This is a genomic window from Kribbella sp. NPDC048837 (genome assembly GCF_055586945.1).
The window spans coordinates 557,736-614,402 of record NZ_JBVJHF010000001.1; the positions used below are offsets into that span (position 1 = coordinate 557,736).

Here is a 56,667-nt window from a genome sequence, read left to right on the forward strand (position 1 = left end):
AGTGCACCGCCAACGTCGTAACGGTCGGGACGGAATCCGTCGAGGAGCACACCCCAAGCGAGCGATCCGGCGACGAAGATGCCGCCGTAGGCGGCCAGGATCCGGCCGAAGTTCGGGTCGGGCTGGAATGTGGCAACGAATCCATACGCGCCGAGGGCGAGGATCCCGCCGCCGATCCACCACAGCCCGCGGTGTTCGCGCCAGCCCTGCCAGATCAGCCAGGCGCCGCCGATCTCGGCAAGGGCGGCCAGCACGAACAAGGCGATGGATTTCGCGACGGTCATAGCACCAACCGTAGTGAGCACAACGGGCTGAACGCTGGTGCTTGGCTGAGCCGAGGAAGGTCGGCCGATCCACTGCATTGTCGTCGCAGACGCGCAGCCGGCCCGGGTACGCTCGGCTGGCAGCAGTCCGGCCGATTCGTAGAACCGCAGCATGGTGGCCGGAACGCCGCAGCGTTCGACCACCTGCGAGATGCGACAGGTGGTCCCGACTCGAAGGTCGGCCGCTCGAGGTTCTGATCGAGCGTGCGAACGGGTCAGCAGCAGTTCTTCAGGTACGACTGGAGGTCGGCCAGGGCTGTGGCGGCGCCTTCTCGGTTGGCTCGGTAGAGGACGGTTTTGCCTTCGCGGCGGGAGGTGACGATGCCGCCGCGGCGGAGGATGTCCAGTTGCTGGGAGGCCGTGGACGAGCGACTAGCAGGAGTACTGGATTCAGAACTTCGTCCTCAACACCCTGCTCCGTGTCGACGAGCAGACCTGTTCAACTTCGTACGGCGAGCACAGTCTGCGTTCCGCGAGTACTCGCTGGCACGCGAGCGAACGGCGGCCTTCCTCGATAACCAGGAGTGTCACGACCTACCTCGCAGCGATCGGCAACTGGGAGCTCCTCCTCGCAGACTCCTACCAGGCGTACCAACTGCTCGCGCGACCGGCCGAACACGAGACTGTTCGCACGCAACAACCGGCGCCGTCGGATCCGCGCCAGGCGATTCGCGGTCGGGGGCGTGGCGCTCACAGCCGTCGCGGTGATCGCGGCGACGATGTGGGCCGTCCGCCTCAGCGGCCGGACTTCGCCGTGACAGCGACCTGGACCGGTAGTCCGGTCGCGGCACCCCACGACGACCCTAAAGGTGAAGACGGCGTCCAACACGACTCGCGGCACCTTCACGGTGAAGGTCACCGCCACCAGTGGATCTCTGACCCACCACGTTACGGCGACTTTGGTCCGCTGACCCGTACCCCGACCTCGCAGGCCGTCGGAACGCCGACTGCCGCCCTTGCCCGCGGCATCGCTACCGCCCGCTTGGGCAGCTGCTAGGAGCGTCGGCGGCTCCGAGTCGCTCGCGAATACGCAGACGGCGCGAAGAAGGACGGCGACGGTGTCCTTCCGGTCCGCGGGCCGGTCAGGCGAGTAGCGTTCGGACCATGGTCGCTGCTCTGGGAAGGTTCGTGGTCCGCGCCCGCTGGTGGGTCATCGCCGCCTGGATCGTGGCGGCCGTGGTCATCGCGATGACAGCCCCCGCCCTGCAGTCCACGCAGGACCAGTCGGAGTTCCTGCCCGGGCACTACGAGTCCGTCAAGGCGCTGACCGTCCAGCAGGAAGCCTTTCCCGAGCGCGGAGAGATCGGCGCGATCGTGGTCTTCGACCGGGAGGATGGCAGCGAGGTGACCAAGGACGACCAGGCCAAGGTGTCGTCCATCGCCGAGCAGCTCAACACCAAAGGCTACGACAACCTGGGCACCGCGGCCGCTGCCCCGCCTTCGGACAACGGGTTGGTGCAGGCGATCTTCGTGCAGGTCAAGCCGGGCAAGAACGCCTTCGACCCGGCTGCTATCGAGGACGCCCGGAGCCTGCGCGCCGACCTCGAGCCAATGGTTCAGGGGACCGACCTCCGCTCGGGCGTGACGGGACCGGCGGCCCAGTCGCTGGACTCCCAGGAGTCGTCCGAGCAGGCGCTCGTCGTGGTCAGCGTCGTGACCCTGTTGCTCATCGTGGTCCTGCTCGCGCTGATCTTCCGTAGCGTCATCGCTTGCGCCCTGCCCATCGTGACCGTCGCCCTGGTCGGGACGACCGCCACCGGGCTCATCGCGGTGGCGAACGAGGCGTTCGACCTCAAGGCCGACAGTTCCATTTCGGTGATCTTGTTCATCGTGCTGTTCGGCATCGGGACCGACTACATCCTGTTCTTCCTGTTCCGTTACCGGGAGGCCCTGCGGCTGGGCTTCGACGGTCGAGGCGCGGTGTCCCACGCGGTCGAGCGGGCCGGTGAGGCGATCGCCTCGGCCGGCGGGGCGGTCATCATCGCCTTCATGGCGATGGTGCTGTCGTCCCTGAGCATCTTCCGCTCGATCGGGCCCGCGCTGGCGATCGCGGTCGCGCTGGCCGTGCTCGCGGCGTTGACGCTGGTCCCCGCAGTCGTCGCAGTCCTGGGGCCACGGGTCATCTCCTGGCCGTCGAAGAAGTGGATGGTCGAGCCCGAGGCCACCCGGTTCCGCGCCATCGGGCGGTCGGTTGCCGCGCACCCGGTCCGCTATGCCGTCGTCTCGGCGGGGTCGCTCGCCGTCCTGTCGTTGTTCGCCCTCGGGTTCAACCCGACCTTCAACTTCTCCGACAGCAGCACCGAGAAGACAGAGTCGGGCCAGGCGCTGATCACCTTCCAGAAGGGCCAGCCCAGTGGTGCCGCCGACCCCACGACGGTGCTGTTGCGCGCGACAGGCGGCCAGCCGCTCGACGACGCCGCGCTCACCACGTACGCCTCCGAGCTAGGCACCGCAGAGGGCGTCGCGTCGGCGACGCTGACCGCCCGCACCGATGACGTCGCGGTGTTCACAGTCGTCCTCTCCGACGACCCCGCGTCCGACGCGGCGATGGCTAACGTCGAGGGTCCCGTGCGCGACACCGCGCACTCGGCCGCGCCGGACGGGACCGAGGCTTTCGTCGGCGGCACCACGTCGATCTTCGTCGACCTCGACGACGCTATGGCGCGCGACTACTCGGTCGTGTTCCCGGTTGCGGCAGTGCTGATCATGATCATCTTGGCATTGCTGCTGCGCAGCCTCGTCGCGCCGTTCTACCTCATCCTCTCGGTGGGCCTCGGCTTCACCGCCAGCCTGGGCGCGACCGTGCTGGTCTTCCAACGCCTGCTCGGAGAGCAAGGGCTGATCTTCATCCTGCCGATCTACATCTACCTCTTCGTGGTGGCGTTGGGCACCGACTACAACATCTTGATGGTGGCGCGCCTGCGGGAAGAGGCACGGGGAGGGCTCGAGCCGCGGCCCGCAGCGGCCAAGGCGATCGAGCATGCCGGTCCGACGGTCGCGGCCGCCGGCCTGATCCTCGCCGGCACCTTCGCCTCGCTGATGTTCGCCGAGGGCACGTTCTTCAAGTCTTTGGGCTTCTCGTTCTCCGTCGGTATCGCCATGGCCGCATTCGTGATGGCGCTCTTCCTGACCCCGGCGCTAACCGCACTCATCGGGCACGCCGCGTGGTGGCCCGGCCACGGGGACCGGGCCACCGACACAGTCGAGGAGCCCGCCGAGGCGCGCGTCCTGGAGAGCTGATCCGACCGGGATCGCTCTGGGCAGTTGACTACCACCGGGCCGCGCGGCATCGGTGTGCGGGCCGCAGTCGTGCGCCTTGTCCGGTGGCAAGGCGCGTTCCCGCTGATGGTTGCATCCAACGGAACGGCTCAACTGCCACCGTCGACGTGATGTCGCCACCTGTCGTCAAGACGCCTGGCTCGCGCTGCCGGAGTGGGCGGACGCGTCGTACCAGCGCAGCACTCGCAGCGCCCTCAAGGTGTTCCACCGGCTCGGCGTGCCGTCGGGTTCCTCGAACCGGAAGTGGACCGCGCCGGGGTGGGTGTTCTCGAGCAGCCAACGCCCGTCGGGTCGGCGCTTTGCGCGGACGCGTTCGATCGCTTCGGTCAGCCGCGGATCCGGAGTGCCCCCACGCAGGGCGAAGTACTCCGTGGCCTTGAGCAGGTCGTATTGCCAGCGTAGGGGGTAGGAGAACAATGCCCACTGCGGGTTGACCACCTCGCCCGTGCGTAACGACCGGAAGAGGTTGCGCCGGAGCAAGTACTCCTCTCCGTTCTGGCGAGCCCGGCGGACCTCCTCAGATCCGCCGGTATGGCGCTCCCATCTCAGCAGAGCGTCGATCACGTCCAGGGTGCTTGCGAAAGATGACGGCGCTGGGCGCGTCTCGGCCCAGCAGTTCCAGCCACCATCCGGCATCTGGTCGGCCAGGAGCCGCTGCACCACCGGGTCGACGTCGACGTCCAAGTAGGCACCGATCAGAATCGTGCCGGCGTTGATGCAGCAGTCCGCTTCGCCGGCGAAGAACGGCAGCCCGTCGTACTCCCAGCGGCAGTTGCGGGCCACCAGGTGTGCGGTCTCTTGCATCACCGGACTTTCCGGGGGTATGCCCAGGTGGCACAGGTCGAGCAGGACCGGGTACGTCGCGGTCCACGGCTGGCTCGGCTCGGCACTCGACCCGTCGGTCGGTGCCTCGGCCGGTTCTGGGTCGGGTGACGGGAAAGGTGGTGGTGGCTCACCGGCAGCCAGAGCCCGCGCAGTGGCGGCTGCGAACGCCGCGGTACCCGGAAAGCAGGCCCCGTTCGCCCACAGGCCATCAGGAGCCCGCAGCGCCAGCAGCCGAGCACCCCAGCCCTCGTGCTCCACCCGCGATCGCTCGGTCGCCACCTCGGTCTCCGAGGCGTCGACGAGGTCGCGCAGCACCTGCCAGCGGATCGCCGGATCGCCCTGCAGCAGCCACTGGACAACCGGATCGTCCTCGGCCATCGGCGGCGTTCGTGGCTGGTAAGGGCCCTGATTCTCCGTCGGCTCCATCCCTGAACCTCACCTACGCCCGACACTACGAACGCCGGAGGCGCCTTCGCTGAGGGCAACCAACGCTTCCACGGCGCAGTTGCGCAGGCGTTGCTCGTCGAGTCGCCCGTTCCGGATCGTCCACCCTCCGAAAGGTAGCGGACCGTCAAGCTGATAGACCACCGCTCATCGGGCTATGGATTCCACCCTTTGTGCGCGTTCGCCGACCACGGACCCGACAGATCGGGCGACTGCCTGAGGAGGCGGCGCAGAAGCTGGCCGCCGATCTGGAATTGCAGTACGGGCCCCGGTCGCCAGACCACATCCGCCGTGTCGACCGGGCGTCCGATCCAGGGCTGACGTGAGCGTGATGTGCGACACGGGACGTCACAGTCGCGATGGCTGCGGTGTCGTATGGATGACCGCGGATCGCGGCCCGGCGTGGAGGATGACCAGGAGGTCGAGCCATGCACCGCCGATGGAGGAACCTGCGAGCAAGGGTATTCCCCGACCACTGGTCGCTGCTGTTCGGCCAGATCGCCTTCTACAGCTTCGTTGTGATCGTGCTCAGCGGCGTGGTCCTGACGGTGTACTACGAACCGTCGGTCGATCACGTCGTGTATGACGGACCGTACGCACCGCTGCACGGCGTAGACATGTCGCGGGCACTGGATTCGACCATGGCGATCACCTTCGAGGTTCGCGGTGGGTTGCTGATGCGCCAGGTCCATCACTGGGCCACGCTGATCATGGTGGCGGCGATCACGCTGCACCTGTTGCGGCTGTTCTTCACTGCCGGGTTCCGTCGGCCACGGCGCCTGAACTGGCTCGTCGTCGTCGGGCTGCTCATCGTGATGCTGGCCGCATGCCTCACCGGCACTTCACTCCCCGACGACATGGCGTCCGGCACCAGCCTCGCCGTACTGGACGGTGTCCTGCAGGCGACTCCGCTGGTCGGCTCTGGCCTCTCGGCCCTGCTGTTCGGTGGGCAGTTCCCGGGCGATGTGATCTCGTGGTTCTACCCGTTGCACATCGTCGTCCTGCCCGCCGTACTTGTCGTCCTCTTCGTTGTCGGTGCGGTCCTCGCGCTCAGGCACAAGCCCGCGCAGTTCGCCGGCCCCGGGCGTACGGAAGAGAACGTGGTGGGACGTCCGGCGACTGTGGCCGCGGTCAAGAGTGTTGGCCTGTTCTGCTTCGTCGCGGGGGTTGCGATCTTCATGGCCGCGACGGCGACCATCAATCCGGTGTGGCTGTACGGCCCGGCGGATCCGGCGAACACCTCGGCCGGTGTCGGCCCGGCGTGGTATCTCGCCTTCCTCGACGGCTCGCTTCGGCTGGCGCCAGGCTGGGAATTCGTCTGGTGGGGCAAAACGTTCAGCTTGGCCGTACTGCTGCCGGTCACGGCCTGCACGCTGTTCCTTGCGCTCGTCGCGGTCTACCCGTTCGTCGAGGAGCGGCTGACCGGCGACCGGAGGCATCACCACGTCCTCGTTAGGCCGCGCAACAACCCGACCCGAACCGGCATCGGAGTCGCCGGTATGACCTTCTACGGCATCCTCTGGGCCGCAGCCGGCGCCGACACCATGGCCGTGCAGTTCCACCTTTCGGTCAACTCACTCCTGCACGTCTTCCAGGTCCTCGTGATCCTGGGTCCACCCGCCGCACTGGTGATCACCCGCCGCATCTGTTACGGGCTGCAGGAACGGGGCGCGCGGATCGCCGCGCTCGGCGTCGAGACCGGCCAGGTATTCCGGCGGACGGACGGCGGGTACGTCGAGCAGCACCGTCCAGTCGACGCATATCGGCGCTGGCAGCTCGTGGGCGCATCCGCGGAGAACCGCGCATTGACCGCACAGACCATCCCCGCGACGAGGGACGCAAAGCCCGAAGGTACTGAATGACGGGCACGAGGAGCGTGGTCAACGCGCCTACCGCTGGATCGACCTGACTCGTCGCGAGGTGTCGTCAACGGCCGTCGGTATGGGGGATGACGATCAAGCGATCGCGGAGCTCTTGGGGCAGCGGAGCGGGCAGGATGCGACGAGTCACCAGGTCAGCGCACCCGAAGCTGGCCTCGCAGAATAGTTGCCGAAGGCCACCAGAGCGCGTGCGCACCTTCGCCCCACGCGAACCTGCCCACCACGGCCGGCTGGCGCGGCTCGCTCGAGCTGCGGCAGAGCCAGCGCGAGAGCTTTGTCCAGCGGGCTTCCGATCCGCCGACGCCACGAATGGTGCCATCCGGGGTCTCCCGCTCGGCTGGGGCGCTGCTCCTGTCGGTGGCGACGTCGATGGAGGCTCCGGCACGCGGTCCAGCGTGCCGGCGAGCGATAGTGCGATGGGACTAGTGAAGTTGCCGGAGCGCGGTGCGGATCTCGGCGTCGGAGGCGTTGGTCGGCAGGAGGATCGACGGTACGCCTTTGCTGTCGAGGAATCCGATCACTCCGGACTGGCTCGGATCGATGCCCGCGGCGTCGCTGAGCCATACGGCGGGCTCGGTGGCCGGGTAGCCGACCGGGACCGGTAGTTGGCCGGCCTTCCGTTGGATCTCGGCTGTCGACGCGGGATGCTCCTTGTCGCCGACGGTGTCCCAGGTCAGGCCGATCACGGTTGGCGACGTGCCGCCGGAGGTGAGCTTGGCGAGGCGACGGACTGCGGGGGCAACGTCGGTGACGTCGCCGGCGGCCACGACGACCGGTTTCCCGGTGTAGTCGGCCCAGCGCAGTTGTCCGCCGCCGAGACGCGGCACGGTGAAAACCGGCATGCCTTCGGAGGCCGGGTTCAGTGCCGGATCGTCGTACAGTCCCGGTCCGTGCTCGCCCGGGCGACGGCCGCACGCGGCGTCGATGAGCGGAAGCTTCGACGCAGGCGGGGGTGGCAATGTCGCTGCCGCGGCCGACTCTCCAACCCGGCGCAGTTCTGTCGCGGCCTGCGCGGCCAGCTCGACGTCGCCGGGCGTCGTACCGACGCGGATCGCGAGCGGGCCAGTGAACAGGACGACCGAGTCACCCGCGAGGGAGACGGTTGGTACGCCGTGAATCGGGGTCAGTCGTGAGCACCCGACAATGTTCCCGCCAAGCGGGATCTCCTCGGCGCCGACCTCGATACGTGAGCTGCAAGTGCCTTCGCTGCAAAGGGATCCGTAGCCGACGCTCAATGACTGGCCGGGGTCGAGGGAGGTATCACCCTGCGCCTCAGTGTCCCCAGTGAAGATGATCGCGTCCTCCAGCGGCAAGCCGTGGAACTCGGCGCCGAGGTAGTAGATCGGTGTCGCCGTCGTGGCCGCGATCTGACGGAGCCGGGCCTCGGTCTTTGCCGGCCCCGGTCCGGACGGACCACCGCCGGGAGTCGAACTGTCGCCGCCGCCAGGTGGCATCGTCGTCGAGAACGTGTCAGGCGCGATCACAGGGGCGAACGTCACCTCGGTCAGTTTGTCCGGACCACCGTCCGCCAGGACCAGACCGGTCTGCTCATCCAGAGCGAGCTCTCGCGCGTCCATCGGCTCCGCCGGCGAGCCCTCAGCCGGCACCACCTTGTCGCAGTGATAGCGCACCGCTGTCCTGGCGAACAGTGTCGTCGTGCCCAGCCGCTTCGCTGCGGGACACATGTCGGCGAACTCCTTCGTGCCGGGCCGGTAGAAGAACGTGGCTCGGGGGAACTCGTCCTTGCTCGGGTTCTCCTGCCGCTGGTACCTCGGATCGCTCTGCGGGTCGAAGGAGAGCAACACCTTGCCGTCCCACACGACGTACGCGCCGGCGTCCGGTCCGGTGAGTAGCGTCTGCCGGAACCGCCTGTTTCCGTCCACGATCAACTCGTACGACCCGCCGTCGTCGGCAACGGTGCCGCGCATCTTGACCAGATCACGCGGCACCGTTGCCGACGGCGACGCAGACCCGCTCCCGGGTCGTTGCCCGCCACAACCACCTGTTGCCGCGACGACGAGCACGACCGCGACGACGAACATCTTTGCTTGCTTGGCCCGCACAGTCATGCCGACTGCGCTCCTCCCCTGTCGACAATGCTCCAGGGACCGGCGGTCGCGACCGGCCATGATCCCGCGGTGCACCCCAGACTGCCCCCTTGGCGCACGCAGCGCGGCTTCAGCTCAGTCTGCGCGCGGAGACGCCGCCACGGGCTGAGTAATAGTGCTCAATTCGCCCGGGGATCGTGCCAGATTCGGCCCAATACTCCAGCCGTAGTTCGTCATCTGACGGCATGGTGGTCCCGGGCACAGCGCGACCGCCGTCTGATGATCCGGAGTCGTCTGGACTACAGAAGATCTCGCGGTGACCGCGTGCCACCGCGTAGAACCTGATCGATCGCAGCGTGGCTCCTACGAACTGTGGGATGGGGAGCTGTGGCTGGGTCGCCGGCCAGGGGACGGCGCGGAGGCGTTCGAACGCGGTGGTGAGTTCGGCTGCCCAGGGCCAGTCGGTGTCGAGTCGCAGATACCGGCCACGGGCGGTGCGGACGAGAACTGCGGCGACGTGCAGTATCTGATAGCGATAGGTGGCTGGTTCGGTGCGGGCGAGGGTGCCGGTGAAGCACAGGGCGTTGGGACCCCGCGCTTCGCGGGACCACGCCGGCCGAGCGCCTGGCCTTGCTCGATGCTGACCGAAAGTGGCGTGCAGATACCTGCTGCGCTCCCGTGATCCTTCGTGCGGTTGTAGATGCCCTGAACGTCGATGGCACACCCCGGGTGTCGGCAACGCGTTGCATACGACACCAGCACGGCCGATCCGAAACCACGGACGACCACGGGACCAGCATTGAGCCGCCGCGGCCTGGCCACCTGTCGAGCATCCCGAGGCAGGCGCAGCACGTCACTGATCCTGTGACTGCGCACAGCCACGTATTCGCCTCCGACGACGCAATCTCCCCCGAAGATCCTCATGAAGCCAGCGGATGCTTGCTCGGCGAGGCGCTATCCGCCTCAAGCATGCGGTTGAGGCTGCCCGTGACCTGGGGAACCCGTCAGCTTATCCATGGCGCTTCGCAACTCTACGGAGGCGCCATCCTGGAGCTGAGCATTCGACAGTGCTCTCATGTTGCCGGCAACGACCGCCGGCGGCAGTCGACCAGGCCGAGATCGCCGCGGAGAATCTGCTCGGCGGCGACACCTCGATAGCCCTCGAAGACGTCGCCGAACACCGATACCGCCGCCTTCTGATCGGAGCCGACGGACGCATCGGCGGCGCGATCCTGCTGGGCTACCCCAACGACGCGGTAGCGGCGCACGAGGCAGTCGAACGCGGCGACGACGTCTCCGACCGCCTCGACGCGCTCCACACCGCCGACTGGTCCGTACTGTCCCACCCACACATTTGAGCGGCCCCCCGGCAAAAATCGGGATGGTGGCCCATTGCGGGCGCTGGTCCTCGGTGCAACAGTGAGCGCACCGCTGTCGCCCGCCGGGAGGTCGGATCATGCGTCGGTCGTTCGTTGTCATTCTCATCCTCGCCCTCGTCACCACCTTGGGCGCGGGGTTGACCACCGCCACCGCAACGCCCAGCGCAGGCAGAGATCCAGACCCGCTCGACGTCTACACGGCAACTGTCGAGACCGGGCAACTCGCCGAGATCACCCAGCAGGGCATCGAGGTGACCGGCCAGCGTCAGGTCGCGAACGGTGTCCAGGTCGACATGGTTCTGGACAAGGGCCAGGCTGACCGGCTTCGGGGCCACCGCATCGACCTGAAGCTCAAGCGAGTCAAGGGCGGCCAGACCGTCAAGGAGTTCGCAGCCGCGCAGGCGGCCGGCGGCTTCAACGTCTGGCGCTCGTACGACGAGCAGGGCGGCATCCGGGACCAGCTGTACGCCGCAGCTGCCGCGAACCCGCAACTGGCGAAGCTCGAGGTCCTCGGCCACACCGGGCAGGGTCGCGAGATCATCGCCGTCAAGCTCACCCAGGGCGCTCTCGGCCAGCAGGACGGCGTCCGGCCCGCGGTGCTGTTCAGCTCCACTCAGCACGCGCGTGAATGGATCTCCACCGAGGTCAACAGGCGGCTGATGTTCTACTACATCGACCAGTGGCGGGCGAACAACCGCGAGGTCCGCAAGCTGCTGCAGTCGACCGAGCTCTGGTTCATCCTCGTAGCCAACCCCGACGGCTACCAGTACACGTTCGATCACGAACGGCTGTGGCGGAAGAACCTGCGCGACAACAACGGGGACGGTGTGACCCAGGTCGGCGACGGCGTCGACCCGAACCGCAACTTCCCGAGCCACTGGGGCTGGGACGAAGAAGGCTCGTCGTCGATCCAGTCCAGCGACACCTACCGCGGTCCTGGCCCCATGTCCGAGCCGGAGACCGTGGCGATGGTCGGGCTGCTCGACCGGATCAAGTTCAAGTTCCAGGTCAACTACCACTCGAACGGGCAGTGGTTGCTCTACGCCGAGGGCTGGCAGACGAGCACGCCCACCGCGGACGACCCGATCTACTACGCGATGTCCGGCAACCTCGACGATCCCGCCATCGCCGACTTCCACCCTGGACTGAGCTCCGACGTTCTCTACGTGACCAACGGCGAGACGACGGACTACGCGCACTCGAAGGCCGGCACCTTGGCGTGGACACCTGAGCTGTCCGCGGGCTGCGACGGCTGCGGGTTCGTCTTCCCGGATGACGAGGCGTTGGTCCAGGCGGAGTTCGAGCGCAATCTGCCGTTCGCCCAGTCGGCGGCGAACTCCGCGGTCGACCCCGACGACCCGAAGACGGTCACAGGGATCAAGACCGAGCCGTTCTACATCGACAGCCAGGACCCCTACAAGCGCAGCAACCCCGGGGTCCAGCTGAGCTTCACCAAGTCGTACGGCGACCCGCAGCCGGTGGCCGTGATCGCCAAGCGGAGCCTCGGCGCCGTGACCGCGAAGTACCGCATCAACGGCGGTCCGGTGCAATCGAAACCCATGTCTGAGTGGCAGGGCGGGTCGCGGTACAACCCCGCGTCCGTCTACTACCACCAGATGCGGGGCGTGGTGACTGGAACAGATCCCGGCGACTCGGTCGAGGTCTGGTTCGAGGGCGGCGGCCAGCGGAGTGACTCATTCACCTACCAGGCCGTCTCCGAGAGCGGAAACCGCGTGCTCGTCGTGGCGGCCGAGGACTACACCGGCGCCTCGCCGGTGCAGACGCCGGGCCCTCACTTCGCCCAAACCTATGTGGATGCCCTCGCGGCCAACGGCCAGCAGGCCGACGTCTACGACGTCGACGCCGCGGGGCGCCTGGCTCCCGACGCGCTCGGGGTGCTCAGCCACTACGACGCGGTGATCTGGGAGACGGGCAACGACTTGGTGACCCGCACGGCCGGCCGGGGCGCCGGCAACGCGGACCGACTGGCCCTCGACGAGATCCTGGAATTCCGCTCGTACATGAACGAGGGCGGCAAGGTGCAGCTTGTGGGCGACTCCGCGGGCCAGCAGTACACCAACAACGTCGGCAACCAGCTCTACGACCCGAAGGGCGAGGTCGCCTGCAACCCGCCGCCCGCGGGTATCGACCCGCGGCGGTGCCTGCCGTTGTGGGGTTCGTTCGGTGGTGGCGACCAGACCCACGACGTACTGCAGTACTACCTGGGCGCCTACCTCGCCGTGCCCGCTGACGGTCTCGACGACAATGGCGGCGCGTTCGACTCCGTCGGCATCGGCGAGCCGTTCGCCGGCTTCTCCTGGGGCCTCGACGATCCCGTCTTCGCAGGGAACGCCACCAGGCGGTCGTCGTTCATCGCGACCAGCGGGATCCTGCCGACCGACCAGTTCAAGCAGTTCGAGAGTTCGGCGGCCGCACGGTACGACAAGCCGGGCAGCCCGTTCGACCCGCACACGGGAACCCACTACGTCTACTCCCAGATCGCCGATGTGTCGTACAAGAGGCTGACCCGTGCGGTCCAGGTGCCGCCGGCTGGTGGGTCGATGACGTTCTGGACGTCGTACGACACCGAACCGGCGTGGGACCACCTGTTCGTGGAGGCCCGGACGCCGAACCAGGACAACTGGACGACGCTGCCGGACGCCAACGGGCACACGACGACGGACACCGGTGAGAGCTGCAAGCAGGAGAACTCTGGTGGGTGGCGCACCCTTCACCCACAGCTCGACCACTACCAGACCCAGACGGGTCCTTCGACGTGCGCCCCCACCGGGACCACCGGTGCGTGGAACGCCGCCAGCGGGAACTCGGGTGGTTGGCAGCAGTGGAGCGTCAACCTAGGCGCGTACGCCGGCCAGACGGTCGAGATCTCCATCGCCTACGCCAGCGACTGGGCCTCCCAGGGCCTCGGTGTCTTCCTCGACGACATCACGCTCCCGGACGGCACCAGCACGTCGTTCGAGACGGGCCTGGAGGGCTGGTCGATCACGGGGCCGCCCGCGGGCAGTGCGCCCAACGCCAACAACTTCATCCAGACGGACGCCTCCGGCTTCCCGGTCGGCAACACCATCACGACCCCGCACTCGCTGTTGATGGGCTTCGGGCTCGAGGGTGTGTCCACCGCCGCCGAACGCAATGCGGTGATGGGCCGGGCGCTCGACCATCTGCTGGGCTGAGTGTCCGCGCGCTGGCTGCCAACCGTAGTGGCGGTTGGCAGCCGGCTCAGGCGGAGCGGATGCTGGGGAGGTCGAGGAGGCGCTGCAGGGCGGCGGTCGGCTCGAGGCCGAGCTCGGCGTTCAGCAAACGGCCGTACCGGTCGAACTCGCGGCTCGCCCCGGGTCGTTGCCCGCCACAACCACCTGTTGCCGCGACGACGAACATCTTTGCTTGCTTGACCGCACAGTGATGCCGACTGCGCTCCTCCCCTGTCGACGATGCTCCAGGGACCGGCGGCGGCGACCGGCCATGATCCCATGTGCAGCTTGTCAGTCACGATCGCGGGTAGCCGTAGTTGCCACTCGGATGAGTGCACGCTGGAGGACGTCGTCGTCACCGGCCGCATTGGTCACGATGAGATGGCCGCCCTCGACTCCGCTGGCACGCATCTGGTAGGCCATCGAGTCGACCCCCGCTCATCGTTTGCTTGGCGTACCTGCGCCCGGGCGACTCGCTCGTCGTACCGAGCCTCGACCGGCTCCACGCATCTCCAACTGGACCCGCGTGAAGTCCCCCACAAAGACGAGCGCCGGATGTGCGGGCTCACGGGACCGCACGATCTTCGACTGCGCAGGCCGCCGAAACCTCACGATGTGGCCGGCCGCGACATCATCCGGGTCCAGCAGCTCCTCAACCTTCTGCCACCGGCCATAGACCGCGAAGCCGTGTAGCGCGGGTTGTCCAGAATCGCCTTGCCATCGACAGGCGCTAGGGCACGCAGACCCGACTGCGAGAACGCATGAGGGCCTCCGCGATCGGCTCTGAGACTGAGCCTCTCTTGGGAGGGTGCCCGCACTCTAGGGCAGTAGTCAACGGCGCCCTAAGGCTCCGGTTGGTGTGTGCGGGCAGACCGTCGAGGGCGCTGGTACCTCGAGCGACGGGCAGGAGAGTGGGGGCGGTGCCGCGCAGGTCGCCGGGGGTGCACGATGAAGTCATGCAGGACGTCGCCGGTGTTCCCCGCGCCGGCAGCCGGGGCCGGCCGAGGTGGATCCACCCGCTCGGCGACTGGCTGCTGGTCGCCGCGGTGGCCCTGCTGCACCTGCTCAACCCGCGGATCGGTCCCGGCGAGCCGGAGCAGCAGACGTCGATCCTGCTGGGCGCGGTCTGGCTTGGTCTCGTGCTCGTTCAAAGTGTGCCGTTGCTCTGGCGACGACGGCGTCCCGCGGTGGTGCTCGTTGTGGTGTCGGCCGCGTGGGTCGTTGCCCAGGTGGTGTTCGGGCCGTCGGCACCGTTCGGGCTGTGGGTTGCCCTGTACTCAGTGATCGTGCACGCGACCCGGCGTATGGCCGAGGTCGGCGCGGCGGCTGCGACCGTCGTGGTCGCGGCGCTCGAACTCGCGCAGGTCGGCGGAGACCGTCTGCGGTTGGAGGACGCGCTGCCGATGGTTGTCGTCACCTTGGTGGTCGGGATCGTCGGTTTCGTCGTCGCGGACCGCCGGACCCGGAGCGCGGCGCTTCGGGACCGCGCGGAGTTTCTCGAGCGGGAGCGCGAGGCGCTGTCACGTCAGGCTGCTGCTGAGGAGCGGTTGCGCATCGCTCGAGAGCTTCACGACCTGGTGGCGCACAGCCTCACCACGATCGCCATTCAGTCGAGCACCGGCAGGCTGGCTCTGCCGCAGCATCCGGACGTGGCGCAGCGTGCCTTGGCTACGATCGAGACGACCAGCCGGGACGCCAGCCGGGAGATGCGGCAGCTGCTCGGCGTGCTGCGGCAGGGCGGCGACACCGCGGCTCAGCTGGATCCGACCCCAGGGATGGCGAACCTCGACGATCTGGTCGGCACGATGCGTCACGCCGGCGCGGACGTGCAGCTCTCCGTCGAAGGCGACCGCCGGCCGCTCTCGCGGAGCCTTGACCTGGTCGCGTACCGGGTGGTGCAGGAAGCGCTCACCAACGTCGTCAAGCACGCTGGGCGGCCGGCGGCGGCCGCGGTCCTCGTGCGGTACGACGGCGACCAGCTCGTCGTGGAGATCACCGACGACGGGGCCGGGAACGGGAAGTCTTCCGGCGGCCACCCCGGTCTCGGCATCGTCGGGATGCGCGAACGGGTGACCGCGTTGGGCGGACAGTTCACGGCCGGGCCCAGACCGGTGCGGGGGTTCCGTGTGGAGGCTCGGCTGCCGATCCGGGCGGAGGACGAGCCATGACGATCCGCGCCGCGCTGGCCGACGACCAGCCACTGGTCCGCGACGGCTTTCGCGCGCAGATCGCTCTGGTCGACGACATCGAGCTCGTGGCCGAGGCCACGACCGGCGCCGAGGCGATCGAGGTCGCCCGCAGCTGCCGGCCCGACGTACTGCTGATGGACGTCCGGATGCCGGTGATGGACGGCATCGAGGCCACGCGGCGGATCACCTCCGACGAACGGTGCGGCGGTGTGCGTGTGCTGGTGCTGACGACGTTCGACCTCGACGAGTACGTGTACGCCGCGCTGCGGGCCGGGGCGAGCGGCTTCCTGCTGAAGGACAGCCTGCCGGAGGATCTGTTCGCGGCGATCCGCTTGATCGCGGCCGGCGACGCGCTGCTGGCTCCCGGCGTGACCCGCCGACTGATCGCCGAGTTCGCACGCCGCCCCGAGACGCCTCGGGCCCGCCCGGCGGAGCTGGCGCAGCTGACCGACCGCGAACGCGACGTACTCGGCCTGATCGCCCAGGGCCTGTCCAACAGCGAGATCGCGGACGGGCTGGTCGTCAGCCCGGCAACGGTGAAGACCCACGTCAGCCGCATCCTCGCCAAGCTCGCCGCTCGGGATCGCGCTCAGCTGGTGATGCTCGCCTACGAGAGTGGCCTGGTCGTACCGCGCGACACCTGAGGCGTACATCTGCGGATGTAGTCGTGGGCCTGACGGCGTACGGCCAGGTTCGGATCCAAGGCCGACGACGCAGGGGTTCACGATCCGTAACTTCGAGGCCATGACAGAGATCGCCCTCAGGGGGCTCACCAAGAAGTACGGCGACGTGATCGCCGTCGACGATCTCAGCGCCGACATCCGCAGTGGCAGGGTCACCGGCTTCCTCGGACCCAACGGCGCTGGCAAGACGACCACCCTTCGCATGCTGCTCGGGCTGGCCCGTCCCACCTCCGGCACCGCCACCATCGACGGGGTCGCCTACCGTGACCTGCCCACACCGACCCGTCGCGTCGGCGCGGTCCTCGACACAGGCGTGTTCCACCCGGCCCGCACCGGCCGGAACGCCCTGCGGGTCTACGCGACCGCCGCCGGCCTGGGCACCGCCCGGCTGGACGCCGTCCTCGACACGGTCGAGCTGGGACGTGCCGCCGGGCGACGCGTCGGCGGCTACTCACTCGGCATGCGGCAGCGGCTGGCGCTCGCGGCTGCACTGCTCGGCGAGCCTGACGTACTGGTTCTCGACGAGCCGACCAACGGGCTGGACCCGCACGGCGTGCACTGGCTGCGCGGTTTCATCCGCACCTACGCCGCGGGCGGCGGCACGGTGCTCGTCTCCAGTCACCTGCTGGCCGAGCTGACCAACACCGTCGACGACGTCCTGATCATCAACCGCGGCCGGCTCGTCGAGCACGCATCACTGGCCGAACTGACCAACGCGACCACAAGCCTCGAGAGTCGTTTCCTCGAGCTCACCACTGAGAGACCATCATGACCGCACTGTTCCGCGCCGAGCTGATCAAGCATCTCGGGTTGCGCCTGACCTGGGTGATGCTGACCATCGCGATCACCCTCTCCGCAGGCCTCACCACGGCGATCGCCATCGTGGCAGGCAGCCATGGTTCCGCCCCGCTCGGCCGGGAGGACCTTCGGGGCGTGCTCGCCGTCCCCGGCCTTCTCGTCGCGGGCATCGTCTTCGTGCTCGGCGTGCTGTCAGCGGCCGGTGAGTACCGGCATCACACCATCACCGCATCGCTGCTCGTCACCCCGCGTCGTGGCCGCTTCCTCGCCGGCAAGTACGCCGCGGCCGCCGTCGTCGGGACGGCCTTCGCCAGTGTTACGCTGATCGCGTCGTACGTCGCCACGGCGATCGTGGTGCTCGTCAAGGACCTGCCCGTCGACCTGCTGACCGGAGACGCCGCCCTCACCGGGCTCGGAGTCACAATCACAGCCGGCCTGTTCGCCTTGGCGGGAGCCGGTCTGGGTGCGCTCGTGCGCAGCGAGGCCCTCGCGATCATCGCGGCAGTCGCATGGTGGTTCGTGATCCAGGGGCTGCTCCCCGGTGCGCTGCGCGAGCCCGGACTGGCGAAGTACCTTCCGGCGGCCGCTTCGAGAGCGCTCATCCAAGCCGGGATGCCCGTCGCGGACGCAAGCGTCGCGGCGGCTACAGGCGGCTTGCTGCTCGCGTCGTACGTCGCGGCCATCGCCACCTCCGCAGCGCTTGTCACCGAGCGGCGAGATGTGGCCTGAGCTGCGGCGCGGGACGTGCGCTCGACGGGCAGTCGTGGCCTGGTCTGCCCGTGGCGGGGAGGTCCGGATGACCGGACCCCCCGCCACGGCGGGCATGAACTACGGAGCGTTCCCTATGCGTAGGCCCCTCGTCGCGGAGCTCGATCTCCCGACGCGGAACTCGAACCGGAGACACAGGGGTTATGAGAGCCTTGGATATCCCACATCGGTCGACTTCAGGCCGGTCTGCATTTCGTACGACGATTGGTGCCACGCGCATCGTCCGTCAACCTCTCCACGTCGTTTCAAAGAAGGTGATCACCAAGCGGGGCAGGCCCCAGCGTTCACCGACACCGTGTGTCTGGAACGGATCGGGCTCGCCATCCACGATCCACCGGTACTTTCCAACCTCCGCGTCGGGAACCTCGACGATCACCCACCAGTCGCGGTCCTTGACAGCCGTGTTCCAGGCCGGAAACGAGAACATGCGCGCGGTCAACGAACGCCTCGGCTACACCAACGGATCTGTCAGCGTCCGCGTCCAGGCTCCCCTCCCACAGGTCCAGATCTGACCCTCCCACCGGCCCTCAGCTTCCGGTGCCGGCCTGAAAGGCTGCGTTCTGATGAACAGCACGATCCCGTCCCGACCTCGCTGGCATGACCCGGAATGGCTCAATGAAGCCATGGCCTGGATAGCGGTAGAGACGAAACGCGCAGGCTTCAACATCGTTGCACCGGTCGAGCAACCGAGCGTTGGACCGTGGTCGACAGTGCTGCTCGTTCGTACCGAACAGTGCACGCTGTTCTTCAAAGCCACCACCGATGCGCACCAGGCCGCACTGACCCAGACTCTTGCAAGCTGGTACGGAGACCGCATGCCGGAACTGGTGGCGGTCGATGTCCAGCGCGGGTGGTTGCTGATGCGCGACGCAGGTCAGCCGTTGCGCGCCAGCATCCGCCCTGCGAAGGACATCGCACCTTGGACTTCCGTGATCCCGCTCTATTCGGAGCTACAGCTAGACGCTGCGCAACATGTGGATGAGTTACTGACCCTTGGCGTCCCCGACAGGCGACTTGCGCGCCTGCCCGGCCTGTTCGCTCAACTGCTGGAAGATGACGATTGCTTTCAAGTCGGCCAGCAGTCCGGTCTGACCGCCGAGGAGTTCCAGCGCCTATCTGAGGTCACACCTCGGTTCGTCGGCATCTGCGCCCACCTCGCCGCGCTCGGGATCCCTGAATCAGTGGACCATGGCGACTTTCATGACGGCAACGTGCTGGTGCACGACGGCCGGGTCACTTTCCTTGACTGGGGCGATGCACGCGTGACCCATCCATTCGTGTCCCTCCGGACATTGTTCGTGAGCATCGAAATCTCGCTCCAACTCGACGACTATGCCTTTACGGCCGAGATGGGCGCTTTGCTCCGCCAGTACATGAAGCCATGGCAACGCTTCGCTCCCCAGGCCGAACTGCTGAGCGCCTTTGCCCTCTCACAATGCGTGGCCTCTGTCGTCAGCGCGCTGTCATGGCATCAAACGATCTCCGGCCTCGACGAATCAGCGCGTCGGGAGTACAGCCACACCGTGCCCGAACTGATGCGCGAGTTCATGCTCTACGAAGCCAAGATCCCGAGGTGAACTTTCTGCCCTAGCGCCGGCGGTCTGCCAACGATGAGTGGCTCTCTCGGCGGCGCGGTGGTCGGCGGTCCGGCGGCGGCCGCGATCGGATCGACGACGAGGGCTGTCGTTGCCATCGGCACCAACAATGCCGTGTACCGGAAGACGGTGACCGACTCGGGCGAGCTGTGTGGGCCAGGCAGGTTATCCCTGAAGGAGCGGGCCCTGACTTCGGTCACTCCTTCAGGATTCGGCGGGGAGCAGGGCGCTGACCTGACCCTATGTGGCCCGGGCGTGCGCCGTGCCCCCTTCCGTGCTCGGTCCGGTGAACCTACGTTCCGGGTTGTCTGTGTCGAGCTCGGGAAGGAGGCTGGGCCTCCACGCCGCCGTCACCCCGGCCGTCCTGCTGCGCGCGGCCGTCCACGGCTACGGCCGGATCGAGACCGCGCAGGTCGCGGTGTATATGAACGATGCCAGCAACAGGGGAACGCTTTGGTCGACCGTGAGCTGTACCTCCGGCGGTGGTGGACCGACGACGAAGAGCGCCGCGAACAAGCCGGCGTGCCCGAGGATGTGGAGTTCGCGACGAAACCGGCACTGGCGGGTGAGATGATCACCCGCGCCCTGGACGCGGGCGTGCCGGCGGCCTGGGTCGCCGCTGACGAGGTCTACGGCGGCGACCCAGGCCTGCGCGAGACCTTGGAGGACTGCGGGATCCCGCATCGAGGCGTACGACGCCTGGCTCGCAGCTAGCCCCGCCGTACCGAAACTCCTGCTCACCTTCGAAGGCTCACCCACCTTGCTCATCGGCAAGGAGATGGCGGCCTGGGCCGATCGTCGTGAGCTGCGGTAGGACCAGGCGCCGGGCGGGATTCCGCCCGGTGCCTGGTGGAGGTTGTCAGCGGAGTAGGTAGTCGGTCAGGCGGTCCATCAGTTGGGTTCGGGTGGCTGCTCCGGTGACGCCTTCGAAGCCGAAGCCCAGGTAGACGGTGTCCTCGGTGGCGACGGCAGCGCCTTCCTGGATACCAAAGCCGGCGCGGCGGACCCAGTCGTTGAGGTTGGCGCCTTCGATACCTCCGGCGTCCTGTGGTGCACCGAGCACGGTCCAGCCGTCCGTCGGGTCGGCGTCGTCCTCGAACGAGGTCGTTCCCTCACCGGTTGAGACCTCGACGTCGTCGATGAAGACACCGGGGAACTGCTGCAGACCCCAGTCGCTCAGGACGGTGATCGAGAGCTCGACCTGCCGGTTGGCGAAGGGTGTCAGATCGATCTCCCATTGCTGCCATCCGGCCGAGCCGCCGTTGCCCGCATGCCACGCCCCGGTGGTTCCGGTGTTGCTGCATGTGCCGGTCGCCGGGTCGAAGGTTTGGTAGTGGGTCAGGAACGGGTGCAGCAGGTTCGCCGCATCCGCAGGGTTGCTCCAGCCGCCGGTGCAGGCCTGGTCGTTGCTCAGATCGCTGGAGGTGTGCCCGTTCACATCGGGCAGCGTGGTCCAGTCGTCCTGGCCGACGGTATGCGCCTCCACGATCATGTAGTCGAAGTCCAGCTCGAGGTTGTAGCTGGTCCAGAACGACAGGGTCGCGCCACCCGCCGGCACCGTGACGGTTCGGGCGAGCCGCTTGTACGCCTCGTCGGCCCGGTCGGAGTACATGAACCTCTGCCCGGTGTGCGGGTCGAACGGCCCGGAGATACCGGACACGTACTCAGCGGCAGGCCAGCTGTTCAGGTGCGGGAAGCTGCCCGCCGGGTCGGTCACCTTCAGGAAGTCTCCGGTGGCGATGAACGATGCGTCAGCCGCTTGGTTCTGGGCGCTGTCAGCGCCGTTGCGCTCCAGTGTCAAACCCGCGAGCGGAGTGTCGATCCCGGCGATCGGGAACGGATCACCTGTGTTCGGGTCCAGTCCGCCATTCGGCGTCGTGATCGCCGCACCGAAGGTGTACTCGATCGGGTCGCCCTGCGAGTCGCCCGAGCCGGACAGTGCGAGGCAGCGCGCGAGGACGGCGGGATCGGCCCGGCACTGCTTGTTCTCGAACGGGTCGTACAGCTGCGTTCCCAGCGCCGGGGTGTACTGCTGGCCGGCGCGTTGGCCGGTATAAGCGACGCGCCCGCCCTCGTTGACGAAGTCGCGCACCTCGAGCAACTCTTGCATCGCCAGCCGCGACGCGTTGCCCGCGGCCCAGCCGGGTTCGCGGGTCACCACGTCATCGCCGGTGTACCAGAGAACGGCGCCGTAGTGGCTGAGGACGCCGAGGTTGTCCGGCGCGATCCGGCCACGCGCGTCCACGTCGTACACGTCGAACGCGATCCCCTGGGCGGTCAGGGCATCGGTGTAGAAGGACAGGTACTGCGGTGCGGTCACTCCCGGCTTGACCGGAGATGCGCCGGTGTAATCCTCGGCCGCGAGGATCAGCACCCTCCGGCCGGTGTCGGATGCGACCTGGTAGGTGAACGACTCGCTGCGCTGACCGCCGCCTTCGAACCACACGGTCACGTTGTCGCCGACCGACGTACCGGTGACCTGGCCGCGGACGACGTGGTAATAGGTGCCGTTGCCAGGTCCGTAGCGCTCCCCTCCGGTCCACTCGGAGGTGGGCTTCTGCTGCACCGGCCCGGCGCCGATCCGGTACTTCAGCGTGACGGCGCCGAGGTTGCGCCGGGCAAGGACCCGGACCTCCTGCGGGTCGCCGTACGAGACGGCGAACCGGAAGTCGAACATCGATTGCTGGCCATTCTGCGGGTCGATGTCGTCCTGGTCGAGGTAGAACGGCGCTGTCGTGATGCCGACCGGCGAAGCCGGGGCGGCAGGGTTGACGGCCGAGCGCGCCAGACCGAGGTGGAACGGCAGTGTCTTCAGGAACTCCGCCTGGATCAAGGCCTCGTCATCCGGGAACACGAAGCCGGCGCCTGGAATCCCTTCACCGAGCTCGGGGGTGTAGGCGACCGTACCGCCGTTGGTGTCGGCGTAGTCGGTGGTCTCGCCGTTGGTGACGTAGAGAGTGTCGGCCGACTGACCGGGGTTGAAGCCCGGGATGGCCGGGTTCGCGTCGGTGCCGCCCAGTGCGACGTAGAGCGGGTTGTCGGCGTCGGGTGTGCCGACCTGCCAGCCCTGGGGGTACAGGAGCCATTGCCCGAACGAGTGAAGGTTCGACTGGAACTTCGGCTTGATCCGATCGATCAGGCCGGCCATCGCCCGCGTCTCCGGCTCCGACGCCGGTGCCGGTCCGCGGTACGTCTCGCTGGCCGGGTCAGGTGACGAGCCTTCGTCGTCGTAGCCCCAGTGCTCGTCGAAGTTCCGGTTCGGGTCGACACCGTCGACGACGCTGATCTGGCCGTCGCCGTTGTTGTCGCGCAGGTTCTTGCGCCACAGCCGCTCGTTCGTGAACGTGTACTGGTACCCGTCCGGGTTCGCGGCGACCACGAACCACAGTTCGGTGCTCTTCAGCAGGTTCTTGACGGCCGTGTCGTTCGCCCGGAATCGATCGACGAAGTGGTGCAGCAGCCGGCGGTTCACTTCGAGGCTGATCCACTCGCGCGCATGCTGCAGCGACGAGTACAGCACTGCCGGGCGGGAGCCGTCGCGAATCCCGGGCGCACCCTGGGTGACCTTCAGCGCGATCAGCTCACGGCCCTGATGTGTCCGGCCGAGCACCACCAGCTTGACCAGATTGGGATTGTCGCGCGCGACAGCGAACAGTTCGTCGCGGATGCCGCCCGGCTCGTCCCACGACCGATAGACCGTGTACCCGGTGCGTGCCTGGGCCGCGGCCTGCTCCGAGACCGACTGGCCCTTGTTGTTGCGCTTGACGGTGACCTTCACGCCGGCGGCGTTCACTTTGTCCCGCTGGACTTGCGTGAGGACCGCGTCGGCTGTGACACCGGCCGCGGTCTGGTGCACCGCCGCGAGTTCGAGTCCGGGGACGGCTTCGTTGATCTTGTCGGCCGGCCCCTCGAGTACGTACATCTCGAGCGGTGAATCCGGCGGTCGGGCGGTTGCAGGGGACGACACCAGGCCGATGGAGACCGAGCCCAGTGCTGCCGTGGCCAGGAACGCTGCGACGCCGCGTTTCGAGGACATCGAGAACACCCCTCCCAGTGGTGGGCAGGCGTCCTCGGCGGGCGTACGACAGCAACCCCCGACCGGCTGCCGACCAAGGACGCGCGCCAAATGTGCCGTCACCGTACTCCCGGGGTATCCCCGGAGCAATGCGTCGAGCATGCCCCGGCCGGCAACCCGCTGGTGAAGCGTTTTCCGATCAAGGGAACGTGAGGCGGACGATTACGTTGTCAATGACTGATGGGTGCCGCCGCTCTCGTCGTTGCTGGTGGAGGTGAGCCAGAGGGTGCCGTCGGGGGTTCGGGGCATGCTGCGGAGGCGGCCCCAGCCGCCGGAGAACACGCGACCAGCAACAGTGTGCGGCCGATCGCTCGACACCCAACGGGTTTTGGCCGGCGAGCCGACGCAGCCGCACGACGCCTCCAAGGCGACGATCCTGGCGTAGATCAGGTGCCCGGTGAAGCCGGCAGCGAGAGCGGCCGCCGCGATCGCCTCGACGGTCAGTGCCGGTGGCAACAACAATGTCAGCGATCACGGCTTCGACAACGTCCGGATCGACAGTGTTCCGTAGCGCCGTGAGGCGACGACCTTGACTCGCTCGATACACACATCTTCTCGTGGATGGCGATGGGTTGTCACCCGGCGGCGTAGATCATTGCCTTGTGCAAGTGTTGCCGATTCGACCGCCGCCAGACCCGCTGGTCGGCTGAGTCCGAACGCGACCTCTGACCCGACTTTCATCAGGCTAGTGCCGCGTCAAGCAACGTTGGGTATGTCATCGCGTGAGCGGATCGTGAAGCCTCCGCCGGCCGACGGCGAGGACTCGCCTCCAGGCTGGAGTGTCGCACTCCGTGACGGCTCACCCGCCCTGATTGATGCAACTGGACAGCTGGCCTGCCGGCCAGGCGACGAGATAGCCGCCGGTGGAGGCTTCGAAGACACAGCCGTAATCGACGTCGTCTCGTGCACAGGCCAGGAGCGGATATTCGAGGCGTACAGGCTCACACGCGTTTGAGCGTTGCTTGTCGAAGCCTGACCGGGATGCCCCGTCCTTCATGATCCAACACTCGCATCCGCTGACAGAACGCCGGCCCGGGCAATCCCGGGCCGGCGCCTCGATCACTTCTCGGGGTAGAGCTTGCTGAGGAGCTTTCCGTCCTTGTCGTACGCCCTGACCGTCAACCGGTCGTCGGTGGAGTGGCTGGTTTTGTCGAGCGCGGTGAAGGCGTACCAGCCGTCCTTGAGCGGCGATTCGTACTTCGGGCCGGAGCCGACCTGTACGACGATCTTGGCGGTGTTCGTCGGTGCCCGCCCCCAACCGGTGGGCAGCGACCGGCCACAGATCTTGCCATTGCAGTCCGTACCCTCGGGAAGAATGGCGGCGATCTCCTTGCCGCGGGTCCCGTCCGGCAACAGGAGCCGCGGGTAGTCCGTGCCGAGGTCGTCGAGGCGCAAGGCGGTGACGCCCCAGCCGTAGCCGGCGCCCTGGATGTCGTTCACCGGCAACTGGCAGGCGATCGCTGTCCTGCCGGACGGTGAGATCGCGATCAGCAGTTCGCGGTTGAATGCGCGGTAGTTCTTCTCGTTGTCCAGACTCAGACGGTCGGAGACCAGGATGTGCCATTTGGTCATGTCGACCCATGCGTTCACCGAGCAGTTGCGAAGCTGGCCGGCCGCGTTCTTCGGGAACGGATCGGCCTTCGCGGCCGCGACCAGTGCGGCGGACGGTTTGTCCCCGCCGGGGATCGTGCAGAACGGGGTCACCGGGGCCCCGGCAGAGTTGTTATGGATGTAGAACTGCGAGCTGACGGATCGGAAGCCGGTGCTTCCCTTCATCGTGCCGTTAACACCGGGGTACCGCAGTGCGCAACGGCGTTCGGCCTCCTGCTTGGAGATCCGCTGGCCGGCGCCGTCCTCGCCGCGCGGGACACCCGGGACCGGGCTGAACTGGGAGTTCTCGGTCTGGGTGCCGGCCACGCCGGGGTCGTTGCCGGTGGTGGTGAGGTTGGGGATGAGGGTGACAGCGAGGGCTGCCGCCGCGACGCCGGCGATGGCGCCGCCCGCGCCTAGGAAGCGGCGGCGCCGGAGGCCACGGCGGCCTCGGGTGAGGACCGTTGCGGTGTCGAAGTGATCCAGTGGTTCGGTGTCGGCCAGGCGGTGCAGCTCAGCGCTGACCTCGCGGGTGTCTTCCATCTCGTGCTCCTTCACAGCGCCGGACTCCGTCGCCGATCGATGGCCTTGCGGAGAGTGTCGAGGCCGCGAGCGGACTGGCTTTTCACCGTGCCCTCCGAGCACCCGAGGATCTCCGCGGTCTGCTCGACCGAGAGGTCCTCGTAGTACCGCAGGACGATGCAGGCACGCTGCCGTGGCCCCAGTGCTCGCAGCGCTTCGAGCACCTCGTCACGGTCAGCGTGCCCGACCGCGAAGTCGCCGTTCTGGACGGCGTACTCCGGGACCTCGGCGATGGTGACCTCCCGACGCCAGGAGCGCCGGCCCCCGTCGTACGCGACGTTGACCAGCATCCGGCGGGCGTAGGCGAACGGGTTGCCGGCCCGTTGCACCTTCGGCCAGGCGAGGTACAGCTTGTAAAGCGTCTCCTGCACGACGTCGTCCGCCTTGTGCCGGTCGCCGCCGATCAGGTACGCCGTCCTCCGTAGCGACGGAATCGCCGCCTCCACGAACTCGACGAACGCCTTGTCCCGCTCCGCCATCCGCGCCTCCACTCTCCATGTCCCCCTCAAGACGGGCGGCCCGCTCCTTCAGGTTGCACCCCCCAAGGCGGAATTCTGAGAGACTCTGCGGTAGGCCCCCCGCTGCTGGATCCGCGCCGTCGATCGTGTGCCGGCTGCGAGTCGGAGTCGGCCAGGTCGCGAAAGGAATCCGGAAGCCGCGACGTGCTCAAGGTCCGGGAACAGCACCCGCCACCGCGAACCAACCCCGTACTCGACCACCCGGCCCACGTCAGCAACCACCAGTACCCCTCTCCAGACACCACCTCGAGACGCCAACTGGCGTCTGAAGAGAGTTCAGGCAACTAGCCGCGTAGCGATCGCCGCCGCGGTCAAGAGGCCCGCCTGTGGACCCGCAATCGCAACGACATCACGGACCGCTTCCCGGACATCGCCGACGCCGCGGCCCGGCAGATCCCGGACGGCGTGGCGCCTGACGGCGAACTGGTGATCCTCGGCGCCGACGGCCGGTTGAGCTTCGACGCGCCCCAGCAACGCCTCGTCACCAGCCCAGCGAAGGCCCGCGCCAAGGCCGCGCAGCTGCCCGCCTCGTACGCCGCGTTCGACCTGCTCGCGGTCAGCAGCGTCGACCTGTGCACGCAGCGCTCGACCGTGCGCCGGCAGGGTCTCGAGGAGCTGTCCAGCGGCTGGGTCCCGCCCCTTCAGCTGACACCCGTCACCGATGACCTCGACGAGGCCATCGATTGGTTCAACGTGCTTCCCGCCGCGATGGGCGTCGGAGGACTCGTCGTCAAAGGGGCAGCCTCCCGTTACACGCCGGGCCGCAGGGACGCCTGGGTCAAGGTGAATTCTCTCGGGATTGCACTTGTCGCGCCGCAGCTCGCGATCGAAGGTTCCGAGGTCGGGCGCTGGGGGAGCCTGTAGTTTCTCGTGCGCGACAGGTGTCGGTGACGTGTTGGTCCAAGCCGATGAGGGCTCTGCGCTCACCGAATCGGCTGCCAGGCAAAGGAGGTCCCGCGCCGATCGATGCGACCGAGTTCCGGGAACGGCAAGTGGTAGGCGCGTACCAGTAGGCGCTCGTCGGCGGCCCGTCCAAGGAACCTTCGCCGCGAGGTCACCGAGGTGGGCAGGTCGAGGTCCCAGGGCGTTGCCCAGTCGGGATGCGTCAACTGGAGCGGGTCGTAGAAGGTGTCACCGACACACAGCAACTGCTCACCCCTGCTTTCCAGGAGCAGTGCGGTGTGCCCTGGTGTGTGGCCGGCGGCGGCCACCGCATGCACCCCGGGAAGGAGCTCCGCGTCGTGTTCGAACGGACGTAACCTCGCCCCGAACTGACGAATCGCCTCCCGGGCCGCCTCGACGTGTGGCTTCGCAGCGACTCCGGCCCTGGAACGTTCACGACGTCCCCGATCAACTTCTGGTTGACCGCACGGTCCCTGGGCTCGTAGATCCCGAACTGCTCCCCCATGTCGTTCATGACACTCAGAGTGATCAGGCTACGAACATCTGCCAAGACCAAGCAGGCGGCTGAGGCCTCATTCGACTGGCACGGTGGTGCAGCCAGGGCCGAGCAGGCGCCTATCTGTAGGCGGCTCGTGCATCGCCAGGACGAGAGCCGCATCGGGCAGCCGGCGCCGTACGGCCTGCAGGACCTGTGCGGCAGTGTCTGGGTCGAGGGCGGTCGTAGGTTCGTCGATGAGGAGAACGTCGGGCTGGGTGGCAAGGGCGCGGGCAAGATGGAGTCGACGTCGTTCGCCGCCGGACAGGTCGCGCCCGCCGACACCGATGGTCGTCTGCGGTCCGACTCCGGCACGGTCCAGGGCCATCGCGACGAGCAGATCCGCGATTTCGGCGTCGCTCGCGCTGGGATTGGCCAGGCGGAGATTGTCGGCGACCGTGCCGGTGAACAGATAGTCATCAGCCAGTACGGCGGTGACCACGGCGGGACCGGGTTGTCGCCGGAGCGCGGCCGCGATTGCGGAGATGAGGGTGGTCTTTCCGCTGCCGGACGGGCCGGTGATGACTAGGGCCTGGCCGGCAGCGATGGCAAACGCGATCTCGCGCGCATCACGCGTCGGTGTCTCGGGCAGTTGGTATCCGGTGACGGCGAGGCTGCGACCGTCGTACGTGGCCCGGAAGGTGGACGCGACCTCTGGCCTGAGGGTCTCGTCCTCGCCGACCGAGGCGAGGTGAGCCTTGGCCTGGCGCGATTGGCACCACGCGCTCGCGGCGGTGACCAGATGCTCGGCATTGGCCATGACACCGGCGGTGAGCAGACCAACGAAGACCAACGTCGCGATCGTGGCACCGGATCTCGCGCTGAGCAGCACTGTCAGCAGCAGCGCGACAGCCGTCACTGCGCGCGTGCCGCCCAGAGCGCGCGCGGTCGTTGCCGCGTGGCGATCTCGCCCGCCCTCGAAGGCGACCAGACGTTCCAGAGTGCGGTGCGCCAGTTGGTCGGTGGCACCAAGCGATGCCATCTCGGGCCATGCCTCGACCGCGGTGACCAGTTCGGTCCGCAGCACACTACGGGTGTGGGTCGAGTCATCCAGCCGGCGCGCCGAAGCCACGGCGAGTACGGCGCAGGCGATCACGGCTGCGGCCAACGTCAGCGCCGCGAGCGGACAGCCGGCGAGAGCGATCGCGACACAGCCGCCCGCGGTCATCACAGCAGCGACGACCACTGGCGCGGTGGCCTGGATGACCGCCATGCCGGTGATGTCCGCGTCGGCCATAACCCGGTCCAGCGACTGACCGGACCAACCCGTACCTTCGGATCCGGCGGCCTGGTCGTACACAGCGAGCCTCGCAGCGCCGATCCGGCGCAGTGCCGCCGCGTGCAGCACGACACGGTTGGCATAACCGGTCGCGATCCTCCCCAGCGCGAACGCGCGTACCCCACCGCTAGGCGCGAGGTAGGAGAACGCACTGTAGGTGCTGGCGCCGGCCACAGCCGAAGCGGCAACGAACCATCCCGAGAGTCCGAGAAGTCCGACGGAGCAGGCCTCGGCCAGGCAGGCCAGCAGCAGCCCGGTGGCTGCGAGTGACTTCGCGGTCATACCCGAATCGCCTCCCGCACAGTGTGGACCGTCCCATTGGCGACGCCGAGGATGACGTCGGCGGAGCGGGCGAGAGCCGCCGAGTGCGTGGCCACGATGACCGTGCGGCCGCGGGTGGCGGTGCGCAGGGCAACGATGATCTGAGCCTCGGCATCCGCGTCGAGGTGCGCAGTCGGCTCGTCCAGAACCCACAGACCCGCGTCGCTGAGAAACGCGCGGGCGACGGCGATGCGTCGCGCTTCGCCGGTCGACAGACTCCCGCCGCCCTCCCCCAGTGGCGTGTCCAGTCCCTGCGGAAGTCGTGCGACGACCTCAGCCAGCCCCGCCGCAGCGACCGCCTGCTCGATGTCCGACCCGCTGGCGTCCGGCCGTCCGATGCGGATGTTGTCGCCTATCGATCCACGGAGGAGGATCGTCTGCTGGCCGATCCAGGCACAGCCGCCGAGCCACGGCGCCGACGCTCCGGTCGCCGTCTGCCACCGGACGGTCCCATGAGTCGGCGCGCGCACGCCAGCGATCAGCGACAGCAACGTGGTCTTGCCTGCGCCGGACGGGCCGGCCACCGCCGTCCAGCTTCCAGCGTGAACGGTCAGGTTCACCTCGTGCAGCGTCGGCTCCGCCGCGCCGGAGAACCGAAAGGAGACGTTGCCCAGGACAACGGTTACTGCATCGCCCGACGGCTGTGCACGAGCGCCCGCCGCCACCGCCGATTCCGGCTCGGCAAGGAGGGCACGGATCGCCGGTGCCGCGGACAGCGCTCGCTCCTTGCTGTGGAAGGCAGCAGCCATGGCTCGGATCGGCTGGAAGTACATCGGGCAGATCAGCAGCGCGAGCAGGCCGCGGAACAATGTCATGCTGGGCGCTCCACCGACCCGGACATAGCCGAGCAGGGACAGACCAACGTACGTCGCGTTGGCCGCGATCGAGAACGTGATCACGACATCCATCACCGCACCGGACAGAGCGGCCCGCCGCACGACGGCAATGGTCGTGGCGTTCAGGTCGTCAGCTGCGCGAGCCAGTTCGGTACGACGTCGTGCCAGCGCCCCGATGTTTCGAAGCGTCGGCAGGCCACGGAAGCTGTCCAGCACAACCGCCACGAGCCTCGTGCTGGCCGCCATTCGTGCGTCGGCACCTTCCTTGGCGAACAAACCTGCGAGCCGCATGTTCACTGGGATGAGCAGACTCGCCAGCAACAGGATCACGGCGGCGGGCCATTGCAGCACCGCCGTGGTGACGAGAATCAGCGCCATCGATGCCGGAGCCGACGCTCGCTGAGGTAGGGCCTGGGCATGGAAGTCGGCGATGTCGTCGGTCAACTCCACTGCTGCGAATGCAGCCGTCGCGGGATCTGGCTCCGCGTGCCGTCGGCTGGACGGCAGCAGACCAGCGACCAGCCGCCGCCGCAGCGCGTGGGCGATCCGCAGTCGACCGGTTGCCTGGAACCGCGCCCCGCTCCAGGTCGCTCCCGCCGCGAGTAGACCACCACCGAACAGGACGCCCAATCCCAGCCCGCTCGGCCGATCGCCGGCGAGAACATCACCCGCGACCAAGGCCAGGCCCACCCACTGGACGATGGTGAACGTTGTCTCGAGCGCATTGCAACCGGCGGCGGACAGCAGCCACCGACGGCCGGGCGACGCGACTGCCACGAGCCACTCGCGCACCTCCACAGTTGCCGTGCCGGCCTGGTCAGTCGTCATCGTGCATCCGGTGTTCGTCGATGACCCAGGCGATCCCGCCGGTGAGGGCGATGAGGATGAGGCCCACGACGCTGAGCAAGCGGCTGTGGTACTTGGGATAGCCGGAGAACATTCCCTGGCAGACGCAGTAGAGCAACCAGGCGACAACGACGCTGACGATGGTCAGCGCCGTCCGAGTGAGCTGTCGGCGCACCGTGTGTGCGCGCTGTGCTCGAGTGCTCATTGGGCGCCTCCTGTCGTTCCGTTCGAGAGATGGTTGGCCGCGGCCTTGCCGCGGAAGGCGTGGTGGGCGAACCAGTTGTAGAAGAGGATCAGTGGCACGTTGAGCCCGATCCCGACCGCGAGAAACGACAGCGTGCCGGGCGGAGCCGCCGTGTTCGCGAGCGTCAGATCCGGCGACGCCAGCACCGGATAGCGGGCCACCACCAGGGCAACGACGAGGGCCACGACGGTCGTCACCAGGCCCGCGAGCGGGAGACCGTCGTACGGCGAAGTCGGCCGCAAGGTCACCACGCTCATCACCGCGCCGGCCGCGGCGAACAGCAGGACCCCGGTGAAGACGATGACCCGCGCAGGACCAGCCAGGCTCAGCGGCGTGGCGGTAGCACCCACGGCGATGAGGCATCCGACAGCCAGCAACGACGCCAGGACCGCGCCGACCGCGCCGCGATGTCCGGCACGGGCACGGAGTTCACCGGTCGCCTTCCACTTCAGGTAGGCGTACCCCAGTGCCAGGTAGCCACAGGTGACGGTCACGGCGGACAGCGCCGCGAACCAATTGATCGCGCCGAACGGCGAACCGGAGAACGCCCCCTCTACTACGGTCAGGTGCGCTGTCAGGGTCGCAACGGCCGCGCCCTGAGCAAGCGCCGCGATCAGCGAGGCAACGCCGAAAGCTCGTTCCCAGCGAGGCGCAGGATGCGCCTGTGACGCCATCTCCACACTGACCCCGCGAACGATCAACGCGAACAACATCACGATCACCGGCAGGTAGGCCTGCGGAAGGAGCGCGCCGAATGCTGCCGGGTAGCCGGCCCACAAGCTGACCCCGAGCAGAACCAGCCAGGTCTCGTTGCCGTCCCAGACCTGGGCGACCTGCTCGAGCATGTCGTACCGATAGCTCGCGTCCGGTTCGATCAAGGAGGCGATCCCGATACCCAGGTCATAGCCGTCCAGTACGACGTACATCAGCAGACACAGCAGGATGAGTAGGAACCAGATCGCGGCCATCAGTTCGCCGGTCCGATCCGCACGGTGTGCACGATGTAGGCGATGTACGCGACCAGCATCACGACGTACAGCAACGAAAAGCCCACCACGGAGAACACGAGCTCGCCGGGCGCGAGGTGCGAGACGGCGTCGGAGGTACGCAGCTGACCGAACACGACCCACGGTTGGCGACCCGTCTCGGCGGTGGCCCAGCCGCCCAGGATCGCGAGGATGCCCATCGGTGTCGTCCAGAGCAGGAACCGGTGGAAGCGTCTGGAGGTCCACAGTTTTCGGCGGAAGCGCAGGATCGTCGCGTAGAAGACGGTGCCGAACATCAGCAGCGCGGCCAGGAACATCACCCGGAAACCCCAGAAGACCGCGGCCATGTCCGGCCGGTCGGCCTTCGGCGTCAGCTCGAGTCCGGGGATCGCAGTCTTGCAGGTGAGGTCCCGGTTGATGGCGCTGCCCAGGCACGGGATGTTCAGCTCCACGAGGTTGCGCTCGGCCTGCTGGTCGGGGATCGCGAAGAGGACGAAGCCAGTGTTGCCTTCTGTCCAGTTGCCTTCCAGGGCCTCGAGCTTGGACAGCTGGTGCGGCAGCACGGCGCCGGCAGTGTGGTCACCGACGAAGATCTGCACCGGGACCAGCATCGCCGCCACACCTAGTGCGATCGACATCGACCGGCGGGCGAACGGCAACGCCCGTCCCTTGACCAGGTAGTACGCGCTGATGCCGGCCACGAAGAAGGCGGCCGAGATCAGTACGGCGAGCACCATGTGCGGCCACCGCCAGACGAACGACGGGTTGAAGATCGCGTCCGCCCAGTCGGTCGGCTCGAACCGCCCGTTGCGTACGACAAACCCGGCCGGTGTCTGCATCCAGGAGTTGGCGGCGATGATCCAGGTGGAGGACAGGATCGTGCCGAGCGCCACCATCACCGTCGAGGCGAACATCGTGGCGTGCCGGACCCGGCCGTCGCCGTACAGCAGGACACCGATGAACCCAGCCTCGACGAAGAACGCCGTCACGACTTCCATCCCGATGATCGGACCGATGATCGAACCGGTCTTGGCCGCGTAGGCGCCCCAGTTCAGCCCCATCTCGAACGTGATGACGATGCCGGCCACGACCCCGATCGCGAATCCGACCGCGAAGACGCGCCGCCAGAACCGGAACATCTGCAGATAGACCGCCTTGTGGGTCTTCCAGTACATCCCGTAGAGGACGCTCAGCAGGATCGACAATCCCACCGTGATGGCCGGGAACGTCATGTGGAACATCACGGTGATGACGAACTGCCACCGCGACAGATCGAGCAGACTCATGGCGACTCTCCGGTCAGGCGTCGAGTGCGGGCGCGTCGGCGGCCGCCTTGGTGAAGCGCGGTAGGGCGGTGGCGCCGATGGCGAGCAGGGCGATGATGACCATCTGCACGGCTTCGACGGTGGCGAAGGCGTGCGGGGTGCTGTGCTCCGCGCGGGCGAGATAGAGGGTGCCGAGGGTGGCGACGCCGAGGGCTAGTCCGCTTTGCTGCAGGGTGATCAGTACGCCGCTGCCGACGCCGCCGAGATGGGTCGGTACGTCGGCCAGCACGCTGCGGAACAGGCCGGCGAACAGCATCGACTGCCCGGCCCCGGCCAGCGCGACCGGGACCGCCATGTCCCACAGCTGGACGTGGGGCCAACGGTCGACCACGACGGCGACCAGTGACGCGAGGCCGGCGAGCTGGATGACCGCGCCGACCGACAGCGCCGCCCGCCCGAAGCGGCTGATTGCCTTCGGCGCGAACAGCGAGCCGAGGAAGAACAGCAACGCCATCGGCAGGATCGCCAGGCCACCATGGAGGGCGTCCTCGTGCAGGCCGTCCTGGACGGTCAGCGCGAACACGAACATGAACGCACCGAAGCCGATGCTGAACGCGAACACCATCACCAGACCACGCGACATCGACCGCAGCCTGAGCAGCGAGGGCGGCAGCAACGGAACCTGCCCACGCTGCTCGGCGCGCCGCTCCACCACGATGGTGATGACGCCCAGCACGACCGCGCCGGCGATCATCGCCCAGGTCCACCACGGCCAGCCCAGCGAGTGGCCTTCGGTGAGCGGGACCAGGACGGCGATAAGTGTCGCGGCGAACAAGACCGTGCCGGGCAGGTCGACACCGACCGGATGATCCGAACGAGTGTCGGGCACGATGCGGGCCGCGACGACCAGCACCACCAGGCCGATCGGCACGTTGACCAAGAAGATCGGCCGCCACGAGGCCCCGGCGATGTCCGCGCTGACCAGCAAGCCGCCGACCACCTGACCGACCACGGCCGCGATACCGGACGTCGCGCCGTACAGGGCAAGAGCCCGGGCCTTGCGTTCGTGCTCGAGGGTGTGATGGAAGGTCGCGAGCACCTGGGGCACCAGCAGCGCAGCGGTCGCGCCTTGCACGACGCGGGCGGCGATCAGTACGCCGACACTCGGCGCGAAGCCACACGCCGCCGACGCCACGACGAAGCCGACGAGTGCGCCGAGGAAGACACGGCGGCGCCCGAGCCGGTCACCGAGCCGGCCGCCGAGGACCAGCAGGGCGGCGTACGCGACGCCGTACCCGGCGATCACCAGCTCCAGCGCGGACGCCGAGGCGTGCAGGGAGACGTCGATGCTCGGCAGCGCGACGTTGGTGATGAAGAAATCCATGATCGGCAGGAACGCGCCGGCGAGCAGGACGAACACACCGACGGGATGCAACCCGCCGGACAGCGCAACCGCACGGGGCCAGGGACGCCCGGCCTGCCGCGCGGGGAGAGTGACGGCCATTGCTTCTCCATCTGGTTATGAGGCGATAACTATCCGAGCAGAATTAGTATGCGCTCATAACTATGGACAGGCAATCATCTATGCTGGCGATGTGACCAAGGACGCAGCACCGCGCCGCGGCCCCCGGCAGGCCCGCGGATCAGCCGGTGAGAAGCGCTGGGCCGACCTCGCCGACCTGGCGCTGGTGATCAGCCGGGAGATCCAGTACCGCGGCTACGCCGACGCGAACGCGGTCGGCCTCACCCAGTCCGAAGGCATGGTGATGCGCTACCTGCTCCAAGACGAAGCAGCCGCCGCCCCCAGCCAGATCGCCGCCGCCACCGGGCTCCAGCGCACCAACCTCTCCACCACACTGCGCGGCCTCGAACACAAAGGCATGATCCAACGCCAGGCCAGCCCGGCCGACGGCCGCGGCGTCACCGTCAGCCCAACCGAACACGGCCGCGCCAACTCCGCCCTCGTCAGACACGAATGGGCGACCACCGTCAGCCAGGCCGCCGGCAACGACGACACCCACCTCGACGCCGCCCTCACCCTCCTCACCACCATCAGGGACGGCCTGGCCAAGACCCGCCCCCAGTCCCCCTCCCCCCACCCACCGGCCTAGAGAGCACGCGCCAACGCGACTACGGCCGGACAGATCCTCATGACAAGGTGAGTGGCTCCTATGCCACCCCGACCACCGACTTGCCCGCCCGGGAGCCGTCTGTGGCGGTCATGCGAGGCACGTCGCGCAGCCGTAGATCTTGCCAACGGGTGTCGTGATCGCGGCGCGTTCCGCAAGCCCTCGGCTGGCGGTGTCTGTGTCCAGACCTGTCGTCGGCTCATCGATGAGGAGTACACCGGGTTGGGCGGCGAGCGTACGAGCGACGTGGAGTCGGCGATGTTCGCCACTGGACAGGCTGCGCCCGCCGACGCCGAGACTGGTTTGCGGTCCCACTCCACAAAGGCATGATCCAGCGCCAGGCCAACCCGGCCGACGGCCGCGGCGTCACCATCAGCCCGACGTGACGCTGCTCGGCTTCTCCCTGGGCGGCTGCCTGGTCATGCGCGCCGCGGCCCATGAGCCGCGCGTACGAAGGGTCATCGCCGACGACATCCTCACGGAGTTCAACGCCTGCTACACGCGCCCCCTGTGCGGTGTCAGGAGAGCCCTCGTCGCCAACGCCGGACGTCTCCCGGCGCGACTGGTCGACCATATGATCAACCGAGCTCGCGCCGGCAGCATGCTGGTGGACTGGGGCATCGGGAACACCGAGCGCGTCTTCGGCGTCGACACCCCATCGGCGGTGCTTGCTGCGGTGCGGCGCCTCCGCACTGCGGATGTCTCGCCGATGATCACGCAAGACGTGCTGCTCATGGCAGGAGCCGAGGACCACTAGGTGCCGATCACGCAACTCGGCGACCAGCTCCGCACGCTGACCAACGCCCGTTCGCTGACCGCGCGGGTTTTCACCCGGGACGAACAGGCCCAGAATCACTGCCAGGTCGGCAACCTCGGACTTGCCCTGCAGGTGATCCACGCCTGGCTCGACGACCACCGCGGCAGGAACGCCGTCCCCGACGACCGCACTCCGCGACCGGTTGCCGGCTCGGCACCGTGACGGTTGCCCGGCCTCGTAAGAGCTGCACGCCGCCCACATCAGTCACTCGGCATTCAGCACGCAGCGGCGAAGGGCATCGTGGGCCGAGGCGTGCTTCTTGACGTCGCACGCCACCTCACCGCCATCGGCCGGCCCCTCGATCTCCGCCGCGCCGGGGCGATCACCGCAGAGACCCTTGACGACGTCGCAGCAGCGCAGAACGTCGAACTGCAAGTCGGCGACATCCTGCTGATCCATACCGGCTGGGCGCGGCACGCGATCGAAGAGCTGACCACCGACGAGAAATCCGCTCTCTCAACCTCCCGCGAGGTCTGCGGTCTGCGGATGGGCAGGCCAGTGGGATGGATGCGGGAGTTGACGGGCAGGGCGCCCGATGAAGCCGCCTGGCAAGCCGTCGCTTCGCCGCGACGTGGAACGGCGGTCTCCAGGGGCCTCCACGGTCGCCTCCGTTGGTGATTAGCTCGCTGATCCGGGCGAATGGAGTGATCTGTACCCCGGAGCCGTACCCACGGCCTCCTGCCAGGCCGCGTTGTCAGCTGCAGACTCGCTCGTCGTCGAGGCGGTGGGCTCCGGTGGCGGGACGTGGGGGAAGTTTGCACGTCGGCACAGCCGCCAACATCGCCTGTCCTGGGGCTGGTCCCTTCACAGGTTTGCGGCTGGGGAGGAGGATCTGAGCTAGGGGTGGAGAGTCTTGGATGGTGTGGGCGCTCCGCTGAGCAGTGGCCGGAGTGCGGCTGTCACGCCGGATCCTGGGGTGCGTGAGGTGGTGCGGAGTCTGATCGGCGTGTGACGTCCGGGGGACGAGATGTCTGTGGAAGCCCATGTGGTGAAGGAGGCCTGGCTCGATCGGGCGCTCAAGAGCGCGGGGATCGATCGAGCGACGTGGCGGCCCGCCCGTGGCTTCGCCGCGAACCGGCGGACGGTCGAGGCTGTCTATGACTACTACGGCAAACTGTTCCTCGAGCACTCGCACCTCGAGTGGGCTGGGATGGCGAGCCTGATCGGCCCGTCGTTCTACGCCGGATTCAAGGATCTCGGATTTCTACCGGACACCGCCCGCAAGATGGCCATGGCTGTGTTCGGGCGGCCGATGAGACGCCTCACCGAGCACAGCGTGGCCGATCTGGGTTTCTATGCGACGACATTCCTACGGATGCAGCGAAAGATCTTCGAGGACCAGGCGACGATGCACGAGGCGTACGTCGCCGGCGGTCTGCCCAAGATCCAGGAGCTCTACCAGCTGCGAATAATCGATGTGGCCACCCTCGAGGCCTGGCGGGACATCGACCGCGGCCAGGCGACGAACGATGCGACCCTGATCGATCGCGGTACCCGCACCCTCCTGTTCCGCGAGCAGTTCGACATCATCGACCGTTTCTACCTCCAGATGCTGCGGCACGATCGGCCGGAGGGCGTGCTGTTCACGTACCTGCTGACGCTCGTCGGTGCACCATCGATACCCGGTGTCCACTCCTTCCCCGAGCGGTTCCCCCTCGCGCTGGTCGCGCGCCTGCCGCGAGGCGTGATAAGCGTGCGGACGCCGCTGGCCAACGGGAACATCGCCGTGTTCGCGAACCGCTGGAAGCTGATCGAGGACGACACACTGCCGAAGTACCTCGCATTCGTCCGGGACCACGCGGACGAAGCACGCAGGCTGGCCGGCACCCCAGTGTCCGAGCGCGCTGTCGGCCAGCGGCTTCTCGAACGTGCCGGCCGCCTCATCGCCGGTACTTTCACACGGTGGGACGTGGACGTCAGCGCCGGACGAGCCGGCGACGTCTCCGTGGTTCCACCGAAGAAGCCGCTGACGGAGGCCTTGACCGAGGATCGGACAATCGATCTCACGAGCCCACCTAGCCGCATCTCGGCCGGGTTCAACGCGGACGCGGACAGCCGGGTCTGGATGAATCCCAACCGCCGGCCATTTGATCTCAGCGTGCTGCTGCCAGGCGGGCGGGTGTACCGCACGCAGGCGGCGGAGGCGGTCATGCTGAGTTCGACACCGGTGAGCGATCCCGACCGGCTGATGGTGCAGCCACCGGCGGCCGGTCTCGACCCCGATGCCACCCAGCGGCTGATCGCTGAGTACGCAGCCGAGTGGGGCTTCCCTGCCGCCGCTGCCACGGACTGGCGTGCTGGAGTGGACCGCCGCGTCGGGAGCGACCGCAGCTACAGCACCCATGTGTTCACGCCCGACGAAGTCGGCTTCGTCCACCTCGAATTCCAGGTCTCCCACCACGTGACCGAGGGCACGTTCGTGGTGTCGACCTTGTTTTCCTGGCCTGGCACACTCCGCGCCACCGATTAGGCGACACGTGCAGGTCCAAATTCACGCCGACCAGGTCGCTTCTCTTCAGGTTGCGCACCCTCTTAACGCACCATCAGCGGCGAATTCCCAGGGCCCCGGGAGACACCCGAGCGCATCTCACATCACGGGCTTGTTCGGCCAACCACGTCGGCACAGCACCAGTCGGTAGCCGTCCGGATCGACGACGGTGACTCCGAAGCGGTCCCAGTACGGGTTGTGTGCTGGGACCCTACGTCCACCTGCGGCTTCCAAGTCGTCGAGGAGCTGGTCCGGCACCGGCCCTTCCAGATAGACCACGAGGAGGTCCTCCACAGTCGGCGTGGGCGTGGTCGGCGCAAGCGGGTCGTTCACAAGTTCCAGATGCCACTGCGCGTCGGGCCAGCCGAGCATCAGTAGGTCGTGCTCGGCTGGGCGGCCGGCTGCTCGGTAGAGCACCTCGAGACCCAGTCCCTTGACGTAGAAGGCTTCAGCACGAACCAGGTCTGTACTGGGCCGCGCGATGCGCACGCTTGCCCGCGGATCGATCATGGAGGGTCTCCTTCACCGTGACCTCGGCACTGACTTCCAGACACCGAATCAGATGGTGCTCCTTCAACCTCACTTCAACTCAAGCCGTCGGCAACTAGTTGCATCCCGATCAGCGACTGTCGCCGAACGCTGCACTCCACGTCCAGGTGATGTGAGCCGTTCAGACGGTCGTCGTACCGGTGTCGTTTCGCCGGTGTGGCCTGTTGATGGTCACCACCGTCGTCGTGTGATCGCGCTCGACAAGTACAGAGCCGGATGTCCTGCGCCCATCCTGTCAGTGGCCGGGAGCCCGATGGGCGACGATGAGGACGCATAAGGATCTGGGAGGGTCATGACTGACAACGCAGTACAAGCGGTGGTCTTCGACCTGGACGGCGTCCTGATCGACTCCGAGCCACTGTGGGACGAGGTACGGCGAACTGTCGTCGCAGACGCCGGTCAAGCCTGGCCTGCGGACGCAACCCGGGGGCTGCAGGGCATGAGTACGCCGGAATGGTCCGCATACCTGACCGATGCCGTCGGCGTACCCGGCCGGCCAGACGACGTGGCGGCAGTGGTCATCGACGCCATGGCGGCCCGCTACCGCAAGCAACTGCCGCTCCTGCCCGGAGCCATCGAGGCCGTCGAGCGGCTCGCGAACCACTGGCCGTTGGGGCTGGCGTCGTCCTCACCCCGGCGGCTGATCGACACCGTACTCGAGTCCGCCCACTTGACCAGCCACTTCCAGGTCACAGTCTCCACCGAGGAAGTCGCGGCCGGCAAACCCTCACCAGCGGTCTACAACGCCGTGGTACGCCGGCTCGGAGCCGACCTGTCCCGAGTCGTCGCGATCGAGGACTCCAGCAACGGCCTCCGCTCCGCATCCGCAGCAGGAATCCACGTCATCGCCGCCCCCAATCCGACCTATCCGCCCCAGCAAGACGCGCTCGCCCTGGCAAGCGCCGTCATCACATCCCTCGACGACCTCACCCCGGCACTCGTCGCATCGCTGCTCTCGTAGGCCTCAGGATCCATCACGGCACGAGGGGGGAGATCGATCTAGGCGGCCAACTCCCACGCTGGAACAAGGCCTTCCAGCCGAACATGGCCCAGTTGTCGACGTGGGGGTTCTTGATGGTTGCGAGATCGGTCTCCGTAAAGACATGAGCCTGGCTACGTTCGGGCCGACGCCACGACGTTGGCGATCGGGTTGTTGAGGAGCGTCAGGTTGAACGGCTCGGATTTCAGCAGAACGATGTCGGCCCGCCTTCCAGGCTCGAGCGATCCGATCTTGTCGCCGGGGCCGCAGGCCGCGGCACCCAGCAGCGTCGCCGAGCAGGAGACGTCCTCCGATGTGATCTCCCAGCTCCAGACAGCTCGCCCGACCGGTACGCGGCGTCGGGTATACCCCCGCGCGTTGCGGTGAGAAGGCTGCGCATCCCCGCGAACATGTCGCCGCTGACAGCGACAAGGCCGTCGCCGCCCCAGCGGGCACCGGTCCACCAACCGCCGCCGAGGCCACCGTCCATCGCGACGTGCAGATCGAGCTTCCTGGCGAGTTCGAAGTCGTAGCGCAGTACCTCCGGAGTGACCAGGAACGGCGGTCGCACCTTCATCCCGAGCGTCACCTGAGCGTTGTCGTCCTGCAGAACGCTCTTCCGCAGCCGACGAACGTCGTCCGGGTGTTCGCTGCGCGCTGCACCCAGGCAGGCTCAAGAGGTCGAGGGATCCCGCCGTACGTCGCATCGACGCGGACGCGATCATCGAGGCCGCCGGAAACGAGTTCCCGACGTGGCTGCGCCCCGTGCGGATCATCAGGTTCGCGCTCACGACTGTCGGCTCCGTGCTGGTGATCCTGCTGCTCATGACCTCGGCTGCGAGCGCCCATTTCAAGTAGCGACCCACGGTCTTGAAGCTCAGGGGAAGCGGGAGGCGGCCGCGATCGAGGCGGGGCCGGCGATGAAGGTCAGGAGCATGGCGATCCCGGCGAAGCGGGAGGTGATCTCCTTGTCGACCTTGTCGTAGCCGACTGCCGAGCCGATGTCTTTGTAGACATCTTCGAGTTCGGCGGCGGACTCGGCGCTGTAGGCCCTGCCGCCTCGAAGAAGCCACCGGATCCACCCAAACGATTCAGACGGCAAGGAGCGCCGGCATCGACGAGATCGTCATCAAACGCGGTGCTGCCGGAGCCACCTGTCACACCGACGGCCGCGACCACCTTTGTGCTGCAGTGCCGGTGCCACTCATCGACACGGTCGGCGCAGGCGACGCATCCGCCGCCGGCTACCTCTCAGCCGTTCTGAATAAACTCCCGATCGACCAGCGACTGGACCCGAGCCGTCACAGCCGCAGCATTCTGCGTCTCGACTGCAGGCGACTGGGAAGGCCAACCGCACCGACCCGAACTCGAACTGGTCGCCCTACCCCAGGCACCACAGTCCGCTGACGAGCTCGACAGCCCTCTCCCCAGGCTCAGACGTTGAGAGCTTGAGTCGTGTGGTTAGTGTGCGTGTCCCCCCTCGGACACACTTCTCAACCACACGCGGGGCAGGCGTGATTGAGACTGCCGCCACTGTCCGATGGTCATAGTCGACCGCCAGCCGAAGCGCGTCGTACAGCTCAGCCAGTTCCCTTTGGCTCGCGCGATTCAGCGCCCGTGCGATGTCGCCCAACTGATCCACCATCGCCCGAACCTCCTTCGGTGTCAGCCGCTTCGGGCGTTCGATCGTCGCCAGACCGGCTTCGGCCGCCCGCTTCTCGACCGTGGCCCCCAGATACTCGAGGCTGAAGAGCCTCGCTATCCAATTGGGGTCGGTTACCGGTAGCTAAGCGTGCGAGTCGCGGCAGTTGCGCTCGCTGACGCTGCTGCGGGCGCGGTTCAGCATCGCCGTCCGTGGGTGATCGAGGCCCAGTCAGGTTGGTGTTCTCCCATCGGTGCCGAAGAGATGAAGTGCCGGTCGGATCCGTCGGGCTTCATGGTGGCCAGGCCGAGAGTGAACTCGTTCTCGCCGACCACGCCTTGGACCAGGAGGATCCGTGAACCGTCCGGGGCCCAGACGGGGTCAGCGGAGAAGTCCTTCTTGAGTGTGCGAACTGGGCCGCCGTTGGCGCTGACGATGTCGATGTCACCGGTGCTGTCGGCCGTCGGGGCCGCCTCGAACACGATCTTCCGGCCGTCCGGAGACCAGTCCGCATCGCCTGCTCCGATGCTGAAGGACGTCAGCTGCCGAAGGTGGCGACCGTCGAGGTCGACCCGGAACAGTGCGGAGCTTCCGAATCCCTGGTCGCCGCGGAAGCGGGTAAAGACCAGGTGCTTGCCATCGGGAGAGAACCGCGGCGCCGCGTCGGCCGCAGCGTCCGCGGGCAGGCGGGTGATGCGACGCATGTGAGATCCGTCCGTCCTCATCACGTAAATGCCCTGCTTGGCCGGATAGTCGGCCCCATCAGAACTGAACGCGATCAACGAGCCGTTGGGAGACCAGCCGGGATCGGAACTGAAGGCCACCGAGCCGGTCAGGTTCTTCACACCGGAACCGTCGGCGTTCATGGTGAAGATGTCGTTGATCGCACCGGTGTGGTTGGTGTCGCCCCGATTGGTGTCGACGGCGAGTTTCCTGCCGTCGGGAGACCAAACGGCCCATCCGCTGTCCGCAGCCAGGTGGGTCAACTGCTTTTGGCTGGTCAGGCTCGCGTTCGACACCCAGACCTGCCAGAAGCCGTCGGAGTCCTGCCGCATAAACGTCACCTGGCCATTGCAGCCCGGCGCGGTACCGACCGCAGACGGTGTGGCCGTCAACGTCGCTGAAATGACAGCGGTCAGGGCGACCGCCACTCCTAAGAATCGTCGCTTCATCAGATAGCCCCCTAGCTTCCCGATCCCACTCCCCTTCCTGCGACCATGCGCGCCACCAGACCGCAGCGCCAGAGCGCGACGGAACTTTCCCACCGACGCGCAGACACGCAGCGTGGCGGATACCAGCAGGTACAGATCAAGTCTGCGACTGCAACAACGTGCGACCCGGCGGATAGGCGCCCGGGCTGGCTGCAGCCGTCAAGGAATGAACGATGCTTAGAGCAACGATCGGCGTACGGACGCCGACCGTAGACCGCAGACTTCACGCTGCGTACCCCGCCGAACTTCCTTGTTCGCTCTCCCGAATCCCGCTGCGATTGTCCCCCTCGGCTGCTTCAACGCCCGCCTGCAACGAACGATCGTCGTTCAGCGTGCAGGAGTGTGGGTGCCGGTGCGTGCCTGAGGACTCACCGTGGGCTTATCGCCAAGCGGGCCGGTAGATGCTGTCATGTTCCTAGGTCGGCCGCCCGCGGCAGATCCGCGGAGTCCGCGGCGACCTATGCATGGGGAGGGAGCTAGAAGCATGCGCAAACTCGCGAGTGGGGTGGGGATCGCGGCGCTGTTGCTGCTCGGCACACAATTCTCGGGCGCGGCGAACGCCCAGGAACCGCCTTTGTGCGGTCCACCTGGCGAAGAGGTACCGGCCACCATCGTCGGGGCGGGCACCATCTTCGGTACCAGCGGCGACGACGTGATCGTGGCCAGCAGCGGCAACGACATCGTGTTCGCCGGCGACGGCAACGACATCGTCTGCGGCGAAGGCGGCAACGACACGATCGATGGCGGCCAAGGCAACGACGTGCTCATCGGCGACGCGCTCGACAGCGATCCGACCGCGCCGTCGAACGGCGCGAACAACGACACCCTCAACGGCGGCCAAGGCGACGACCTCCTCGCCGGTCTCGGCGGCAACGACACCCTCAACGGCGGACAAGGTGCCGACCAACTCATCGGGTTCGGCGGCGTGGACACCATCAACGGCGGCCCGGGCGACGACACTGCGTTCGGCGGTCCGCTCAACGACGCGATCACCGGCGGCCCGGACAACGACACCCTCTTCGGGAACTTCGGCAGCGACACGATCACCGGCGGCCCCGGCAACGACTTCATCGACGGCGACAACCCGAACCCCGGCCCACCGCCCTTCCCACCCGGCGGCAACGACGACGTCTGCAGCGGCGGCCCCGGGGTCAACGTCGTACAGAACTGCGAGACCACATCCTGACCCAGCGCATCGGCCGAACGGTGGAGGGCGGTCGGCTCGCCCGGCCGTCCTCTCACCCGTGCGGATCGATCCCGCACAACATGCCAACGAGGCTGACGACGACCGTCTCGCCTTCTTCCAGCGCATCGCGCCGCGCCTCCGCGTGCTCCACTTTGAACCAGCAGCACGCGGTCATCACCGGGGAGGGCGAGGCTCGGTCCATAGGCGGCCGGTCTCCGGCGAGCGGACGAACTGTTCCCCACGGATCAGCCTTCAACGGCGATGGGATTCGCTGAGGTCGCCGACCGCCACCTCAGGTGCTGGTGGACTACCTGCGCGAGCTGGAGGCGTCGATGGACGGCGGGCGCGCCGGACTAGGGCGTGCTCCGTCGCGCCATTTCGCAATGGCGACCATTCGGCGACCGCCTTCGAACTCGCCGACCAAGCAGGTCCACTCTCCGGAGCCGAAGCTGATCGGGTGGGAGGCGAGCTGGATCGGCGTGCACCACGGCGGCCGTGGGGCACAAGGTCGGCGGCGCGGACTGCTCACGGGCTCGACGACCCCTACGGCGGAGGCCGTGGAGGCCGCGAGTCAATGCCGCTCGACGGATGATCGACCAGCGATTCCGGGAGCACGAAACCCCGCGGGCTGCTGTAGGGCGCGGTGTCCCGATCGGAGACCCCGGATCGAACCCGGAGCTCCTCGCCCGCCAGGCTCTTCGGGGTCTTGCCGACCGAAGATCGGCAGACCGGTGGTCCGCGCGCCCGCATCGCGACAGGGGCATGCCGTAGTTCACTGGAGTGAGATATATCTGCGTTCATTTTCCGGGAGCCGAGGGTGACGGCTGAGTTCGTGGTCGACGAGGCGGTCGGGCCTTCGTGCGTCGAAGTGCTGACCGAGGTCTTGCCGCTGCGCGTCGACGTCCACCACACCGAGCGCAGGGTCTGGTTCGACACGCATGACTGGCGGCTGTTCCGGGCGGGGCTGCTGCTCGAGCACCACGTGCGGAAGCGCGAGTCGTGGCTCGTGCTGAGCGACGTCGAAGGGCAGCGGATCTCCCGGCAGCCGACCGGCCGTACAGCGGTCACCGCGGACTCCCTTCCGGACGGTGTGGCGCGAGACCGCGTCCTCGAACTGATCGGTGTGCGGGCGCTGTTGCCGCGCGTAGTCGCGAGCGGTCCTGTTCAGGTGCTCTCGGTGCTCGGCCCCGAGGAGAAGACCGTCGCCCGGATCGTCGTCGAAGGTCCCACAACAGTCCGGGACGGCGCGCCCGTCGGCCTGCGGGCCAGGATCGAGTCTCTCCGCGGCTACGACAAGGACGCGGTCAAGGTATGGCGGACGCTGGACGCCATCCCGGGGTTCGGGCCGGCCAAGGAGCCGCTCTTCGAGTCGGTCTTCCGGGCCGCCGGTCTCCAGCCGCGCAGCTTCCGGTCGAAGCCCGACCTGGAGTTCACCCGGCGGATCCCGGCCACCCAGGCGTTCGCCGGCACGCTCACGCAACTACGAGAGATCGTCCTCGACAACGTCGAGGGAACGCTTCGCCAACTGGACACCGAGTTCCTCCACGATCTGCGGGTCACGGTGCGCCGTACCCGAGCCGTGCTGAAATTCGCGCACGGAACGATCGACGAGGACATCCGGGCGAGGTACGCCGTCGAGCTCAAGTGGCTCGGCGACCAGACCTCGTTGAGCCGTGATCTCGACGTGTACGTCCTCGGCTTCGACGACCTGGTCAGCCACGTCAAGGCATCCAGCGAGCTCGAACCGTTCCGCGAGCAGCTCACGCGACACTGCACGAGAGCGCACGCCGCACTCAATCGCGCACTGCGGTCCGAACGATTCGCGGCGCTGCTCGACGGATGGCACCGTGAGCTGACGGTCCCGGGGCCTATCGAGCGCCCGGTGATCGAGGTCGCCGACGAGCTGCTGAGCCGCGCCTGGAAACGAGTCGCCAAGCGCGGCGACGCCATCACCGACACCTCTCCGGCAGAAGCCGTGCACGACCTCCGCAAGCGCTGCAAGGAGCTGCGGTACCTGCTCGAGTTCTTCGGCAGCTTGTACGGCGCCGACGCCCGGAGCGAGGCCGTGAGCGAGCTCAAGCTCTTGCAGGACGTCCTCGGCGAGTTCCAGGACGCCGAGGCCCAACGCATCAGCGTCCACCAGTACGCCGTCGAACTCGCCAAGGCCGGGACGCCCCCGGCGACGCTGATGGCGATGGGTCGCCTCGAATACCACCTGCAGCTTCGTCAGGACGCCGCTCGTGCCGAGGTGGCGGACCGCTGGCATCGGTTCAACCGGAAACACAACCAGCGTCTCTACGCCAGGATGGTGACCAGCCGATGAGGATCATCGCGTCGTACAGCATCAAGGGCGGTGTCGGGAAAACGACCGCGGCGGCGAACGTGGCCTGGCTGGCCGCCGAGAGCGGACACCGGGTCCTGTTGTGGGACCTGGATCCGCAGGGCGGTGCGACGTACCTGTTCCGGATCCGGCCCAAGGTCAAGGGCGGCGGCGAGGCGCTCGTCTCCGGCAAGCGTGACCTCCGCGACGCCGTCAAGGCGAGTGACTTCGACAACCTCGACCTGCTGCCGTCCGACTTCTCCTACCGCAACCTCGACCTGCTGCTGGACGCGCAGAGGAGGCCGACCCGCCGCCTCGGCCGGCTCCTCGACAGCATGGCCGACGAGTACGACGTCGTCGTACTCGACTGTGCGCCGAGCGTGTCGCTCGTGTCCGAGGGCATCGTGCGCGCCGCGGACCTGGTCCTCGCTCCGCTGGTGCCTGCTCCCCTGTCGGTGCGCACACTCGACCAGCTGCGGTCGTTCATCGACGAGGCCAAGGGGCCCGCGCCGGACCTGCTCGCGTTCCTGTCGATGGTCGACCGCCGTCGCCGGCTGCACCGCGACCTGTCCGAGCAACTCCCGAAGGAACACGAAGACGTCGCGGACACCGTGATCCCGATGGCCTCGGTGGTCGAGCAGATGGGCGTACGCCGCGCCCCCGTGGTTGCCTGGGCCCGCACCTCCCCGGCATCGGTCGCCTACCGCAGCCTGTGGGACGAAGCCCGGGTACATGCGAAGGTATGAGCCCCCATTGAAGTCGAGCACGGTCCATCGCGACGCGGCCTCTGGACCGGGACTTCCCACGCGAATCTACGCCCGCAGACGTGGGCAAGAACGTCGCGCCCCTTGCGCAGTCGTATGAACTGAATGCTTGTGTTGGTCACGCGCCTCGTGGCCGGACCGCTTCTCATCGTTATTGGTAACGATGGTCCCCGGAGATGAAGACAGCGGAGCGTGTTGCAGCCACTCCGGGCCGTCTTCCCGCATCGCCGCGATAGCTACCGACCTCAGGCCTGGATCTGGGAGTGTGCATGGCCGTTGGCCGCGTCTCGTCGAGCACTACGATCGAGGCATGGGCGACCGCGCGGTAGCGATCCTCAAGACGCACGACATGGTGGAGACGATCCGGTGGTATGTCGCCGCTGGCTTCGACGTGCGTGACCGCTTTCCCGATGACAATCCCACCTGGTGCGAGGTCGCCCGCGACGGCGTTGTCTTCCAGTTCCTCTCCGGGGATACGCCGTGGCTCGGCGCACCGACGCTCACAGGTTGCCTCTACCTCTACCCGCCGAATGTGGCCGCGGTGGCCGAGGAGCTCAAGGGCAAGATCGACCTCCCCTTTGGCGTCGAGGAGCGGGAATGGGGACGGCGCGAGCTCGTCGTGCAAGACCCGAACGGCTACTACCTCACGTTCGCCGAGGACCTCTAGAGACTCGCGTCAATGGAGGCGAGCTGAAGCGGAGGAAGTGCGCGGCCGCCAGGCGAGTTCGATCGTGCGGGTCGCGGCCGCTCGAGAGTGCCTTCGCTCACGCTCCGGGGCAGCGAGTGCGCGAACGGGCTCGGGGTGTAGTACTCACCGGCGTCCTCGGCCTCGAGGCTAGCCTGCGATGACACGCCGACCAGCGGACTCCCGACAGGGTGTACTGATCTTCGTCGCGACCGATCTGAAGTCCGTCCAGCACTCCCGCGGCCTGCTCGGCAACCTCGACAACACGGTGTCCTCGATCGCGCGGCTGCTCGGCGTCAGCCGCGCCACCATCTACAAGCACGTCCCCGAGCTTTACAAGTACGTCCCCGAGCTGAGCTCACCCGCGCTGACCGCCGCCGCAGCTCCCCTCGAGCTACCGGCGGCCGAAGACGCTCGCGGCACGGCGGGCCAGCCGCCGCCGATGCCGACGCCGGGTTGTAGTCGGCCTATGCGGTGAACTTCTCATGCGCGGCCATCGCCGCGCCGACGATGCCGGCGTTGTTGAGCAGCTGAGCCGGCTTCACCGGGGTGGACATCTCGAGCAGCGGCACCCACTTGTCGGCGTGCTTGCTGACCCCACCGCCGACCACGAACAGGTCAGGGGTGAACAGGCTCTCCACATGCCGAAGGTAGCGCTGCACCCGCTTGGCCCACTGCTTGTACGACAGACCCTCGCTGTCCTTCGCCGCCGAGGAAGCCTTCTTCTCCGCGTCGTATCCATCCAACTCGAGATGACCAAGCTCGGTGTTGGGCACGAGCTGGCCGTCGAGGAGCAGCGCGCTGCCGATACCGGTGCCGAAGGTGAGCACGATGACCACGCCGTCGACGCCCTTGGCCGCGCCGAACCGGGCCTCGGCGATACCGGCCGCGTCAGCATCGTTGAGCACAGTCACGTCGCAGTGAGTGATGTCGGTAAAGACCTTCTCGACATCGGTCCCGATCCAACTCTTGTCGACGTTCGCGGCGGTCCTGGCCACCCCGTTCTTGATCACGGCCGGGAACGTCGCACCCAGCTCACCGGCCCACCCGGCCTCCTTCACCAACCGGGCCACAACCGCGGCCACAGGCTCCGGAGTGGACGGGTTAGGCGTCAGGTACTTCACCCGCTCCGCCGCCAGCTCGCCCTTCTCCAGGTCAACGACAGCGCCCTTGATCCCGCTGCCGCCGATATCGACCCCGAAAGCGGTCGACGTCCTCATCCTGGGCACCTGATCTCTCCCCTCGCCGCCTTCAACCTACCGTCCAGACCTTGGTAGCCGGGAGCGGCTCCAGCAGCCCCGGCCCGCTGTTCTTCACATTGTTCACGGCCCTGGACACCGCGTACACGTCGAGGCTGCCGCCGACCGGCGGCGCCACCAGCGCCCGGAGCTGGTCGACATCGTGGTTGCGGGATCGAGCCACTCCGCCCACGACTCAGGCACGATCGCCATCGGCATACGGTCGTGAACCCGACCGACGCTGTCCGTCGAGGTAGTGGTGATGATCGTGTACGTCGGTACGACCCGGTCCGGGTCGTCGGGAAGCGACTCGTCGTACCAGACCTCATCCAGGCCCGGCCAAAGCCAGAGTCGACCCCATCCGTGGACCGCAGCGCGAACGGCTGCTTCAGCTCCGTGCCCGGTTTGCCAACCTGATCGGTCTCCAGCCACTCGCCGAACACGTCGACCGGGACCAGCGCCCGCTGGAACTTGAACGAGCGACGGTATGCCGGCTTTCTCGTGGACCGTCTCCGCGCGGGCGTTGATCATCCTCGGGACTACCTTGAGGCCGCCCGGATCGTACGGGCCGTCGAGGTGCCGGTCACGGTGGACGCGGAGGCCGGCTACGGCATAGAGCCGACTGACCTGGTGGCGGCGCTGCGGACCATGGGCGCCGCGGGCTGCACTGCGCCCCGGACACGCGCGCCACTCGACAGGGGACGCACTGCGTAGCGTGTACTCGAGCAACGCGGACTTCCCGATGCCGGCCCCGCCGCGCATCACCAGGAACCTGGTTCTGGCCAGATCGCACGTTGTCCAGGAGCCGATCCACGAACCGGCACTCGGCGTGCCGACCCAGCAACCCGTACCGAGGCTGTTTGGCAGGACGCTGCAGCGCCCGTTCACCCCTGCCAATCCACCCAATCAATGACTAGTTGCAGCCATCCAGCGCCGACCGCGTCAGCGGCCGGGGGTGATCAGGCCTGTTTCGTAGGCTAGGACGACCGCCTGCACTCTGCTGCGGAGGTCGAGCTTGGCCAGGATGTGGTTCACGTGCGTCTTCACCGTCGCCTCGCTGACCACGAGGGTGGCTGCGATCTCGTCGTTCGACCTGCCGCGCGCGATCTCCGTGAGGACGTGAACCTCCCGCGGTGTCAGCACCGCCAGCGCTGTCGGCACGCCCTGCACAGGCGGCGGCCTGCTGATGTGCTCCTCGATCAGTCGCCTGGTGATTCCAGGCGCGAGCAACGCCTCCCCCGCGGCCACCGTGCGGATTCCGGCGGCGAGAACGTCGGGCGGCGTCGCCTTCAGCAGGAACCCGGCCGCGCCGGCCCGGAGCGCGTCGTAGACATACTCGTCCAGGTCGTAGGTGGTCAGTATCAGGATCTTGGTCCGGCAGCCGAGCCGGGTCATTTCGCGCGTTGCGCCGATGCCGTCCAGCACGGGCATCCGGATGTCCATCAGGACGACGTCCGCGTCGGTACGCCGTACGGCGTTGATCGCTTGCCTCCCGTCAGCAACCTCCGCCACCACGCTGAAGCCACGGGTCTGCAGCACCAGCGCCAGCCCCGATCGCACCAGGTCCTGGTCATCGGCGATCACGACGCTGTTCATCGGGCATCCGGCGCGAGCGGCAGGCTGGCGGTCAGGACGAAACGTCCGTCGTCGGTCACACCATGCGTGAGTCGGCCGTCGAACACAGCGATGCGTTCGGCCATTCCGAGGAGTCCGAGCCCGCCGCCGTCCGACAGACCGGAGGTGCGGTTCTCGATGCCGATCAGCAGCACCGTCGGCGAACGGGTGAGACGGACCGATGCCATCCGGTCGGTCGCGTACCGGAGTGCGTTGGTCAGCGCCTCCTGCACGATCCGGTACGCCGAGATGTCGATACCGGACGGCAAAGTATCCAGCTGCCCTTCGACGGCGAGATCCACGCGCAGGCCGCTGCGCCGGAACCGGTCCACCAGATCTGGTAGGTGGTCGAGTCCCAGGTCGGGAGCAAGCCCGAGCTCGTCGTCGGTGTCGCGGATCAGCCGCAGCAACCTGCCCGTCTCGCCGAGAGCCTCGCGTCCCGCGGTCATCACCTCGTCGATCGCCGCCTCCGCACCGTCCGCATCCTGCCGTACCAGGTCGCGAGCGGCAGCGGCCTGCACCACCATCGCGCTCACAGAGTGGGCGATGACATCGTGCAACTCGCGCGCGATCCGGGTCCGCTCGGCGGTGATCGCCTCCTGCCGAACGATCTCCTGGTGCCTGACGAGCAGCGCGGCCTGCTCGGCCAGCCTCGCGTTGCGGTCGTCCAGGGAGCGCATCAACAGACCGAACGCGTACGGCGGCAGCACGATGGCCAGGACGAACACCAGGTCGGAGACATCCAGCGGTCGATCGAGCCGGAGGTAGCCCCAGAGCAGGGCCGCGAGGAACAGCCCGATCGGCACCAAGGCGCGCACACCACGGAGCCGCCGGGCGACGGTGAAGGTCGCCAGCGCGAGGATGAAGATGGGCGCCGCCGCATCGTCGACGCGACCCACCACCGGGGCGATGAGCACGAGGCCCGCGAGCGTACAGGCGGCCAGCGGAAACCGCCGGCGCAGCACCAGCAACGCACAGGCGATCCAATCGACGGCCAGCGCCGCGCCTGTGCCCGGGAGATCGAGGGCCAAGAGCTCGACGGTGGCGACGACGCCCAGTACGGCCGGCACTGCGGCGTCGCGCAAGACCGGCGGAAATCCCCACCTCACGCTTCGATGCTAGATCGGTCCGCCGCTCGGCGGGTCAATCCCAGGTTGGAGAACAGGCCAATCCCGAAGCCGACGCAGAGAACGCCGTACCGGACCTACGGTCGACGCGAACGATCCGATCCGGGGAGGCAGAGATGGACCACGAACATCGGCTGATCAGGAAGGTGGCCTGGGTGCCGGTTGGCGTCGCGGCCGTACTGGCGCCGCTGCACGCGCTGGCGCGCTTCGCGACGACGGACGGACACGAAGACCTGGACAGCGGCATCGTCCGGAGCTGGGCCGATCCCGCCGCACGCGCACTGCGGCCGCTGCTGGATTGGGCGGACGCCGACACGGTCTACCGCACGTATGGCAAGGGATGGCCGGTCCTCATCGCAGCCACCATCGTCAGTGCGGTACTGGTCCGAAAGAGCCGGCTTCCGGGACGCCTCGAGCGCTGGGGCTGGCGGTTGACCCTGCCCGGCCTGACCCTGATGGCCCTCGGAGTGTTCGGGTTCTTCTGGATCGGGCTCGATATCGCCTACGTCGCGGCCGGCATGCCCGGGTTCCTGCTCGCGGTGGTCGGCTCACTGCTGCTCGGCATCGCCTTGCTTCGCGACGGTTTCCGGCCCTGGCTTGTTCCGGCGCTGCTGCTCAGCTGGTTGCCGCTCGACATCGCGTTGAGTGGTGTGCTGTCCGCGGGAGCCGGCACGGTTCCCATGATGGCCGCCTGGGCGCTGGCCGTCCGGACGGTACGCCGTGGCGCATCGCGTCCGAATCTTCGGCACATCGAAGGCACCTCATTGCTCTAGGCAATGACGTACGCCGGAGCGCGGGAACGCGTTGTCCACAAGGATCAGGCACCCCAGGGTGAGGTGTGACGTCCTGCAGAGCTGTCACATCGCGGGACGGTGCGCGGACATAGTGATGAGTCAACCGGCACGCGGCCGGCTGTCCATCGCACGGAAGAGAACAGATCCATGAGAATTCCCCTGACCAACCGCGCTCGCCGTCCCAGACGGCGCGGGCGCACCCTGGCGTTTCTGCTGACCGCCGCGGCGCTGGGCCTGGCGAGCTTCAACCCGGCGCAGAGCGCTGCCCGCGAACAGCGTGGGGCGAAGCCGACCATCGTGCTGGTGCACGGCTCGTGGGCCGACGCCTCGAGCTGGAACCGCGTCACCGAGCGACTGCAGGACGACGGGTACACGGTGCGCGCCATCCCCAACAACCTGCGCTCGGTAGCGGGCGACGCGGCGTCGGTGCGCGCCTTCCTGCAAACGGTGACCGGACCGGTGGTGCTGGTCGGCCACTCGTACGGCGGCTTCGTGATCACCAACGCGGCCACCGGGCTCACGAACGTCAAGGCCCTCGTCTACGTCAACGCCTTCGCACCCGACACCGGCGAAACCCCGTTCCAGCTCGTCGGGCCGGATTCGGCACTCGCGGCCGACCCGGCGACCGTCTTCGACCTCGTACCTCCCACGCTGCCGCCCTCCCCCACGACCGACGTCTACCTCAAGCGGTCGACCGTCTTCGCCTCGTTCGCGACCGGACTGAGTTCCCACGACAAGGACCTCGTCTTCGCGACCCAGCGACCGGGCGCACTGGGAGCACTCAACGAGCCGTCCGCAACCCCGGCCTGGAAGACGATCCCGTCCTGGAGCGCGATCGGCGTCAAGGACCAGATCATTCCGGCCGGCGCACAGCGGGCCATGTCCAAGCGGGCCGGCGCGACCATCACCGAGTACGACGCCGGGCACCTCGGCCTGATGTCCGCCCCCGGCGTCGTCACCAGGGTGATCGAGCAGGCCGCGCGCAGCTGACCCGAGCCAGGCAGCTCCGATCGACAAGCCCGCGGTCGACGACAAGTGGATCACGTTCGTGCACCAGTCGCTGTACTACCCGGTGAGGGACGCCGCGCAGGACACCGACAGCTACCGCGAGTTCGCCGACGGACCGTTCCTGACCGCCAAGGGAATGGCCTGGTTCTGGGACGCCTACCTGCCTGACCACACCCGGCGCGGCGACGAGAACGACGTACTGCGCGACGAGGGCGAGGCGTACGCCCGCAAGTTGACCGAGGCCGGCGTCCGCACCACGAGCGTCCGCTACAACGGCACGATTCACGACTTCATGATGCTGAACCCGTTGGGTGAGTCCGCGGCCGTCACAGGTGCGATGGGGCAGGCGATCCACGTGCTCCGCAAGGCACTCGGCGTCAAGTAGGTCAGACCGCCAGGACCGGGCTCGCGGCGTCGATCAGGGTCGGGGTGAGTTGTCTGCGCGACGTGACGGCCAGCTTCGTGAACACCTTGCGGAGATGCCATTCCACGGTGTGATGACTGAGGAACAGCTGGCTGCCGATCTCCTGGTTCGTGAGCCCGCCGGCAGCCAGCTGGGCGATCTGCGCTTCTTGTGCGGTGAGGGTGTCACGCGTCTCCACCTGCCGCCTCCGCGCTGTCGCTCCGGTCGCGACGAGCTCTTGGCGGGCCCGTTCGGCGAACGCCTTCGCGCCCATGTCGCCCAGGCTGTCGTAGGCGACGCGCAGATGGAACCGGGCATCCTGGCGACGCTGCTCGCGGCGCAACCACTCGCCGTACACCAGGTGGGCACGGGCCAGGTGTACGGCGACACGCGTGCGGCCGAGCCGTTCGACCGCCTCTCGGTAGAGGGCCTCGGCGGCGGGGCCTTCGGCAAGTAGTGCCTTCGACCGGGCCAGGACGCCGAGGCCCCACTCGGTCCCGGCCGCGCCCGCGTGTTGCTCGAGCTGTTGCAGTGCCTCGGCCGCTGTCTTGTCGGCGTTGGTACGCGCCGCCGCCTCGACGAGCTCGGCCAAGGACCAGCCGAAGAATCCGAGATCCTCCTGCTCGCAGGCACGGCGAGCTGCGTCGAGAGCAGCGTCGTACCGCGAAAGACCGTTGTAGAGCACGGCGGTCACGCACTCGGCCAACGCGAGCGCGCGGCCTTCGCCACGCTCGGTCGCGTCCTTGACCCCGGCCTTGATCGTCTGCATGGCCTCGTCCTCCACACCACGCCAGGCGGCGAGCATCAGGCGGGAGTACCGCAGTGGCGCCCTGCCGGTTGCTGCGGCGAGGGCGTCGGACTCGGAGATGAGTGAAGCCGCCGCAGCGAACTCTCCCGCGTGCACGTGAACGCCGGCCCGGTACGACAATGCCACCGGGAGGACGCCGAGGGCTCCGAGCCTTCGACCGAACTCGACCGCGCGGGTGGACAGGTCATGCCAGGCCTCGTCATCCCAGAGCTCGGGCGCGACCGGTTCGGGCGCGGCCGGGCAGGCCAGCCACATCCAGTGCTCGAGCCTGGCGGCACCGTGAGTGCCGTCCTCGCGGAGGGCGTGCAGAGCCTTCCGCAGTGGTTCTACGGCGGTGGCATACCCCTCGGTGAATCGCGTGGCGACCCCGTCCAGGAGGAGGTCCATCGGACCGGCCGGCGCAAGGGCCGGACGAGCCACGCGCGCTGCCTCGGCCACTTTCACGACGTCGCCGAGCCGGCCGCCGAAGATGGCCGCATTGAGCGACTCCAGGTACGTCTCCCGCGCCAACGGGTCGCCCAAGTCCTCGAGCCGGTTGGCCGCATCGAGAAGCAGGTGTCCGGCATCGCCGCTGCGCTGGCGGGCGAAGACGATCTGGGCTCGCAGCCGCGCGAGGTGGGCGCTCTGGAGGTCGTCCAGCGGGCCGATCTCCGCGGCGGCGAGCAGCTCGTAGGCGGCGTCCGGTTCGCCGGCCCGGAACTTGGTGCCGGCGGCGGCCAGGGCTCGCCCGGCGCGCCGTACCGGATCCGGTGTCAGCTTGGCGGCTCGCTCCAGAAAGGCAGCGGCGGCGGCCAGACCACCGCGCGCCCGGGCCCGCTCGGCGGCGCTCTCCAGCTCCGCGGCCACCGCCTCGTCGAGCCCTACAGCAGCGTGGGAGCGGTGCCAGGCTCGCCGATCAGGATCCACTGCCGCGTCCGTGGCTTCGGCCAAGGCACCGTGCACACTGCGCCTGTCCGGCTGCGAGGCGTCCCGGTAGACGACCGAACGGATCAACGGATGCCGGAACCGTACTCGGGCACCGATGTCGATCAGGTCGGCGGACTCCGCCGGTGTGGCTGCGTCAGGCCCGATTCCCAGCCGCTCGGCAGCCCGCCAGAGCAGGGCGGCGTCACCGATCGGCTCGGCAGCGGCGGTCAGCATGAGCAGCCGAGACTCGGGCGGCAGCAACTGGAGGCGGCTCCGGAAGCCGTCCTCGATCCGGCGGGTCAGCGCACGCGCGTCCGGGGCGTCGGGGAGTCCGAAGCCACCCGCCAGCTGGCCGGTCGACAGAGTGCGGGGCAACTCCAGCAGCGCCAGCGGATTGCCTCGTGTCTCGGCCACGAACCGGTCCCTGACGCGCTCGTCCACGACACCCCTGAGGGCCAGGTCCAGCAGAGCGCGGGCATCGCTGAAGTCCAGACCCGTCACGACGAGTTCGGGCAGGCCGGACAGCTCATCGGCGGTGTTGGGGTCACGGACCGCGAAGATGAGCGCCACCCTCTCGGCCAGCAGCCGGCGGGCCA

General features: G+C 67.8%; 50 protein-coding genes and 5 pseudogenes (2 of these 55 running past the window's edge). 25 read left to right on the forward strand and 30 right to left on the reverse strand.

Annotated elements, in window-relative coordinates; translation table 11 throughout:
- Together ACZ6O0_RS02735 and ACZ6O0_RS02740 are read right to left on the reverse strand one after the other, a co-directional pair.
- Positions 1 to 284, reverse strand: the 5' portion of a protein-coding gene (locus tag ACZ6O0_RS02735) for a YnfA family protein (RefSeq protein ID WP_465763072.1). Its footprint begins 49 nt before the window's first position; the window shows 284 of its 333 coding nt (coding positions 1-284); its start codon is at positions 282 to 284; its stop codon lies beyond the left edge, outside the window.
- A gap of 108 nt (positions 285 to 392) precedes the next feature.
- A pseudogene (locus tag ACZ6O0_RS02740) lies at positions 393 to 548 on the reverse strand (MerR family DNA-binding transcriptional regulator); the annotation flags it as partial.
- A gap of 879 nt (positions 549 to 1,427) precedes the next feature.
- Between ACZ6O0_RS02740 and ACZ6O0_RS02745 the strand changes: the two are divergent.
- Complete coding sequence (locus tag ACZ6O0_RS02745) at positions 1,428 to 3,563, forward strand: MMPL family transporter (RefSeq protein ID WP_465763073.1); 2,136 nt, start codon at positions 1,428 to 1,430, stop codon at positions 3,561 to 3,563.
- 165 nt (positions 3,564 to 3,728) lie between these two features.
- Here ACZ6O0_RS02745 and ACZ6O0_RS02750 read toward each other — a convergent pair whose 3' ends face one another.
- A complete protein-coding gene (locus tag ACZ6O0_RS02750; protein WP_465763074.1) occupies positions 3,729 to 4,853 on the reverse strand; it encodes a prenyltransferase/squalene oxidase repeat-containing protein in 1,125 nt (374 codons plus the stop codon).
- 446 nt (positions 4,854 to 5,299) lie between these two features.
- On the opposite strand from ACZ6O0_RS02750, the gene qcrB reads away from it, so the two are divergent.
- Positions 5,300 to 6,733, forward strand: coding sequence for a cytochrome bc1 complex cytochrome b subunit (gene qcrB, locus ACZ6O0_RS02755; protein WP_465763075.1), 1,434 nt, complete (start codon positions 5,300 to 5,302; stop codon positions 6,731 to 6,733).
- A 440-nt stretch (positions 6,734 to 7,173) separates the two neighbouring features.
- Here qcrB and ACZ6O0_RS02760 read toward each other — a convergent pair whose 3' ends face one another.
- The 3 genes and pseudogenes from ACZ6O0_RS02760 to ACZ6O0_RS02770 form a co-directional block, all read right to left on the reverse strand.
- On the reverse strand, positions 7,174 to 8,820 hold the full coding sequence (locus ACZ6O0_RS02760) for a hypothetical protein (protein WP_465763076.1): 1,647 nt from the start codon (positions 8,818 to 8,820) through the stop codon (positions 7,174 to 7,176).
- 373 nt (positions 8,821 to 9,193) lie between these two features.
- Positions 9,194 to 9,382 (reverse strand): annotated as a pseudogene (locus ACZ6O0_RS02765) (IS1380 family transposase); the annotation flags it as partial.
- A 490-nt stretch (positions 9,383 to 9,872) separates the two neighbouring features.
- Entirely contained in the window at positions 9,873 to 10,118 is a 246-nt protein-coding gene (locus ACZ6O0_RS02770) for a hypothetical protein (protein ID WP_465763077.1), read from the reverse strand.
- 137 nt (positions 10,119 to 10,255) lie between these two features.
- Between ACZ6O0_RS02770 and ACZ6O0_RS02775 the strand changes: the two genes are divergently transcribed.
- Positions 10,256 to 13,372, forward strand: coding sequence for a M14 family metallopeptidase (locus ACZ6O0_RS02775; RefSeq protein ID WP_465763078.1), 3,117 nt, complete (start codon positions 10,256 to 10,258; stop codon positions 13,370 to 13,372).
- A gap of 46 nt (positions 13,373 to 13,418) precedes the next feature.
- Here ACZ6O0_RS02775 and ACZ6O0_RS02780 read toward each other — a convergent pair whose 3' ends face one another.
- Positions 13,419 to 13,577: a hypothetical protein gene (locus ACZ6O0_RS02780; protein WP_465763079.1), complete on the reverse strand. Its 159-nt coding sequence runs from the start codon at positions 13,575 to 13,577 to the stop codon at positions 13,419 to 13,421.
- Between the two features lie 769 nt (positions 13,578 to 14,346).
- Between ACZ6O0_RS02780 and ACZ6O0_RS02785 the strand changes: the two genes are divergently transcribed.
- The 4 genes from ACZ6O0_RS02785 to ACZ6O0_RS02800 all read left to right on the forward strand — a co-directional run bounded on the left by ACZ6O0_RS02785 (position 14,347) and on the right by ACZ6O0_RS02800 (position 17,789).
- Positions 14,347 to 15,558, forward strand: coding sequence for a sensor histidine kinase (locus ACZ6O0_RS02785; protein ID WP_465763080.1), 1,212 nt, complete (start codon positions 14,347 to 14,349; stop codon positions 15,556 to 15,558).
- Positions 15,555 to 16,223, forward strand: a complete 669-nt coding sequence (locus tag ACZ6O0_RS02790) for a response regulator (protein ID WP_465763081.1) — start codon at positions 15,555 to 15,557, stop codon at positions 16,221 to 16,223. Before ACZ6O0_RS02785 ends, ACZ6O0_RS02790 begins: the two co-directional genes overlap by 4 nt.
- A gap of 100 nt (positions 16,224 to 16,323) precedes the next feature.
- Positions 16,324 to 17,034 carry an ABC transporter ATP-binding protein gene (locus tag ACZ6O0_RS02795; protein WP_465763082.1) on the forward strand — a complete coding sequence of 237 codons (711 nt, stop codon included), beginning with the start codon at positions 16,324 to 16,326 and terminating at the stop codon, positions 17,032 to 17,034.
- Positions 17,031 to 17,789, forward strand: a complete 759-nt coding sequence (locus tag ACZ6O0_RS02800; protein WP_465763083.1) for a hypothetical protein — start codon at positions 17,031 to 17,033, stop codon at positions 17,787 to 17,789. The genes ACZ6O0_RS02795 and ACZ6O0_RS02800 overlap by 4 nt, the downstream gene beginning before the upstream one ends.
- Before the next feature lie 265 nt (positions 17,790 to 18,054).
- Here ACZ6O0_RS02800 and ACZ6O0_RS02805 read toward each other — a convergent pair whose 3' ends face one another.
- Entirely contained in the window at positions 18,055 to 18,267 is a 213-nt protein-coding gene (locus ACZ6O0_RS02805) for a hypothetical protein (protein WP_465763084.1), read from the reverse strand.
- A gap of 124 nt (positions 18,268 to 18,391) precedes the next feature.
- Between ACZ6O0_RS02805 and ACZ6O0_RS02810 the strand changes: the two genes are divergently transcribed.
- Together ACZ6O0_RS02810 and ACZ6O0_RS02815 are read left to right on the forward strand one after the other, a co-directional pair.
- The gene (locus tag ACZ6O0_RS02810) at positions 18,392 to 19,405 is read left to right on the forward strand and encodes a phosphotransferase (RefSeq protein WP_465763085.1); all 1,014 of its coding nucleotides are present in this window, start codon (positions 18,392 to 18,394) and stop codon (positions 19,403 to 19,405) included.
- Positions 19,406 to 19,814: 409 nt separating this feature from the next.
- A pseudogene (locus ACZ6O0_RS02815) lies at positions 19,815 to 20,098 on the forward strand (transposase); the annotation flags it as partial.
- Positions 20,099 to 20,282: 184 nt separating this feature from the next.
- On the opposite strand, the gene ACZ6O0_RS02820 reads toward ACZ6O0_RS02815, so the two are convergent.
- From ACZ6O0_RS02820 to ACZ6O0_RS02840, 5 genes are all read right to left on the reverse strand, one after another.
- A complete protein-coding gene (locus ACZ6O0_RS02820; RefSeq protein ID WP_465763086.1) occupies positions 20,283 to 23,459 on the reverse strand; it encodes a M14 family metallopeptidase in 3,177 nt (1,058 codons plus the stop codon).
- 201 nt (positions 23,460 to 23,660) lie between these two features.
- Positions 23,661 to 23,957: a MauE/DoxX family redox-associated membrane protein gene (locus ACZ6O0_RS02825; protein WP_465763087.1), complete on the reverse strand. Its 297-nt coding sequence runs from the start codon at positions 23,955 to 23,957 to the stop codon at positions 23,661 to 23,663.
- Between the two features lie 340 nt (positions 23,958 to 24,297).
- Complete coding sequence (locus tag ACZ6O0_RS02830) at positions 24,298 to 24,495, reverse strand: hypothetical protein (protein WP_465763088.1); 198 nt, start codon at positions 24,493 to 24,495, stop codon at positions 24,298 to 24,300.
- A gap of 62 nt (positions 24,496 to 24,557) precedes the next feature.
- Positions 24,558 to 25,631 carry a hypothetical protein gene (locus tag ACZ6O0_RS02835; protein ID WP_465763089.1) on the reverse strand — a complete coding sequence of 358 codons (1,074 nt, stop codon included), beginning with the start codon at positions 25,629 to 25,631 and terminating at the stop codon, positions 24,558 to 24,560.
- A gap of 11 nt (positions 25,632 to 25,642) precedes the next feature.
- A complete protein-coding gene (locus tag ACZ6O0_RS02840) occupies positions 25,643 to 26,149 on the reverse strand; it encodes a SigE family RNA polymerase sigma factor (RefSeq protein WP_465763090.1) in 507 nt (168 codons plus the stop codon).
- 357 nt (positions 26,150 to 26,506) lie between these two features.
- Between ACZ6O0_RS02840 and ACZ6O0_RS02845 the strand changes: the two are divergent.
- A pseudogene (locus tag ACZ6O0_RS02845) lies at positions 26,507 to 27,052 on the forward strand (ATP-dependent DNA ligase); the annotation flags it as partial.
- Positions 27,053 to 27,111: 59 nt separating this feature from the next.
- Here the strand turns inward: ACZ6O0_RS02845 and ACZ6O0_RS02850 are convergent.
- The 7 genes from ACZ6O0_RS02850 to ACZ6O0_RS02880 form a co-directional block, all read right to left on the reverse strand.
- Positions 27,112 to 27,468, reverse strand: a complete 357-nt coding sequence (locus tag ACZ6O0_RS02850) for an MBL fold metallo-hydrolase (RefSeq protein WP_465764055.1) — start codon at positions 27,466 to 27,468, stop codon at positions 27,112 to 27,114.
- A 195-nt stretch (positions 27,469 to 27,663) separates the two neighbouring features.
- A complete protein-coding gene (locus tag ACZ6O0_RS02855) occupies positions 27,664 to 29,187 on the reverse strand; it encodes an ATP-binding cassette domain-containing protein (RefSeq protein WP_465763091.1) in 1,524 nt (507 codons plus the stop codon).
- Positions 29,184 to 30,890, reverse strand: coding sequence for an ABC transporter ATP-binding protein/permease (locus ACZ6O0_RS02860; protein ID WP_465763092.1), 1,707 nt, complete (start codon positions 30,888 to 30,890; stop codon positions 29,184 to 29,186). The genes ACZ6O0_RS02855 and ACZ6O0_RS02860 overlap by 4 nt, the downstream gene beginning before the upstream one ends.
- Positions 30,880 to 31,113, reverse strand: a complete 234-nt coding sequence (locus ACZ6O0_RS02865; RefSeq protein ID WP_465763093.1) for a hypothetical protein — start codon at positions 31,111 to 31,113, stop codon at positions 30,880 to 30,882. The genes ACZ6O0_RS02860 and ACZ6O0_RS02865 overlap by 11 nt, the downstream gene beginning before the upstream one ends.
- Complete coding sequence (locus ACZ6O0_RS02870) at positions 31,110 to 32,120, reverse strand: cytochrome d ubiquinol oxidase subunit II (RefSeq protein WP_465763094.1); 1,011 nt, start codon at positions 32,118 to 32,120, stop codon at positions 31,110 to 31,112. Before ACZ6O0_RS02870 ends, ACZ6O0_RS02865 begins: the two co-directional genes overlap by 4 nt.
- Positions 32,120 to 33,424, reverse strand: a complete 1,305-nt coding sequence (locus tag ACZ6O0_RS02875) for a cytochrome ubiquinol oxidase subunit I (RefSeq protein ID WP_465763095.1) — start codon at positions 33,422 to 33,424, stop codon at positions 32,120 to 32,122. Before ACZ6O0_RS02875 ends, ACZ6O0_RS02870 begins: the two co-directional genes overlap by 1 nt.
- Positions 33,425 to 33,437: 13 nt before the next feature.
- Positions 33,438 to 34,907, reverse strand: coding sequence for an MFS transporter (locus ACZ6O0_RS02880; RefSeq protein WP_465763096.1), 1,470 nt, complete (start codon positions 34,905 to 34,907; stop codon positions 33,438 to 33,440).
- A 91-nt stretch (positions 34,908 to 34,998) separates the two neighbouring features.
- Here ACZ6O0_RS02880 and ACZ6O0_RS02885 point away from each other — a divergent pair, with 91 nt between their 5' ends.
- Positions 34,999 to 35,514, forward strand: coding sequence for a MarR family winged helix-turn-helix transcriptional regulator (locus ACZ6O0_RS02885; RefSeq protein ID WP_465763097.1), 516 nt, complete (start codon positions 34,999 to 35,001; stop codon positions 35,512 to 35,514).
- A 108-nt stretch (positions 35,515 to 35,622) separates the two neighbouring features.
- Here the strand turns inward: ACZ6O0_RS02885 and ACZ6O0_RS02890 are convergent, their stop codons facing one another.
- Complete coding sequence (locus tag ACZ6O0_RS02890; RefSeq protein ID WP_465763098.1) at positions 35,623 to 35,847, reverse strand: ATP-binding cassette domain-containing protein; 225 nt, start codon at positions 35,845 to 35,847, stop codon at positions 35,623 to 35,625.
- A gap of 67 nt (positions 35,848 to 35,914) precedes the next feature.
- On the opposite strand from ACZ6O0_RS02890, the gene ACZ6O0_RS02895 reads away from it, so the two are divergent.
- From ACZ6O0_RS02895 to ACZ6O0_RS02910, 4 genes are all read left to right on the forward strand, one after another.
- Positions 35,915 to 36,289 carry a hypothetical protein gene (locus ACZ6O0_RS02895; protein ID WP_465763099.1) on the forward strand — a complete coding sequence of 125 codons (375 nt, stop codon included), beginning with the start codon at positions 35,915 to 35,917 and terminating at the stop codon, positions 36,287 to 36,289.
- Positions 36,290 to 36,511, forward strand: coding sequence for a hypothetical protein (locus ACZ6O0_RS02900; protein WP_465763100.1), 222 nt, complete (start codon positions 36,290 to 36,292; stop codon positions 36,509 to 36,511).
- A gap of 90 nt (positions 36,512 to 36,601) precedes the next feature.
- Positions 36,602 to 36,967 (forward strand): cyclase family protein, encoded by a 366-nt coding sequence (locus tag ACZ6O0_RS02905; RefSeq protein WP_465763101.1) that lies wholly within the window; start codon positions 36,602 to 36,604, stop codon positions 36,965 to 36,967.
- 349 nt (positions 36,968 to 37,316) lie between these two features.
- Positions 37,317 to 38,819: a hypothetical protein gene (locus ACZ6O0_RS02910; protein WP_465763102.1), complete on the forward strand. Its 1,503-nt coding sequence runs from the start codon at positions 37,317 to 37,319 to the stop codon at positions 38,817 to 38,819.
- A gap of 117 nt (positions 38,820 to 38,936) precedes the next feature.
- Here ACZ6O0_RS02910 and ACZ6O0_RS02915 read toward each other — a convergent pair whose 3' ends face one another.
- Positions 38,937 to 39,347 carry a VOC family protein gene (locus ACZ6O0_RS02915; RefSeq protein WP_465763103.1) on the reverse strand — a complete coding sequence of 137 codons (411 nt, stop codon included), beginning with the start codon at positions 39,345 to 39,347 and terminating at the stop codon, positions 38,937 to 38,939.
- A gap of 331 nt (positions 39,348 to 39,678) precedes the next feature.
- On the opposite strand from ACZ6O0_RS02915, the gene ACZ6O0_RS02920 reads away from it, so the two are divergent.
- Positions 39,679 to 40,347 carry an HAD family hydrolase gene (locus tag ACZ6O0_RS02920; RefSeq protein ID WP_465763104.1) on the forward strand — a complete coding sequence of 223 codons (669 nt, stop codon included), beginning with the start codon at positions 39,679 to 39,681 and terminating at the stop codon, positions 40,345 to 40,347.
- 895 nt (positions 40,348 to 41,242) lie between these two features.
- On the opposite strand, the gene ACZ6O0_RS02925 is transcribed toward ACZ6O0_RS02920, so the two are convergent.
- A complete protein-coding gene (locus tag ACZ6O0_RS02925; protein ID WP_465763105.1) occupies positions 41,243 to 41,467 on the reverse strand; it encodes a hypothetical protein in 225 nt (74 codons plus the stop codon).
- A gap of 26 nt (positions 41,468 to 41,493) precedes the next feature.
- On the opposite strand from ACZ6O0_RS02925, the gene ACZ6O0_RS02930 reads away from it, so the two are divergent.
- On the forward strand, positions 41,494 to 41,772 hold the full coding sequence (locus tag ACZ6O0_RS02930) for a PfkB family carbohydrate kinase (RefSeq protein ID WP_465764056.1): 279 nt from the start codon (positions 41,494 to 41,496) through the stop codon (positions 41,770 to 41,772).
- A 432-nt stretch (positions 41,773 to 42,204) separates the two neighbouring features.
- On the opposite strand, the gene ACZ6O0_RS02935 is transcribed toward ACZ6O0_RS02930, so the two are convergent.
- Complete coding sequence (locus ACZ6O0_RS02935) at positions 42,205 to 43,158, reverse strand: TolB family protein (protein ID WP_465763106.1); 954 nt, start codon at positions 43,156 to 43,158, stop codon at positions 42,205 to 42,207.
- Positions 43,159 to 43,702: 544 nt separating this feature from the next.
- Here ACZ6O0_RS02935 and ACZ6O0_RS02940 point away from each other — a divergent pair.
- The 5 genes from ACZ6O0_RS02940 to ACZ6O0_RS02960 all read left to right on the forward strand — a co-directional run bounded on the left by ACZ6O0_RS02940 (position 43,703) and on the right by ACZ6O0_RS02960 (position 48,651).
- Positions 43,703 to 44,404: a calcium-binding protein gene (locus tag ACZ6O0_RS02940; RefSeq protein ID WP_465763107.1), complete on the forward strand. Its 702-nt coding sequence runs from the start codon at positions 43,703 to 43,705 to the stop codon at positions 44,402 to 44,404.
- 817 nt (positions 44,405 to 45,221) lie between these two features.
- Positions 45,222 to 46,727 carry a CHAD domain-containing protein gene (locus tag ACZ6O0_RS02945; protein ID WP_465763108.1) on the forward strand — a complete coding sequence of 502 codons (1,506 nt, stop codon included), beginning with the start codon at positions 45,222 to 45,224 and terminating at the stop codon, positions 46,725 to 46,727.
- Positions 46,724 to 47,470 carry a ParA family protein gene (locus ACZ6O0_RS02950; protein ID WP_465763109.1) on the forward strand — a complete coding sequence of 249 codons (747 nt, stop codon included), beginning with the start codon at positions 46,724 to 46,726 and terminating at the stop codon, positions 47,468 to 47,470. The genes ACZ6O0_RS02945 and ACZ6O0_RS02950 overlap by 4 nt, the downstream gene beginning before the upstream one ends.
- A gap of 328 nt (positions 47,471 to 47,798) precedes the next feature.
- The gene (locus ACZ6O0_RS02955) at positions 47,799 to 48,155 is read left to right on the forward strand and encodes a VOC family protein (RefSeq protein ID WP_465763110.1); all 357 of its coding nucleotides are present in this window, start codon (positions 47,799 to 47,801) and stop codon (positions 48,153 to 48,155) included.
- A 178-nt stretch (positions 48,156 to 48,333) separates the two neighbouring features.
- Positions 48,334 to 48,651 carry a hypothetical protein gene (locus ACZ6O0_RS02960; protein WP_465763111.1) on the forward strand — a complete coding sequence of 106 codons (318 nt, stop codon included), beginning with the start codon at positions 48,334 to 48,336 and terminating at the stop codon, positions 48,649 to 48,651.
- On the opposite strand, the gene ppgK is transcribed toward ACZ6O0_RS02960, so the two are convergent.
- From ppgK to ACZ6O0_RS02985, 5 genes and pseudogenes are all read right to left on the reverse strand, one after another.
- A complete protein-coding gene (gene ppgK, locus ACZ6O0_RS02965) occupies positions 48,641 to 49,393 on the reverse strand; it encodes a polyphosphate--glucose phosphotransferase (protein WP_465763112.1) in 753 nt (250 codons plus the stop codon). The two genes, ACZ6O0_RS02960 and ppgK, sit on opposite strands and share 11 nt — an antisense overlap.
- A gap of 31 nt (positions 49,394 to 49,424) precedes the next feature.
- Positions 49,425 to 49,595, reverse strand: coding sequence for a hypothetical protein (locus ACZ6O0_RS02970; RefSeq protein ID WP_465764084.1), 171 nt, complete (start codon positions 49,593 to 49,595; stop codon positions 49,425 to 49,427).
- Positions 49,596 to 49,624: 29 nt separating this feature from the next.
- Positions 49,625 to 50,173, reverse strand: a pseudogene (locus tag ACZ6O0_RS02975) (hypothetical protein); the annotation flags it as partial.
- A 180-nt stretch (positions 50,174 to 50,353) separates the two neighbouring features.
- A complete protein-coding gene (locus tag ACZ6O0_RS02980) occupies positions 50,354 to 51,007 on the reverse strand; it encodes a response regulator transcription factor (protein ID WP_465763113.1) in 654 nt (217 codons plus the stop codon).
- Positions 51,004 to 52,134, reverse strand: a complete 1,131-nt coding sequence (locus ACZ6O0_RS02985) for a sensor histidine kinase (RefSeq protein WP_465763114.1) — start codon at positions 52,132 to 52,134, stop codon at positions 51,004 to 51,006. Before ACZ6O0_RS02985 ends, ACZ6O0_RS02980 begins: the two co-directional genes overlap by 4 nt.
- Positions 52,135 to 52,268: 134 nt before the next feature.
- Between ACZ6O0_RS02985 and ACZ6O0_RS02990 the strand changes: the two genes are divergently transcribed.
- From ACZ6O0_RS02990 to ACZ6O0_RS03000, 3 genes are all read left to right on the forward strand, one after another.
- Positions 52,269 to 52,925 (forward strand): hypothetical protein, encoded by a 657-nt coding sequence (locus tag ACZ6O0_RS02990; protein WP_465763115.1) that lies wholly within the window; start codon positions 52,269 to 52,271, stop codon positions 52,923 to 52,925.
- A 168-nt stretch (positions 52,926 to 53,093) separates the two neighbouring features.
- Entirely contained in the window at positions 53,094 to 53,936 is an 843-nt protein-coding gene (locus tag ACZ6O0_RS02995) for an alpha/beta fold hydrolase (RefSeq protein ID WP_465763116.1), read from the forward strand.
- Positions 53,937 to 53,985: 49 nt separating this feature from the next.
- On the forward strand, positions 53,986 to 54,339 hold the full coding sequence (locus ACZ6O0_RS03000) for an alpha/beta hydrolase fold domain-containing protein (RefSeq protein ID WP_465764057.1): 354 nt from the start codon (positions 53,986 to 53,988) through the stop codon (positions 54,337 to 54,339).
- Between the two features lies 1 nt (position 54,340).
- On the opposite strand, the gene ACZ6O0_RS03005 is transcribed toward ACZ6O0_RS03000, so the two are convergent.
- Positions 54,341 to 56,667, reverse strand: the 3' portion of a protein-coding gene (locus ACZ6O0_RS03005; protein WP_465763117.1) for a helix-turn-helix transcriptional regulator. The gene runs 1 nt beyond the window's last position; 2,327 of the gene's 2,328 nt are visible here — the last part of the coding sequence; its start codon straddles the right edge of the window (only 2 of its three bases are visible, at positions 56,666 to 56,667); its stop codon occupies positions 54,341 to 54,343.

Bases quoted from the DNA above. Each gene is read 5' to 3' on its own strand.
- ACZ6O0_RS02745 (WP_465763073.1), top strand. From the start codon at position 1,428: ATGGTCGCTGCTCTGGGAAGGTTCGTGGTCCGCGCCCGCTGGTGGGTC.
- ACZ6O0_RS02960 (WP_465763111.1), top strand. From the start codon at position 48,334: ATGACACGCCGACCAGCGGACTCCCGACAGGGTGTACTGATCTTCGTC.
- ACZ6O0_RS02750 (WP_465763074.1), bottom strand. From the start codon at position 4,853: ATGGAGCCGACGGAGAATCAGGGCCCTTACCAGCCACGAACGCCGCCG.
- ACZ6O0_RS02910 (WP_465763102.1), top strand. From the start codon at position 37,317: ATGTCTGTGGAAGCCCATGTGGTGAAGGAGGCCTGGCTCGATCGGGCG.
- ACZ6O0_RS02780 (WP_465763079.1), bottom strand. From the start codon at position 13,577: ATGTTCGTCGTCGCGGCAACAGGTGGTTGTGGCGGGCAACGACCCGGG.
- ACZ6O0_RS02920 (WP_465763104.1), top strand. From the start codon at position 39,679: ATGACTGACAACGCAGTACAAGCGGTGGTCTTCGACCTGGACGGCGTC.
- ACZ6O0_RS02785 (WP_465763080.1), top strand. From the start codon at position 14,347: ATGCAGGACGTCGCCGGTGTTCCCCGCGCCGGCAGCCGGGGCCGGCCG.
- ACZ6O0_RS02795 (WP_465763082.1), top strand. From the start codon at position 16,324: ATGACAGAGATCGCCCTCAGGGGGCTCACCAAGAAGTACGGCGACGTG.
- ACZ6O0_RS02760 (WP_465763076.1), bottom strand. From the start codon at position 8,820: ATGACTGTGCGGGCCAAGCAAGCAAAGATGTTCGTCGTCGCGGTCGTG.
- ACZ6O0_RS02855 (WP_465763091.1), bottom strand. From the start codon at position 29,187: ATGACCGCGAAGTCACTCGCAGCCACCGGGCTGCTGCTGGCCTGCCTG.
- ACZ6O0_RS02995 (WP_465763116.1), top strand. From the start codon at position 53,094: ATGAGAATTCCCCTGACCAACCGCGCTCGCCGTCCCAGACGGCGCGGG.
- ACZ6O0_RS02835 (WP_465763089.1), bottom strand. From the start codon at position 25,631: ATGGAAGACACCCGCGAGGTCAGCGCTGAGCTGCACCGCCTGGCCGAC.
- ppgK (WP_465763112.1), bottom strand. From the start codon at position 49,393: ATGAGGACGTCGACCGCTTTCGGGGTCGATATCGGCGGCAGCGGGATC.
- ACZ6O0_RS02875 (WP_465763095.1), bottom strand. From the start codon at position 33,424: ATGAGTCTGCTCGATCTGTCGCGGTGGCAGTTCGTCATCACCGTGATG.
- ACZ6O0_RS02830 (WP_465763088.1), bottom strand. From the start codon at position 24,495: ATGAAGGACGGGGCATCCCGGTCAGGCTTCGACAAGCAACGCTCAAAC.
- ACZ6O0_RS02870 (WP_465763094.1), bottom strand. From the start codon at position 32,120: ATGGCCGCGATCTGGTTCCTACTCATCCTGCTGTGTCTGCTGATGTAC.
- ACZ6O0_RS02840 (WP_465763090.1), bottom strand. From the start codon at position 26,149: ATGGCGGAGCGGGACAAGGCGTTCGTCGAGTTCGTGGAGGCGGCGATT.
- ACZ6O0_RS02800 (WP_465763083.1), top strand. From the start codon at position 17,031: ATGACCGCACTGTTCCGCGCCGAGCTGATCAAGCATCTCGGGTTGCGC.
- ACZ6O0_RS02940 (WP_465763107.1), top strand. From the start codon at position 43,703: ATGCGCAAACTCGCGAGTGGGGTGGGGATCGCGGCGCTGTTGCTGCTC.
- qcrB (WP_465763075.1), top strand. From the start codon at position 5,300: ATGCACCGCCGATGGAGGAACCTGCGAGCAAGGGTATTCCCCGACCAC.
- ACZ6O0_RS02915 (WP_465763103.1), bottom strand. From the start codon at position 39,347: ATGATCGATCCGCGGGCAAGCGTGCGCATCGCGCGGCCCAGTACAGAC.
- ACZ6O0_RS02820 (WP_465763086.1), bottom strand. From the start codon at position 23,459: ATGTCCTCGAAACGCGGCGTCGCAGCGTTCCTGGCCACGGCAGCACTG.
- ACZ6O0_RS02880 (WP_465763096.1), bottom strand. From the start codon at position 34,907: ATGGCCGTCACTCTCCCCGCGCGGCAGGCCGGGCGTCCCTGGCCCCGT.
- ACZ6O0_RS02950 (WP_465763109.1), top strand. From the start codon at position 46,724: ATGAGGATCATCGCGTCGTACAGCATCAAGGGCGGTGTCGGGAAAACG.
- ACZ6O0_RS02980 (WP_465763113.1), bottom strand. From the start codon at position 51,007: ATGAACAGCGTCGTGATCGCCGATGACCAGGACCTGGTGCGATCGGGG.
- ACZ6O0_RS02810 (WP_465763085.1), top strand. From the start codon at position 18,392: ATGAACAGCACGATCCCGTCCCGACCTCGCTGGCATGACCCGGAATGG.
- ACZ6O0_RS02865 (WP_465763093.1), bottom strand. From the start codon at position 31,113: ATGAGCACTCGAGCACAGCGCGCACACACGGTGCGCCGACAGCTCACT.
- ACZ6O0_RS02955 (WP_465763110.1), top strand. From the start codon at position 47,799: ATGGGCGACCGCGCGGTAGCGATCCTCAAGACGCACGACATGGTGGAG.
- ACZ6O0_RS02990 (WP_465763115.1), top strand. From the start codon at position 52,269: ATGGACCACGAACATCGGCTGATCAGGAAGGTGGCCTGGGTGCCGGTT.
- ACZ6O0_RS02860 (WP_465763092.1), bottom strand. From the start codon at position 30,890: ATGACGACTGACCAGGCCGGCACGGCAACTGTGGAGGTGCGCGAGTGG.
- ACZ6O0_RS02790 (WP_465763081.1), top strand. From the start codon at position 15,555: ATGACGATCCGCGCCGCGCTGGCCGACGACCAGCCACTGGTCCGCGAC.
- ACZ6O0_RS02775 (WP_465763078.1), top strand. From the start codon at position 10,256: ATGCGTCGGTCGTTCGTTGTCATTCTCATCCTCGCCCTCGTCACCACC.